Genomic DNA, 57,671 nt, shown 5'->3' with positions numbered 1-57,671 from the left:
TGTGCCGACGCTAAAAAGGAAAAAACAGAATTGAAAAAGGAAGCTTCTTTGTCTAAGTATGAAGAAGAGTCACATTCTTTTGCACAGCCAAATAAAGCCGCAATAAAACATTTAGATTTAGATATAGATGTTGATTTTGAAAAAGAAATCATTAACGGAAATGCCACTTATCAAATAGAAAACAACAACGCTTCAGAAATCATTTTGGATGTTAAGTTTTTGGAAATTGAAAATGTAAAGGCAGATGGGGTTGATACCAAGTTTGTATTAGGAAGTTTTGACGAATACATGGGGCAGCCACTAAAAATTGATATTCAAAACACTACAAAAACAATAACAATTCAATATAAAACTACGAATAAGACTGAAGCATTACAATGGTTAAGCCCACAACAAACTGCCGATAAAACACATCCTTTCTTATTTACACAAGGGCAAGCAATATTAACTAGAACTTGGATTCCTATACAGGATAGTCCGCAGATAAGAATAACGTATAATGCTACAGTAAGTGTTCCATCAGATCTGATGGCAGTGATGAGTGCAGAAAACCCAAAAGAGAAAACAGAAAACGGAGAGTATCGATTTAGAATGAAACAACCTATCTCTCCGTATCTCATTGCACTAGCAGTTGGAGATATTGAGTATAAGGCGATTAGTGAGAGAACAGGAGTCTATGCTGAGAAATCTATGGTAGATGCCGTTCATAATGAGTTTTCGGATATGGAAAAAATGGTTGTTGCGGCCGAAAAATTATACGGAGAATATGCCTGGGAGCAATTTGATGTAATCGTATTACCACCAAGTTTTCCTTTTGGAGGAATGGAAAACCCACGTTTGACTTTTGCTACCCCAACACTAATAGCAGGAGATAAAAGTTTAACATCTGTTATAGCACATGAATTGGCACATTCATGGTCAGGGAATTTGGTTACTAATTCAACCTGGGATGATTTTTGGCTTAATGAAGGGTTTACAGTTTATTTTGAAACCCGTATAATGGAAGAATTGTATGGAGTAGACAGGGCAAATATGTTAGCATTAATTAGTAGACAAAGTTTGGATGATGAAATAGAGGGTTTTAAAGCAACACCAGATGAGACTAAATTAAAACTGAACTTAAAAGGGCGAAATCCTGATGATGGAATGAATAGTATTGCCTATGAGAAAGGATACTTATTTTTAAGAACATTAGAAGAAACAGTAGGGCGTGAAAAATTCGATAAATTCCTTAACAATTACTTTCAAACACATGCTTTCTCTACCATAAGTACAGAGAAATTCCTTGTTTTTTTGAATGAAAATTTATTGAGTAAAGAGAATATTAAATTTAATGCAGATGAGTGGATTTATAAAGCAGGTGTTCCGAATAATGAAGCGGTTGCAAAATCAGACAAATTTGATAAGGTCTTAGAAGCGTTAACACAATTTATCGCAGATAATAAGGTAGATGTAAAAATTACCGAAAATTGGACAACTCAGGAATGGGTATATTTTGTCCGTAATTTTCCAAAAGATATAAATAAAAAACATTTAGCCATGTTTGATAAAGCTTTTGATCTAACGAATGCAACCAACTCTTATATTGCAATGGTTTGGTACGAACAATCCATAAATCATGATTACCATGGTAATCATGTAGATAAAAAAATTGAAGATTTTCTTATTACTGTAGGACGTCGTTGGTATGTTTCTACTATTTTTAAAGCGTATCAACGAAACAATAAAACAAAAGAAGCATTACTTATTTATGAGAAAGCGCGACCAAACTATCATTCTGTCACTGTAAATACTATTGATGATATTTTAGGTGTTAAGTAGTGTTTAGTAATGAACTCGTTTAAGTTTTTTGACCAATTGAAAAAAATTTAAACGAGTTTGTTAGTAAGAAAAACGGGGAAATACGTAAGACAAAAAAATTGTATTTTTACAGCTATAAGTATACCACCAATTGAGCATATTTCAAAAACTCTTTAAGCAAACTTTTATCTATGGGCTGGCAACAGTGCTTCCTCGTATGTTGTCTTTTTTGTTAGTCCCTCTGTATACAGATCTGTTGCCAACAGGAGAATACGGTAAGATTTCTATTATATTTTCGTATTTCGTATTATTCAATGTGATACTGGCTTATGGTATGGAAACCGCTTTTTTTAGATTTTTTAATAAAGAGTCTGATAAAGATGCAGTAGTAAGTACATCTGCAATATCTTTGGTGATCTCATCATTTTGTTTTTTTGTTTTGGCCTTGCTATTTAGAAACCAAATAGCAATACTTACCGATATAAGAGTTGATTACATTACTTTAGTAATTTGGATCCTTTTATTAGACGCTTTAGTAATTATCCCCTTTGCATGGCTAAGAGCAAATGAAAAGCCATTGCGCTATTCATTGATTAAAATTCTAAATGTAATCGTTAACCTGGGGCTGAATGTCTTTCTATTGCTGTACTTAAAGACATTATCAAAAGATTTTTCGATACTAAAGAGTATCACAATAGAGAATTATGAGATCAATTATATCTTCGTTTCTAATTTGATTGCAAGCGGATTAACATTAGTATTATTGATTCCTTTCTATAGTAAGATTAAGTATCGTTTTAACCGAGTGCTTTGGAAAAAAATGATGAACTACGCTTTTCCGATTCTTATAGCGGGAGTTGCATATTCTATTAATGAAACGTTTGATAGAATTTTGTTGGATTACCTGTTGCCAGAAGATGTAGCTGATCATTTGGTAGGCGTATATTCTGCTTGTTATAAACTAGCATTGTTTATGACTTTGTTTGCTACAGCTTTTAGATTAGGAATAGAACCATTTTTCTTTAACTACTCCGAAAATAAGAATGCTCCCGAAACCTATGCTAGAATTACTAAATACTTTGTGGCTTTTGGGGCGGTTATTTTGCTTGGGGTGGTCGTTTTTGTACATTTATTAAAAGGTTTCATCATAAGAGATCAGGCATATTGGGAGGCCGTTAAAATTGTTCCGATAATTTTATTAGCCAATCTCTGCCTTGGGATATATCATAACCTTTCTGTATGGTATAAAATTACCGATAGAACTAAGTTTGGAGCCTATATTTCTGTAATAGGGGCTATAATTACATTAGTATTAAACTTTATTATGATACCAAAATATAGTTACCTTGGATCGGCTATAGCAACACTAGCAGCTTATGGATCTATGATGATGTTATCATGGTATTATGGCAAAAAATATTATCCCATTCCTTATAACCTTAAGAAGATAGGAATGTATCTTTCTATATCCATTACCTTTTCGATTTTATCATTTTATGTTTTTGATAGTAATTATATAATTTCTATCCCATTGTTACTTGGGTTTTTAGTAATTTTGTACGCCTCAGAAAAGAAAGAATTAAAACAAATTTTAAAAAGATAAGTCCGGTTAAAATTTTGACTCTTGCCGCTTATGGCATAGTAGTCTAGCTTTTTTACAGGATAATAGTATGTCAATATGCAGATAAAAATAATTAATCAATCATCTCACGATCTACCTCATTACGAAACTATTGCTTCGGCAGGAATGGATCTAAGAGCACATATAACAGAATCAATAACGCTAAAACCACTAGAGCGTACAATTGTAAAAACCGGATTATTTATAGAGTTACCGGTTGGGTATGAAGCACAAGTGCGTCCACGTAGTGGATTAGCAGCCAAAAAAGGGATTACAGTACTTAATGCACCAGGAACAATAGATGCAGATTACCGGGGAGAGATTGGGGTAATTTTAGTAAATCTGTCGAATGAAGATTTTACTATTCAGAATGGAGAACGAGTGGCCCAAATGGTAATTGCAAAACACGAACGAGCAGAATGGATCGAAGTAACAGAATTATCAGAAACAACTAGAGGAGAAGGAGGATTTGGAAGTACAGGAGTTAAATAGAATAACAATCATCATAAAACCAATTTAAAATCGCATGAAAATTATAGTACCAATGGCAGGAAGAGGATCTAGACTAAGACCTCATACGCTCACAGTTCCTAAACCATTAATTCCGGTTGCCGGAAAACCAATAGTACATCGGTTAGTATCAGATATTGCTAAAGTTTTAGGAGAACCAGTTGAGGAAGTAGCCTTTGTATTGGGTGATCCCGCATTTTTTGGAGATGATGTAGTAGAAAGTTTAACCATTTTAGCAGAAAGCCTAGGAGCAAAAGCATCTATTTATAGACAGGATCAACCCCTGGGAACAGGGCATGCTATTATGTGCGCCAAAGAATCTTTGTCTGGACCCGCAGTAATTGCTTATGCAGATACACTAATTAGAGCAGATTTTAACCTCGATAAAAATGCAGACTCTGTAATTTGGGTAAAGCAAGTAGACCAACCAGAAGCTTATGGCGTCGTAAAACTAAACGATAATAACGAGATTGTAGAATTAGTAGAAAAACCTAAAGAATTTGTGTCCGACCTGGCAGTAATAGGTATATACTATTTTAAAGATGTGGCAGTTCTTAAAAACGAATTGCAGTATGTTCTGGATAATAATATCATTAATGGGGGAGAATACCAGATTAATGATGGAATTAAAAGAATGATGAGTAACGGAAAAGTATTTGTAACCGGAAAGGTAGATGAATGGATGGACTGCGGAAACAAAAATGTTACCGTAGAAACAAATACAAGAATGCTTGGGTTTTTACAGAAAGATGGAGAACATTTGGTTAGTAATGAAGTTACACAAGAAAACTCAACTGTTATAGCCCCATGCTATTTGGGTGAAGGAGTAACATTAAAAAACGCGACTATTGGACCTAATGTTTCTATAGGAAATGGGTGTACAATCGAGAATGCGATAATCAAAAATAGTTTGATTCAGACCAAAACTGTCATAAAAAATGCTAACTTAGACAATGCTATGATTGGAAACAATGCTGTTTATGATGGAAACTTCACTACAGTGAGTATTGGAGACTATTCTGTTTTGGAATAATTTATGATGCAGTATCAGTATTGCAGAACACAGTTTATGATTAACTATTGGAAACATATATGTCTTTTATTTCTATTCTTTTGGAGTGGGAGTACTATGGTTCTATCTCAGGATATAGAGCCTAAACAAGAGATAAATATAGACGATCTAGGAAATGTTTCTGACGAATTTCAAGAGAATTTTTTTGAGGCGCTAAAACAAAAAGCGATTACCAATTACGATAAGGCAATTGAAGCCTTAGAGAAATGTATAAAAATTGACCCTAAACCCGATTTTTTATATTTAGAATTAGGTAAGAATTATTTAGAGCTAAAACGATATCAGGATGCAGAAGATAATTTCGTAAAAGTATTAGATGCTAAGCCCAATAACAGGTTTCTTCTCGAGCTTTTGTTTGAAGTTTATTTTCAACAACGAAAATATCAAGAATCAATAGGAGTAGTAGAAAAGTTAGTTGCATTCAATCCCATGTTCAAGGAACAGTTGGCGAATTTGTATTTTCTAGAAAAACGATATGAAGAAGCATTAATCGCTCTGGATGAATTAGATGATGAATTTGGAGCCGATGATTATCGCAATAGGTTACGAAAAAGGATCTCCTCAAAAATTATTAATCCCAATAGTCAAATTAGTAGACTAGAGCAAAAAATAAAAGAAAAACCTAAGGTAGAGCAGAATTATTTAAACCTGATCTATCTGTATAGTAAGGATAATCAAAAAGAAAAAGCATTTGAAACGGCTAAATTACTATTAAAGAAAAAGCCAAAATCAGAATTCGTACATCTGGCACTGTATAAATTTTATCTTGAAGAAAATAATTTTGAACAAGCTATTAGTTCGATGAAGATTGCTTTAAAAAGTAATAAAATAGATGTCGAATCAAAATATAAAGTGATTAACGATTTTTTACCGTTTCTAGATAAGAATCCTCAATACGAATCTCAATTAACAGATATTGTTTCGTTGCTCTCTAATGGTCAGAATAATGGAAAAGTCTTTACAGAATTAGGCCATTATTACTATAAAAAAGACAAAAAGGAGCAAGCACTCAATTTTTATGAACGAGGAATTAAAAGTAATGCCAATGACTTTGTATTGCTAAAAAGAATATTACTATTACAACTAGATTTAAAGCGATATGAAAAAGTAGAAATAGGAAGCGAATTAGCTTTAGAAATGTATCCTGCACAACCTATTTTCTATTTGGCCAATGGCGTAGCATTAATTCATCTCGAAAAAGCGGCAGAAGCTATCGAGATTCTTACTATAGGTATAGATTACGTAATAGATGACCTAAAGATGGAATCAGACTTTTACCAACAAATAAGTGAGGCATATCGCAACTTGGGAGATACTACAAAAGCTTCAGAATATCAACAAAAAGTAAATCAACTTCAGAAAAAATCATAAGCGGGTAATGAACAGAATATTTTATCTATTGTGCATTGCTATGATGATGCTTAATTCTTGTAAAGGAACCAAAGCGGTAAGTGCGTCGGGAATCAAAAAACTAAATGCAGAAAAAATAATTGCAAATCACTACAATCGATCTTTTAATTTTAAAACACTTAATACTCGTATAAAAGTAAGATACGATGATGGCAAACAATCTTATAGCCCTAATGCTACACTGCGAATAGAAAAAGATAAAACCATTTGGATTAGTGTAAAGATGTTGGGTATTACGTTGGCAAAGGCGCTAATAACACCAGAAAAAGTAAGCTACTACGAGAAAATTAACAACACCTATTTTGAAGGAGATTTTAAATTGCTAAGCGATTGGCTGGGCACAGATCTGGATTATAATAAAGTACAGCAGATGCTTTTAGGACAAGCATTGTTTAACTTAAGAAACGATAAATATAAATCTTCAATAACAGGAAAAGGGTATCAATTACGACCTAAGACAGAATTAGCACTTTTTGAACGTTTGTTTTTAATACATCCCGATACCTTCAAAATGTACTCGCAACGATTAAAACAACCTATCGAAAATAGAGATCTAACGATTAATTATAAAAGCTATCAAAAAATAGGAAATCAGGATTTTCCGAAAGAAATCTATATTGAAGCGTTGCAGGAAAAAGAAAAAACCATGATTGAGATAGATTATAAAACGGTAGATTACAATGCTAAGGTGAGTTTTCCGTTTAAAATACCATCAGGGTATAAGCAAGTCACTATTCAATGAGGTTTTTAAAGATTATATATTTCGTAGGTTTATTATTGGTTTGTAGTCCATCTTTTTCTCAAAGTAGCAAACAACAACAGCTCGAAGAAGAGCGCCAACGACTTAGAGAAGAGATTGAACAAATGAAAGAGCTACGTGCTAATAACAAACGTAAAGAGCGTTCTGTTCTTTATGAAGTAGAAACGATTAACTCACAGATAGGAACACGTAAAAACCTAATAAAAATTACGAATCAACAGGCTAATTTATTGACTCGGGAGATCAATACGAATTTTAAAAAAATAGAGGCGTATCGTAAGGAACTTACAGCACTTAAAAAGGATTATGCTAAGATGATTTCAAAATCTTATAAGAGTAAATCCCATCAAAGTAGAATTATGTTTTTACTTTCTTCTTCAGATTTTTCTCAAGCCTATAAGCGATTACAATATATGAAACAGTATAATGAACATCGCAAAGAACAGGCAGATCGAATAGAAAACAACACAAGAGAACTTCAAACTTTAAATACAGATCTGTCGAGACAAAAAAAAGAAAAGCAAGTACTAATCGAGGAGAATCGCGAAGAACAAAATAAGCTTAAAGCAGAAAAAAAGGAGCAGCAAATTTTGATGACTTCTATTCGCAAAAAACAAGGTACCTACACAAAGCAAATCAAAGAAAAAGAACAACAAGCTAGTGCTATTGATAAAGCGATTGAGAAGTTAATTAGAGAAGCAATTGCTAGAGCTAATAAAAAAGCAGGTAAAAAAGTAACCAAAAAGGGGTCTGCAACCACATTTGCACTTACTGCAGAGGCCAAAATATTAGCTGATAATTTTACATCTAATAAAGGAAAATTACCTTGGCCTGTAGGAACAGGAAGAATAACAAAGAAATTTGGGCGTCAGCCTCATCCTACGCTCCCTAATATACAAATTAATAGTAGTGGGGTAGAAATTGAAACGAGGTCGGGAGAACCTGCGAGAGCCATTTTTGAAGGAGAAGTAATCGCCATACAAAAACTTAAAGGAGCGAGTCGTTTGATACAAATACGACATGGTAATTATATCACTACCTACTATAATATTGAGAATATTAGTGTTAAAGAAGGGCAGAAAGTATCAACAAAACAAGCAATAGGTGAGGTGCGCACTAACCCAACAACTGGTAGAGCGATTATGAAATTCTTAATCTACCAAAATGCAAAACGATTAAACCCTCAAAGTTGGATTTATAAGATGTGATTAAGTAGGTAGAAACTATTTTTATATCTTTATTCCTTGTATTCTTACTTACTAGTAAGTATATTTGAAAACTATGTCTGATAAGAAAATAGAAATAATGGATCTGGCAGAAAAACTAATTAGAACTAAAGGATATAATGCCTTTAGTTATAAGGATATATCTGTGCCATTACAAATAAAGAATGCTGCGGTGCATTATCATTTTCCAAAAAAATCTGATCTGGGAGAAGAAATTATTCTTAGAACAAGAAATGAATTTCAGAAAAAACACATAGAATGGGAACAATGTTTACCAAAAGAAAAGCTAAATAATTTTATTGCTCTTTATGAGAAAAACCAATCTCTTAACTTGGTTTGTTTGGTAGGAGCATTGGGTTCTTCTTATGAATCTTTACCAGAAAATATGCAGAATTCACTAACAAAGATGAGTGAGGAAATTCGTAGCTGGATGCAGATGGTCCTTAAAGAAGGTCTTAAAAACAAAGAATTTAATTTTATGGAGACGGCCGAGGAAAAAACTGATGTTGTTATAGCAGCTTTACTTTCATCGCTGATCCTTGATAAAGTTATCCAGAAAAATATTTTAAAATCTGTTAAGGCTTCAATATTGAAGAGTATATAATTTTTTTTAACCATTTAAACTTACTTATTAGTAAGTATAATTTATGTTAATATGAAAGAAAAAAGAGTTGTAATTACTGGTTTAGGCGCTATAACCCCTCTTGGAAATTCGGTAGAAGAATTTTGGGATAATGCAATTAATGCTAAAAGTGGAGCTGTAAGAATTTCAAAATTCGATCCGTCTTTATTTAAAACTCAGTTTGCTTGTGAGGTGAAAGAATTTGATCCACAAAAATACTTGGAACGAAATGAAATTAGAAAAAGTGACTTATTTACTCAATACGCATTATACGCAGCAACAGAGGCGTTTGAAGATTCAAAAATTGATGTAAACTCAATATCTCCTTTCGATATTGGAGTGATCTGGGGTACTGGACAAGGAGGTATGAATACTTTTGAAAAAGAAGTAAGAGGATATATTGAGAATAGTAATACTCCTCGATTTAATCCATTTTTTGTACCTAAACTCATATCGAATATGGCTTCGGGGATGATTTCTATGAAATTTAAACTAATGGGGATTAATTATACTACAGTTTCTGCTTGCGCTACTTCAAACTCAGCCATAATGGATGCTTATAACTATATAAAATTTGGGAAGGCAAAAGTATTTATAACTGGTGGGTCTGAGGCTCCAATTACAGAGGCTTCGATAGGTGGATTTAATGCAATGAGAGCAATGTCTACCAGAAATGATAACCCAAGCGAGGCTTCAAGGCCTTTTGATAGCGAGAGAGATGGTTTCGTAATGGGAGAAGGAGCAGGAGCACTGGTTATAGAAGATCTTGATCATGCTAAAAAAAGAGGAGCTAAAATTTATGCCGAAATCATAGGTGCTTCGATGACTGCAGATGCATATCACATGACAGCAACACATCCAGAGGGACTTGGAGCGGCAAAAGCTATAGAGCTTGCTTTGCATGAAGCAAAAATTAATCCTGAAGAAGTTGATTATTTAAATACGCATGCTACCTCAACCCCAGTTGGAGATTTAAGTGAAATCAAAGCAATCACAAAAATTTACGGAAATGCACCCGAAAACCTTAAAATTAGTGCGACCAAATCTATGACAGGCCATTTACTTGGTGCCGCTGGTGCAATCGAGAGTATATTATGTGTTAAAGCTATTAATGAGGGGATTGTTCCACCAACCATTAATACGAATACTATTGCTAAGGAAATTCCTGGAAACCTAAATATTATTACAAAAGAAGCTATAACAGGAACTATCAATATTGCTATGAACAACACATTTGGTTTCGGAGGTCATAATGCAATCGCAATATTTAAAAAGATCTGATATTCTTTAACAAGAAATAATCATGAGCAATCTATACAAACAATGCTTTTAACTCTGTAGCATCACTAGGATTCATTTTTCCTGCCAAAACCAAGCTCAATTGCTTACGACGTAAAGCCGCATCATACCGTTGTTTTTCGAGTGCTGTTTCTGGTTTTATTGAAGGGACAGCTACGGGGCTTCCACTTTCGTTTACAGCAACAAAGGTATAGATAGCTTCATTAGCTTTAGTTTTATCTCCACTCTGGCGATCTTCTACCCACACATCTATATACACCTCCATAGACGATCTAAAGGCTCTAGAAACTTTTGCTTCGACAGTTACAACACTACCCAGTGGGATAGCCTTATTAAAAGCAACATGATTTACAGAAGCAGTAACTACAATTCGTCTAGAATGCCTACCTGCTGCAATTCCTGCTGCACGATCCATACGAGCTAAAAGTTCTCCTCCAAATAAGTTATTTAAAGGGTTGGTTTCTCCTGTTAGTACCAAATCGGTTAAAGTAGTAAGAGATTCTGAAGGATGTCTGGATTCCATGCAATTTTAAATTTTTGCAAAGATATGCGGTAATACCATAATGAGAAAATAACAACAGGTATAATTTATGAGTATTTAAACTTCATATTACAGTATTCTGCTGTGGTGACAACAAAGCACTTATAATAAATTAATCGTAGTATGATTTTTAGATTACTTTTTAATCAATAACCAGGCTTTAGAACTCTGTTCTTTTTTAATTCTGGCTAGTGCTTGTACCGCTTCAGAACGGTTTTCATAACTTTCGTATGCTACCTGGTGTAAACCATATCTGTTTACTCCAATAAGATGCGCATTAAACCCTTGCGCTTTAAGTTTTTGTACTTTACTATCTGCATTAGATGCAATTCTAAAAGCACCGGCTACAATATGAAAACTTCCTGATACAGTATTAGATATTTCAGGAGTTGTAGTAGTGTTTTCTTTGCCTTTTATAATATTAAGATTGATAGCAGGGAGTGGGTTAGAAATTTCAAAAGTAGCCTCTTGTATCCTGTTTTCAATTTCCTGATTAGCTTTTTGCCATTCCTTATTATTATAACTTACATTGGTATCACTAACTTGTTTCAAACCAAAAAAACCACCAACCCCCAATAGGATTGCTGCAACAGCTGCATATTGTAAATAAGGGCGTTCACTACGTTTTTCTGGTGTAAACGTAAGCGGAATTACTTTTTCGATAGCTTCTACATCCTCTTTATATACTTCACGCTTGATTTCAATATTCCTTTTAATTAGAGGAGATGCAAACGAATGTAACCCAAAAGCTTCTGTAAGATAGTTTACCTCCTGTAAAGGTTCAAATTGTAAGGTGCTTTCTACCGAAGTATAGAACGAACCAATTTTCTCTAATTCTATACGTTGTCCGTTTGCCATCTTTTCATTAAGAGATAAAACATAACGTTGTATTTTGGCAACAGCATCTGTATATGAGATGTTTTCTGCAGAAGCAATATAATTCGCTAACAAGCCATCATTGTTTTTTAATTGGCTATTAAAAGAAATTAATTTTTGAGGAGGATAAAATGTATTAGTTCCATCTTGTATTGTAGCTGGTTGACGCCTGGTCAAAAATGCACCAAAACCTGGTAGAATTATGCATTCATATCTATATAATAGTTCGCTTATGTAGTTAGCTGTGTTATTCATTACCCCTTCTAAAAATGTGCTTTCTTTGTTAGTGAAAATTAATTATCCCAAAGGTATAAAAAAATGAAGGTCATTTAAACTCTAGCCACTGAATTTATCAACAGTTTCGTTTTTTTTTGTTTCTTGCACTGACTTACAAATTATTACATGAACATCGAAAAACTTCTCGCTTTACTTACCCTTAAAAAAGTAACCAATCTCGGGGATAGTTCTATCAAAAAATTAATACGCGAAGTCGGTGATGCAGAGGGAGTACTTACCGAAAAAACAAACAACCTGCTCAAAATTGATGGAATAGGAAAAATGAAAATCAAAGATTTGCATAATCCAGAATATCGACGAATTGCAGAAAACGAACTACAATTTATACAGGAGAATAATATCAATTGTCTGGTATATGATCAACAAGGTTATCCAGAAAGGCTGAAACATTGTATTGATGGTCCTGTAGTATTATTTAGTTCTGGGAATATTGATCTTGAGCACAAAAAGATTCTGAGTATTGTGGGGACACGACAGGTAACTCGCTATGGAGTACGGTTTTGTGAGGAATTGATAGAAACTCTCGCTCCCGTAAATCCTGTTATCGTGTCGGGTTTTGCTTATGGTGTAGATATCACAGCGCAGCGAGCAGCGGTTAAACATAATCTACAAACTATAGGTTGTTTGGCTCATGGATTAAATCAAATTTATCCTAAAGCGCATAAGAGGTATGTTCCACAGATCGAGGAAAACGGCGGGTTTTTCACAGATTTCTGGAGCACAGATACTTTTGATCGCAAAAATTTTCTGGGTCGTAATCGAATTATAGCAGGACTTAGTGAAGCAACTGTAGTAATCGAGAGTGCCGATAAAGGAGGTTCTTTGGTAACTGCCGATATTGCTAATTCTTATAATCGGGATGTATTTGCAGTTCCTGGTAGAGCACATGATCCTTTAAGCAAAGGATGTAATATGTTGATAAAGACCCAGCGCGCCCATATGCTTACCAGTGCTGCTGATCTAATGTATATGCTTAATTGGAAACTTGATGAGAATGAACAACCTGCTGTACAGAAAAAACTATTTGTAGAGTTAGATGAACAAGAAAAGAAAATCTATAATTTTTTAACCGATAACGGAAAGGAGTTATTAGACGTTATAGCTTTACAATGCCAAATTCCTACATTTAAAACAGCTTCTGTTTTGCTTAATATGGAACTTAAAGGAGTTATAAAACCACTACCAGGAAAATTGTTTGAAGCAGTTTAATCGTTTTCTTAATTAAGAACTCGCTCTTTTTTTGCCTTATATTTGAAAGGAAATAGAGAATTTTTTGATTTCAAAAAACACAAATGAAATTACTATCGATATCCATAGTGATACTATGTTTTTTTGCTCGTTGTACTACTAAAGTAAATAATACCATGACAGATTATCAAAAGGCTAAGAAAATTCGAGAAAAAATCGATAGAGGAGATCTAATAATTGGTTTATTAGATACCAAAGAAGTTGATGTAATGATTGATTTATATACTAAATCAGGAAATTTGGGAAATCCTGAAGGATGGTATGAATTGGGCATGGTTTATTATGTAGGCATTGGTGTTGAGCAAGATGCAGAGAAAGCAGTAACATATTTTCAATTAGCGGCCGAGTCAGGATACGGCATCGATGCATGGATAAAATATGTAAGAATAGCTTATTTTGCTAACCTCATTTCTATACCTGCTAATGATATTATTGGTTTAGTCGAAAAACTAGAAAAAGAGGACTCTAGCGGAGAATTATATTTGCTAAAAGGTTATATGTTATATCAAGGATATGCCTATCAAGAAGATTTGGAAGCTTCTTTATTAGCGCATCAGAAATCAGCCAATAAAGGAAATTCTGATGCTATGTTCGAATTGTGTATTTATTATACCCAGGGGATAGGAACAGAACAAGATCTACAAAAAGCGTTAAGTTGGTGTGTTAAAGCTGCAGAAAACAATAACACCAGAGCAATCTATAATCTGGGAACATACTATGCTACAGGATATGAAACCATACCTAAGGACACCAATATGGCAGTAAAATATTATACCAAAGCTGCTAATCTAGGTCATGGTAAAGCAGCAGGGCAATTGGCTGCAATGTATATTATGGGAGAGGAAGTTGATAAAAATGAAGAAAAAGCCAAGATATTTTATAAATTAGCTTTTGAAAATGATTTTGATGTCGATATTTTCTTTGATAGTTTAGATCTTGAAGAAATTGATATTTGAGAGTTAAAAATAGTAATTATTGACTTTTCTGAAGGAGTTCTGTAATTTCTAACCATTCCTTTTTTTGATGCCATGAAACAAATTCTGATTGTTTGGGTATTTGAAATCTACCTTCCCATTTTCGCCAGATAAGAACTTTTAGGATTTTTTTACAAATTCGTTTAGAACGTTCATTCTCGAACGGAGCAAGATACAATGACGCCTGATAAAGTTGTTCATTACTAAGTTCACCGTAAAATGATATAGCGTTTGCAATATGTGTATTTGCCGAATCAATGTTTTTCTGACCTATAAATTTTTCAAATGTTTCAAAATTTTGTTGCGCTTTTTGATGTGAGGCTGCTAATGCTATCTTAGCTTCTTCTACGCTAGGTTTTTGGTATTTGATCCCATGAAAATAAGCATATACTTCTATTGGCTCAAGAAGCCCTAATGCAACTCTTCTTCTATCTACGTTGGCAGGGTCTTTAATAGGATAAGGAGCACCTTGTGCCATACTTGCTCCATAGATTTGTTTTTGCCAGGTATCTCGAGCTATTCTATCATTAAGTTCTGCATAATGATTGGGATCCATATCTCCTTTCTTCATTGCTTTTTCAATTAGAGATAGACATTTTTGTTTAAAAAAAACATCGGGATAATGTTGTGGTATTGCCCAACTTATTTTTGCTCCATCTTCTCCAACAAGTTTATTGCCGGGCCAACCATGAATATCGATTATACTATCGAGTTTATTTTTGTTTATTTCCCATCGTTCTTCTACGGGTTTAAAGAGTAATAGGTGTTCTTCTGTAGAAGCATTGCTGTCTAAAGCTTTTGTGTTTTCTTCATATTGAGATAATGCAAGTTGATCCTGCGCCCACATTTCTTCTAATTCTTTTAATAGCTCTGGATTTTTAATTGTCCCTATATACGTTCTTCTGTTATTACTTATGGTATGTAATAGCTTATTCCATCTTAAATCGTTTCTTAGATTAGATAAATCGGGATAGGTTGCTGTTAATACAGAATCTCTAAGTCCCGCTTGTATAGCTTTATCTAATGATAAAAACGCTTCGTCATTTTTGTTTTTGGGAGCATAAACAGCTGCTGCCATAAAATAGATCTCCCAATTTTTCTTGGGCATAAGTTCTGCGGCCTCATATAGTTGATTGGCTGCTTCAATGCTTTGATTATCGTTTAAGGTTCTATATGCATTTATTAAACTACTTACCCATTTTGGATTTTGATCGTTGGTAGTGTATTCTTTCTCACTAACTTTTTCGGTTTCTTTTTTAGAAGTAGTACAACCAAAAATTAGGATCAAAAAACATATATATACTGCAGATAGTGAACTATTTTTCATACTATTTATTTAAATGATGATCACAAAGAAAGGTAATGGTCATTTAAAAAAATAGAATAGAATTTGCCTTTTAGATAAGTTTAATGATAAAAAAACTGCTCTTTTACGATTTTTCCGTCACTCACTTCATATACAATGATCTCGTCGATTACTACATTATCATTATTTACCATGATTACATCTGTGATCATTCGTATACTAAAATGGTTTTTACTCACCAATGGATCCGAAACCTCAAAATGATTCCATTTTTTTATATACAAAAGAAAACGCTTTTCTTTTTGAATCATAGCTTCTAAACCTACTACTGATTTTTCCTTAAACTTATTAGGTTCTTGATTGATTGCATCTGTAGCAAATAATTGTTGCTGAGTCTCCAAAAATTTTTTCTCCCGTAGTAATTCTACTAGCTTGTTAGCTATTGTTATAGTCGTCATGTATTGTTTTTATGGTTTTTAAAATAAGAAGGACGCCAGATAAGACTGCCAAAGATGATCTTAAATCGATCACTCCAGGTTCTGCATTGCTTTACATCTCTCCATATATTTTTGTATTCGATAAAATTGATAGTGATAGGATTATTAGAGTTTATATTTTTGGTTAATCCATAGATCACTTTTTCTTCTTCTCTCTGAAAAGTGCCAAATAGTTTATCCCATAGTATTAGTACTCCACCATAATTTTTGTCGAGGTATTTTTGATTAGAACCATGATGTACTCTATGCACAGATGGGGTATTAAATATTTCATCCAGCCAACCCAGTTTGATAATTCTTTCGGTATGTATCCATGTTTGGTATTGTGCAACAAAAATTAGTGAAACTATGGCTTGAAAAGGATTAAAACCCATTAATATCATCGGTATAAGAAAAACCCACTCGATTGCACTTTCTATAATGCTTAATCGCATGGATACAGTTAAGTTATAATCTTCAGAAGAATGATGAACACTATGGTTGGCCCATAAAATACGATGTTCATGTTCTAACCTGTGCATCCAATAATAGGTAAAATCAGCAACCAGAAGGCTTATAACCCAAGTCCAGCCATTCATAGTAATCTCAAATGGCGATAGATGATAAAAGGGTAGGAGACAAATGATCCCGATAGCTCCAAATGCCGTTTTTTCTAATAATTGTCCGAGAAAAAATATAATAATATTGGCTCCAGTATCTTTCCATCTTCGTTCTTTGCTGGTGAAAAAATCTAAGCAAATTTCAAAAAAGATAAGGGCAATATTGATGATAAAGAAATACCCTACATAGTCTAGTATTTCTGAAGTCTGGAAAAGTAAAGTAATTTCTTCTATAGTCATTTTTGCTGTTGGTTTTCTGGTAAGAAGTATAAAAACCAAAGGAACCACAACAGGCTTAATAACCCCCAAATGGAACCTCGACCATGGTAATAATCGATAACATCTGAGAAGGTATAGAAACCAATACACCCTAAAACTCCTAAGTACCAGTATTTTTGAAACGTAAAGTTCTTCATGCTTTTTACTTATAAAACAAAAGTAATAGCAATGCTAAAGAGCTTGTTTGTTAATTTTGGACAATATGTTACTTGATAGGAATATAAATCTCGGTAAGTAATTCGTCTTGGGGAGTATCTGCTTCATCATTAAGAAAAAACTCTAGGGTAGGTTTATCTACTAATTCTAATTGTATGTCTGTCATCCAATGCGAATAAATATAATCATAGGTCACTATAGAGTCTTCATAACTGCCTTTATGAAGAAATTTAGCATATTTTTGAGGCGCTATTGTTTTGGTTCTAAACAATCCTTCTACTTCAAATTTTAATGGAGATTCTATAACAATACCTGCATTATATCTGCAATGTACACTATCGGTAATATCATTATCATCTAATATCTCTGCCATACATATGGTATCACTATCAAATACATTATTTTTTGATGCATACATTATAAGTTGTTTCCAGGTCTCTTTAATACCATCAATATCTTCAAATGTTCCTTGATAGGTAAGGTATAGAAAATCGAAACTGGGTAATTCTTCAATTTCAAAAGTAATAGGGGATTGTTGATTTACTTTTTGTGGTTCTATTGTTTTTTGAAATAATTGCCGTTTAAGCTTCTGAGTTTCTCTAAATTGAGAGGGAGAACAATTAAATTGATTTTTAAATGCTTTACTAAAAGCTGCGATATCACTATACCCAAGAAAAAAAGCGATATCAGAAATAGTGGCGTCAGAATATTTAATGTATTGTGCTGCTTTTTCTAGCTTAATTCTTTTAATGTACTTTCCGATGGTTTCATGATGTAGTGCAAGAAATATTCGATTGATGTTTCGATAGGAGTAATACGAGACCTCTTCTATATCATTGATAGTGATATCTTCTTTAAATTTTTTATCCAAAAAATCTAACAAAGATTTATACCTTTCTAGTTGCGTAGGATTACTCATATACAAACATATATATACTTTAATAAGGTTACCTTGTTATTTTTGGACAATTTCTCACACGAAAATGAAAATATAGACTCCACAGAGATACTGTAACAAGCACAGCACAAGCCTGTGAGATCTAATAAAATCAAATCGTAATCTAATTGTTATTTTGTTGCATGTATTTTTATTTCATCTTTATTAAGAACTCTAGAAAAGACCTGTAGTTCGTCTATTGCCCCTACAAAAGGTAATTCCTGATGCGGTATAGCACCATGAAGTGTCGAACCTATAACAGATGCGTTATTGGCTTGCATAGTACTGGGGCTCCATTTATTCTTATAAGTACCATCCATCTGTACACCATCAACAAATATTTTGATGTTATCTTTAGAAAGTGTATCTCCTTTGGTTCCAGACCATACAGCGACCACACTATGCCAACCATCTGCCTTAACCGTTCCTTCTAATGTAGTAAAAGCATTTCCTTGCGTGTCTGCAAACTTAAACTTATTTGATTTTGTAATCCAAAGGACAAACTTATCATTACACGCCAAAATATGTTGATGTAAATTTAGAGTAGAAACCTTCATCCAGACTGCTACTGTAATGGGGCCATCAAGATCAAAACTTGTATGATCGCGAAGAGCTACTATATCGGCAAGAGTAGAAAATTTACGAGCTTTGCCAGAGAGTCCCAATGTGTCTAGGTTTCTCAAAGTTTTACCATGATTTTCAAAAGGACCAAAATCTTTCAACAATCCATCACTGGTATACGTCTCAAAATCATAAGATGCCACTAGAGCATTGGCAGAGATTCCTTTCGAACCCGTTCGATTCTGGTCCGAAACTCCGGTGTATCGATGCTGCCCCATAGTGATAGAGGGAAACAGTAAAAAACTACCTATAAAAAATAGCAATAATAGACTAACCTTTTTCACGACAATACTTTTTTTAATCATAATTACAGATTTTTGCTGGGTTGTTGTTATGAGATCTGGTATATACTGTATTCGTTTCATCTTTGCTATTTTACAAATGGTCGTCGCTACAAATCATCATTTTTCATTTGATTTATATCAAATTTTTAATATGTTGTTTTCGTATTCTGCTCAATGTTTCGAGTGTAATCCCGATGTAAGAAGCGATATGTGTTAATGAAACTCTTTGGGTAATAGTGGGGTATGCAGATAAAATGTTTTGGTATTTTTGTTCTGCAGATTGAAATTGCATAGCTACAATTCTAGCTTGTAATTTTAGCATGGTTCTGGTAGCGACTCTGTTCGTTAATCGTTCAAAATCATGATACTTATCCGACAATTTCATTATATAATCTCTAGATATGACCAGTAGTGTAGTTTCTTCTAATACTTCGATAAAATGTGGACTTGGTATATTTTGAAAAAAACTATTTATAGCGCAGATAAAATCATTTTCAAATGCAAACCAATCGGTAATATCTTTTCCGTTATTTAAGTAGAAAGCTCTGGAGCATCCTTTAACAATGAAATAAGCCTTATCAGAATATTGCCCTTCTTTAACTAATATTTCTCCTTTTTCTAATACTAATACTTTAGAATATTTAGAGAACTCCAATTTGCATTCATCATTTAAAAAAGCATACTTCTCACAAATTATGTTTATGATTTCTTCCTTGTTCATTAAAAAGGTTTTGTCGCCATTGCTAGTATACGTTTTTTATTCTGTTTTATCAACCCAATTTAGAAAATCCAGGAAAACATCATTCCAATGTTCTTCAAACTTTCCGTTTTCTATTTCTTTTCCAAATCCGTGATCTAAATCGGGATACACTTTAAAAGTAAGGTTGTCTTTTTGCTGCCTTATAAATTCGATTGGTATTAAGTAAGCCGATTCTAAAGCGACAGCTTGGTCTTTTGTCCCGATGGCAGCATATATCGGTTTGTTAATTTGTAATAAATTTTCAACGGGCGGTTCAGAAAAATGACTCCATCGTTTATAACTATTATCATCTCCTTGCCAAAATTTATCGGTTGCATTGGGGTTAGACATGATATTTCTTAAGTCGTTAAATAAGGAATCTATTTTTACTTGAGCTTGCTGCTCTGTCAAATTTCCTTTATCCACATCTTTTCTAATAAAAGTTACAAAATCAATAAATTGTGTATTTCCTCCACCAGACCAATATCCGAAATGCGTTATTTTTTTATTTATGGTTCCGAGTTTTGCGGCAACATCACTCCCTTCAGAATGTCCGAGTACGATTATTTTATCAATTTGTTCGTTGTATTTATCATATAAGTCGTTAATCACTACATCTGCTTGATTTGCTCTATAGGTAAGAGTTTGATTTTCAAAGTATGATTTGGGAACAGGAAAAGGTTTGTCTTTTTCGGTTACAAACGGAAATCCTTTACGCGAGATCACCACAAATAAATAATGATCCGGGATTGTGGCAAAATCAAAGGGCACAGTTGTTCTAATAGACATACTTCCTTCTCTTTTTTGTATTTGATACAAGGACTTTGCCCTTGAGCCCTGAAGATATATAAACAAAGTATTGATAGAATCAATGTTTTGTTTACTGTATGTATGGTAGTTTATAGTATCATTTTCTGTTATTACCGAATGATGCTTGTAGCTGTTTAGTATATTATTTTTTTGTGCAAATACTATCAAATTACTTGTTAATAGTAGTATAGTCAATAATAGGTTCTGTCTCATTCTCTATAGTAATTTCTGTTAAAAATGTATCCCAATGATTACTATAGGTATGGTAGCAAGGCAAAATGTTACTTTGTTTTTAGATTTTTATTGCGTAATTCCGAAGCCCCAGGTAATACTAGTGATTTTCCATTTACCATTAGCCTTATGTAGCGTCATCAATTTATATTCCGGAAGCTTGGTTCGAAATTGGTCTAATCGAAGTCGAGCTAACGCAAGCTTATCATAAATTTCAATACTCAATAATTCCTCTTTATAATTAGGATCTGCGTTATCAGAATCCAATCGAAAAATACTTTCTGAATATTCTCCATCTTTGTTGACATATCTGTAAGCACCCTTTTCGTGCATCGAGAGTTTTTTATGTTTGATACTTCCTGTATGGTCACCGATATAAAAATTCTTAATTGTCTTAATTATAGCTTGACGGTCGGATAAATCTATTTCTAAAGCGGATTCCTTAGAATTTTTCTCTGTTTTTTGTGCAGACAAAGAAGAGGTAAATAGGATAAGAATAAATAAGGGTAAGAATAATTGAAATGATTGTTTCATGACTAAGATTGATTATATGAATTTTTCTAAAGATTTTATTTATTATGGGTTGGTTAAAATGAAGCACAACGCTAAATATATGTGTTGTGGCAGGGCAAAACGTTACCAAGCCATTGACAAATCTGCGTAGATTTTATACCTTTTACATTCTAAAATCTTTACGCCGTACCAAATATACAAGAACCATTAGAGTATCACTTAACAGCAATGATGACACATGTGATGTTAGTTTACATTTTTATTTACAATTTCCAGAATTTTGTCGATCTCTAAATTTTTCCCAGAATTCTTTCTGGTTTTTAAAATTCAGATTTTTATTAATTCGTTCCAAATTCAATTTTACACCAGTTATTAGATTATGCAATTCGGTTTTGTTCTTATCAATAAATTTTATTTCTGCTTTCCAATTGTCCTTCCATTCTCCGAACGATTCGAAGTATAGAGTATTATTTGTGATTTCAATTTTTCTCCACTCAGATAATTTGACCCATTCGTTTTTCGATGCAACTCTCATCGAGTCTTTTTTGAAATAAATCTCTGAGTATTTACCATTATTACACATAGAATAATTTCCATCGAGTTTTTGCTCATTTTGACAACCAAAGAATAATGTAATTATCAAAGTTACATTCCAGAGTTTGAGTTTCATCTAATGTGGGCTAATGGTTAATATATGTGTTGTGGCAGGGCAAAACGTTACTTTGTTTTTCGATTTTTCTGCGTATTGTTGGCTAACTTTTGCCTTTTGCAAGTATTGCGCCTTACCAAAAATAAGAAGATAATCTGTTTAACTATCGAGTAGCTATGAGTTCATGAATGGTGTTGTGTTATATTTTTGTTTTTAACCAATCCAAATTCGTAATTCCCTATTTGGGATTTGTTTTTCGAATAACCTTGTAATTATCAAGTTTGATGGTCTTACTTTTAAACTCTTCTGATTTTTAAATTCGATAATATAATTTCCCCTTTCAGAAATATCTAAAACCATTATTTTTTTGGCTCTTTGACCTGATTCATAAGATTGAAATCTCCAATTTGTTACTTCTGGATTAATGATTTTTCCATTCTCCATATTTTTTAATGTGAATGTAAAATTACCAATCGAGACATCCCAACCACCAATAACTTTTACACTATATATTCCTAATGGTAATTCTATTGCTTTACCCGAATCGTAAATATTAATTGGGAATCGAATTTCTAAATATCTTAGATCGGTTCTTATTATCTCAATATTTTCAGGAACTTCATTTCTTAATATGAATCCAGAAATTTTATTGTCAGGTGTACGTTGGCTATAGCTACTTTTTATGTATGGTCTGGCCCCATCTCCTGGTTGGAATTCCGTTTGTAAGTATTCAATTTCCTCAGTATCCAATTCGCGAACTGTTCCATTATTTTCTACATAAACAAATTCAAATTCTTCTTTTTTAGTCTCCAATAGAATATAGTTTTGATTTAAATATGTGATTTATTCCAATGTTGTAGCTAGTTTTTTGTGATTAATTTTATTAAAGGTACATCGGCAGGCGCCATCTTGAAGTTTATTAGTTCTTCAGGATTAACCCACTTGTATTTATCATGATCAATTAGCGTTAAAGAAGCTTCTTTGAAAACACAATTGAAGGCTAGCAACTTAATTGTTACATTGGGGTACACATGTGTATTATAACCAACAAATTTTTGGACCAATACGATCATTCCTAGTTCTTCTCTAAGTTCACGTGCAAGTGCATCTTCTGGGTCTTCACCTAATTCTATTTTACCTCCAGGAAATTCCCAATACCCTGCAAGAGCTTTGCCTTGCTTTTTTCTAGCAATAAAAACTTTATGATCTTTATGTATAATTCCGCAAACTACCTCAAGCATATTATATCAGTATCTTTCTATGTCTTTTTAGAAAAGGTTTCATTTCCTCATTAACAGTAATTTTTGCACTTGCTTCAATTCCTAATCTAGCAAGATCCTCTAACTCGATTGATTTAGAAATAATCAGGGCTCCGTCATCAGAAAAAGAAATTAAGTGCTTATCAAACAAGGCGTCATAATTTGGACTTAGTAAAATCCCGTTCTCGGGATCTAATCTTTCCTCTTTAGTTGATTCTTTCCAAGAAACTATGTGTGAAGCAATTAAGATTTTTGTGATATTCGAACCTGTTACGGCACATTCATAATTCCATTTTTCTAGCACTTGTTGTCTATAGTATCCCTGTCCAACTCGAGATATAACTAACCCTTTTCTCTCGGTTTTATTTGGCTTCTTAAATTTGGTCTTTAGTTTTTCACTAATTGGTTTTTTATAATTGGTTTTAAATGCACCCCTTCTTCCAACATCTCCTGGTTTCCAGTTGTACAGTTCTTTTAAGCTTTCATTTTGGGTTTCATATTGGAAATCTGTGCTCTGGAAAGTTATGTGCACAGGATAACTAGAGGTTTCATCATGACTGAAGTATTTCAATTCACCGCAATAAATGAAAGGTTGGGTTTTTCCTTTGAGTTTGTCTGAAACTCTTGCCATTAGGTGCACATCTACTTTTTGGTTATATATTGCTTGGATCCTATCGCTTTCAAATGATTGCTTGTTTTGGCTATCCCATTCAAAATAGTCGTCGTCAAAAAAATCGTTGTAATGAAGTTGTTTTTCCTTTTTCTTCTTATCCAAAGTAACAAAAAGAATTGTCGTATTTCGATTATCGCAGTAAAGTAACCCAACCTGTAATGCCGCAGCCTTAGGTTCGTTTATAAGATCTGATAGTTCTACTTTATTATAACCATGACCAATTTGTAGTTTATCAATTATTGCCATAATGGTTTTTAAATTTCATTTTTCACGTATTAAAATACTGGGTATTCAATTAACTACAACAATATAATAAAGAATGCGGTTATGTTTACTTGATAAATGTAATTACTATTATTGAGTATAAAAAACCCGCTCGATTTTGATGTTAGAATTGGGGACAATAACATAAAATCATTAGTATGAGTTTATTAAAATACTACCATATTGTGTTTTTAATCTAAGATCTGGGAAATGGTTATACATAGGACACGTTATTACCTGTAGTTGTTTTTCTATTCTTATTCTTTTTTCTGATCATCATTAGGGATAAAAAAATGATAACTACGTATCCAACTATCAACAAAGTTAATATGTATGATGTATTACGCTGCATTACAACGTAGTCAGCAATTCCGGTTTTCCAAAAAATCCATTCATCTGCGATTGAGGATGCTATATTCCAGTTTCCGGTTTCTAAAATGATTATTCCAGATTTAGATTTTAGGTCAATTCGCGCAGCAGTATTGATCGCATTATTTCCGCTTCCATCGTGACCTATAATAGTTGATTTTGTGTCGTTTTGGCTGTATAAATGAGGACCTAATCCATAGACTCCAATGGTATTAATAAATGTTTCGGCTGTATTCATGGTTAGCATGGTCTCTTTAGAAAGAACATTATTCTCTGCTACATTAGCTTTTAGAAATTTTGATATATCTGCCGTAGTGGTATACAATCCTGCTGCCGCAAGGGCAGTGAACTTATTCATTTTCCTGGTTGTACCATCGACTTTATAAACTTTTGCCAATTGCAGATTAGATGTATCTTGATATTCAAAAGTAGAATGCTTCATATTTAAAGGTTCAAAAACCTCTTTTTTCATATAGTCTTTAAAAGATTGACCGCTAATTTCTTCAATCAGTAATTGCAGTATGGTATAGCCAGCCCCCGAGTACATATACTTGCTCCCAGGTTCGTAACCAACTATCGCTATACCTTCTGAGTATTCGGTATCTGCGGCTTTGGTCAAGGATTCTTCGATGGTTTGTACAGTCTCATTTTCTGCAAAACCTGCATAACCAAGGTCGTCGATTAAGCCAGACGAATGTGATAATAACCTTCTAGTAGTTACTTTTTTATTGTCAAATTCACTTTGGGGTAGATGCCATCTTGTAAGGTAATCATCAACAGGTTTGTCTAAATCCAGTTTTCCTTGCTCTACTAATTTTAAAACCCCAAAAGATGTAACCCATTTGCTAATCGAAGCGACTGGGAAAACCGTGTTTTCATCTACAGGTTGATCAATAGCGTAAAAGAAATTTTTTGAAACGTTTCCATTCTCTATCAATGTCATTGCATAATTACCAACGAACTCATTTTCTATTTTTTCTTTGGTTGCCTCGATAAATGCCTCAGAAGTATGTTTAGAAGTAATGGGTCGTAATAAAAAACCATCTATAAATCCATAACCGATAAAGGCTGTCCAAATTAGAATTGCAAGAATTACAAGTGCTATCTGCTTAAATTTTCTCATTGTTTTTTTAGGTTAAATACATCTATTTGTAGATACCTAAAAATACTCCCATTTAACTTTTGCTAAATAATAAAACGACCGATAACAAGATTTTTAACCGATTCTACCAGATTAGATCATTGGTTAGTATATTAATTATTTGGTAAAGTGAGATACTATTTTAAAAGCGTTCTGTTTTTTTCAATTATGGCAACGATAAATATAGCATACCTTGTAATCCCTAAGAGTAACTATGAGAGGAAGCGTTGATTTTTTATACACGATATTGGCAGTATACTCTTGTTTAATTATGCTTAGGTTCTGGTAATTCTAAGTATTTGCTTACAGTTTTATCTAGCATTTTTGATACTTCATTTTGGTTTTCTTTTGTTGGTTTCAGGTTAACAAATTTTCCAATTATATTTCGATGTCTGTAAATGATTATTGTGTTCTTTGCTTTAGGGTTTATCTTATTTAAATGGACTTCTGATTGCATATCGGTAAATGATGGAACAAAAGTCAATGCAATATTTTCTAAGTTCAATTCTTTTCCAAGTTGCTCTAATTCTATTTGTCGATTCGATTTGCTGTAGCCTTTCTTATTACCATAAACAAAGTAGACTTTTAAATATTTTTCTCGGTTAACACTTTCTCGCTCCAAAAATGTTAGCCATTCTTTTATTTCGGACCAGTTTGGTTGGCTACCCACAAAGTAAACAATTCCGTGAAATCGTCCATATTTACATACTGGGCAAGTTCTTGTGCCTTTGTCTGGTCCCCAGGCATGAAATGGTGTAAAAGAAGGATTGTCTTCTCCAATTTCTAGACCAGATTTAATTGTATGATCTATTGTTATAGGATAATTAGGGATATTAAGTCCTAAAACAATATTATGCTCAGCAATTTGTATTTCTTTATCAATCAGTACCCTTAAGATACCGCTACCACCACGATTTTTAAGCGCTTTTCTTTTTTTACTTGTCAATAATATATCATCAGCAAATTCTAAATTATGGATATAATACTCATCATCAATTTCAGGTTCTTTAATAGATAAATGAATGTGTGCAGGTATATCACGATTTGGATAAGGTGTTGGTCTAATTGTATACATCGAGTAATTCCCTTGCTCATCAGATTTTACCCAGCCACGAATACGACCGTGTTTTTGAGATTTGCCTTCTCCGTTAGCATAATATCCATTGTGGTCTGTTTGCCAATAATAAACGATTACGTTGGGCGCAGGCGTAACTCCGTCTAATTTCAGTATTTTTCCTGTAACCAATAGTTTTTGCCCTTTCCCGTTCCAGGCAGAACTTGTGTCAATAGGCTGAATGTTTTTTGGCATTCCGATATACATTAATTCACAACCATCGCAGCCACCACCAACAATTTTGTTTTTGTTATTTCTTTTAGGTATTTGTTCATTTTTTGTCTGACCATTACAACTTGCCAATGATATCAGGAATAGAAATAAGAGTCCGAAGTTCAGTATTTTTTTCATTAGTATAAAATTTAAAGGAAGTCTCAAAAGTCCAATAAATCTTAAGTGTTGAAAAGGAAACGATACAAGAATTAGCTTACCGGAGTGGTTTTAGAACTTAGTGGTTTAATAGGGTACTCCAATTTTGACGATAATGTCTGCTGAACCTTATGGATTGACCATTGGATAAGATGCCATCATAATCGCCATTCTTTCTTGATTTTAATTCTGCTACGTAGTCTTTATTAACAATTACCGAACGATGAACCCTTAAAAAGGTTTGAGGGTCTAATAAGTCACCAAGTTTTTTTAAACTCTCATCATGCAAAATTTTCTGACTGGTTGTATGTACCATTGTATAGGGTCTGTCGGTCTCGATAAATAGGATTGTAAGCGTATCAATCTTTATCCTACGAATACCATTTTTAACCGTAATGGTCTTATTGGTCTTTTGATTTTGGAAGTGTTTATTTAACTGCTTTTTTCTTTTAAGATAGTCAAAAACAAAAGGACTAAATAAATAGACCATAATTGTTATATGTAATTGATTTGAGACTGCATTTTTAAGCATTGTTAAAAAACGATGAGGTATAGAATAGATAAGATTACTACCTAAGATAAAAATTGAAGTAAAAATAAATATATGCAGTACACTAAATATAAACCCTGTACTTAAAGCATAAAGTACTTTGCCCGTTAGTGATTTGAATTGAACTTTATTGTAAAAGGAATTTGCAATTTTTATAAATGGAATAAATAAAAGCCAATATATATTATAAAGCATAGTATCTGCCCAATAAAAACCCGTAGGTTTAATTTTGGAGAAAACGTAATCTTGAAAAATTGCCAACCCATAAAGTACAACACAAAACACAACCAATGTTCCAAAATTTGGATGTAGGAGTTTGTTTATTGTTTTATTAAGTTTTTGTTTTCTCACCTTTTTTTTGAGAGTTACTGCCAACGTGTTCGTGTAAAATGCGTTTTAACCCATTTTTACATGGTGTTGTAGAGTGTTTTTACTCTTCATTCCATTGTTCTAAATCCTCAACTGGACGAGGAAGTCTTCCTTCAACCATTGATTTCCAAGGTCTCTTAGTCGCTTTATTGCACCTATTTTCTATATTTTTTAATTCCTCCTCTGTAATTTTTCTTGAAAGTATTTAAAAGCATAGCTTTCTATATTGCCGCTTAACTGATTTCCGTTTTCATCTTTCAGATCATACATTTCTTGAATTCCACCAATTGATGCACTACCATCTAATCCTAAAAGAATACTGTAAAAAATATCCTTGAATGACGAATCCAATACTTTTTTCATTATTCCATTTTGTTCATCAGTCAGCTTAAGTGATTTAATTAACTGTCCAACTTCTGTTTCAGAATTCTCAGAAAGATACTCTTTTAGAAAATCTTGTTTCTCGTCATGAAAGGCTTTTACAAATTCTTCTGTCGTCATTTTTTCAATATTTGTGCTAACCATATACATCCTTTATTTTTTATATATGGTTATTTTTAATATGCTGTTGTATAATCATACTATTCTAAAAATAATATAGTAATGGACCTCTATTTGGGTTATCTAAAACATATTGTTAGTTGTTTTTTTATTCGAAAGCCTCTTTTACTTGATTTTCTAAATCATTCACTCCTTGGAATTTTTGAAAATCTAAATCTTTTCCAATGAATTTTAATTCAGTAGATAAGTCTAATACTAATTCATAAGGGTCTGCTTCAAAACCAAACAGATTCTGGTCAAATTCCGTTCCGACGAGAAGTCCGTCATTTCCCATTCCAATGCACCAATTTTCCATAAAGTCTGATAACGAGATTAGTGTAACCTTATATTTTGTCCATCTATCTTTGATACAAGATTTTGCTAAAGCCTTTTCGGCCCAAAAACAAATAATTCCGATAGGTTCTCCATCATCGTCTTCATAATGAACAGATCTGGAGCTTGCAAATCCTTCATGATTTTTAAGTCCCCAGACAATTTCGGAGTTACAAACTGTTTTTATAAATCTTTTATGTCTGTTTTTTATTAAAATCGAATCTTGGATCATTTTTATTTTTTGAATTGCAATTAATGCTAAATATATGTCTCGTAGAGGGCAAAATGTTACCTTGCTTTTTGATTTTTATGCACATTGGTTACTAACTTTTACTTTTTGAAAGCATTTCGCTTCACCAAAAATACAATAACCATTGGGGTATCACTTAACAGCTATGATCACATATATGATGTTATCACTTTTTTATTTTTCAATTATTACACCTTCTAATTTGGAGTTTAAAAAAGATTTTAATTTTTCAATAGTATTAGAATTTAAGTCCAAATGATTAATTGAGTATTTTTTCTCGTCTAAGTCCTTAACAATTATTGATTCGTCTATTATTTTAATAGAGTTTAGTTTATTTAAAGCTATGTATTGGTATTTATCATTATTCCCAAAACTTAATTCTTCACTATCTACTTTGATGTTTCCGCTTGGGCTATTTTGAATTCCTCTTATGATCAATAATATCCCAATTATTAATAAAGAAAGTAATGTTAATATGGTCCACTCAAAATAGAAATACCAAATAACAATACTTATAAGAATTCCAAAACCCAAAAAATAATTTAAAAACTTATAGTAATGGTCATTTTTTGTTTTAAACGTTATTGAGTTAGAGGAACCTCTTTTTTTGCTATTAAACTTTTTAAGATTTGAATAAACAGATGCTAATGCAATTAAAGGAAGAAAGTGCTCAAAATTAATTTTTAATCCTTCCCAAATTTGGGATACTACTATATATGTCATTACAATTATTGCTATAAGCGATGAACTAAAAGAATAACGTTTTTTCATTTTTTCAATATTTGTACTAACGTCTCTTGTATAATGCGTTTGCTTCCTGAAAGGAGCATATGTATTATACGAATTGTTACGCCTCGTTTTTTTTCAGTTCAATTATTCCGATTATTCTAGTTAATTTATCCAATCCAGTTTTTGAAATGATTCTAAAACCAAATTCAATAAAAATAAATCTTAAACTTATAATTGCTATTACCGATTGGAATAAAGTATCAAGTCTATTTTGAATAGTGGAGATAACTAATACGCTTATGGCAAATAAAACAATAATCAAAAATAATATTTTAAACGTTTTACCAACTCGAATTTCCAAAGTTCCACATCGCTTTTCTAATTTCCCATTTAGAACACAGAAAGCTCCATAAAGATTTTTCGATAATTTTATTTCAAATTCGTTATCATAAATTTTCCCAATAAAAACTTGATTATTCCAATCAGCAACAAATTGTTCATCAGATAAAGTATGATTTTTTAGTTCAGTCAATGCGATTGAACTATCATTTAATAATTCTATTGAATAGTATTTTGTCGGAAATAATTTCATTCAGTTCGCAAGGTTATTTCTAATGAGTTACAGGGTATGTATATGAAGTGTAGCAACAAAATGGGAGCTATGATTTGATATATATTGTTATGTGTATTTATCCATTTAAAAGCTTGATAACTCTACTTCTAAATATATTATCTTCTTCGAGTATTGAAATACTACCAGGATTAAGTCTGTAATTGATATAGCCCATCGATGAGATATCAATTTTTTGAAAAGCTGCGATAAAAAAAGTCGCTGCAAATCCATGTGTTACAACTATTGTATCTTTTTCCAATTCTATTATCTCATCAACAAATTGGCATATTCGTTCTGCTACATTTCTTCTGGTTTCTGCTCCTTTACATATTCGATGATCTAATCTGTTTCCATTGGGACTTATAGGTATCATGATTTTATTATGTTCACTTTGTATCATTCCTCCATGTGTTCCAAAAGACATTTCTCTGAGTCTTTGATCGAGAATTAGTGGTGTATTTGTACCGTTTGTCAAAATCTGAGCTGTTTGGGCAGCTCTTTTTAGGTCAGAACTGTAAACAGTTAAATTTTGAATATCAAAACCCAATTCTCTAATCTTACTTGATAATTGAGATGCTTGCTGTTTTCCTTTTACTGTTAAATCTGAGTCGAACCATCCGCCAACTCTTCCGTTTACAGAATGTGTGGCTTCACAGTGAGTAATCAGACAAATTCGCTTCATTTTTGATTTATTTACAATTACACATAACGTCTCATGTATGTTGCGTTTGCCTGCCGAAGGCGGCATATGCAATATACAAATTGTTGTAAAACGTTTTTAGTCAATTCCTAAATCATTTGTGAATGAATGATGTAACTCAATTTCGCTTATTGGGAGACCAATTCTATCTTCTGTAATTCCACAAATAATTCGCTCAACTTCATATTTGCTCGATATTTTTTCAATGTCGATTAGTTTATCTCGGTTTAGAGATATTGTCCAATCCACTAATTGTCTAATTGTCCCTTTTGAAACAGGTGTTGTCCGTTTAATGGTTTTTATTCCGAAAATTTTGACGTGAGAACCTAATTCCGGATTGAAATCTAATGCAACTAAATCCGGTAATTCAAGTCCAAGTTCTGTTTTTAATTGACTCCACTTTTCTTTCAGCTCCGTTTGAGTGAATAATTCCGATATTTTCATATCAGGTCTTATTTCCTTTTCGGTTGAAGTCAAAATTCTTAGCGCTTTTCTGATTCGATAAAATACTATTTGAGTCAGACACTTATCTGTCGGATTTGCAATAATTCTGCTAAAAACAATATCCGCGAAATCCTGAACCGTATAAATTTTTTCCGCTTCAGAATCCTCAATTCGTATTCCAAATTTGTCCTCAATTGACATCACTAATTCGACTGAATCTAATCCCATTATCGGTTTTTAAATGTTTTACAACAACAAAATAAAGAATATATATCCTTTATTTTCTATATATAGTTATTTTTTAATACGCTGCTGTATAATCATACCATTCTAAAAATAATATAATGGGTATCTATTTGGATTATCTAAACAGTAATACCACTAGTGAGAGCGGGGAAATTATAACTAATGGTTTAAAAATTAACCATTTCAATAACTTTTGATTCATTATCAGAAAGAATAACATGTTGCATTATTCCTCCTCCGGTTTTTTCCCACAACATAAAAGCTATAATGTAATAATCACCAGATGGAAGATTATTAAATTCAAATTCTCCATCTTTATTGCACATAGTTTTTATTGTATCGTGATATCCTTCTGGGTCAGGAATAAATTTAGGAATTCCATCTTCAATATGAACATAACCTGAATTTTTATTATTATATATTTTATTTAATCTTTCCTCGGTATAGCGACAATTAGGCATTAATTCTATTCTAAATTCTTCACCAAAGCGTATATCTCCATTTTTTGATTTAAATTTAGCAACTCCTTTTATCTTACTATTTCCTTTGGTCTTAAACCAACTTACCTCTTTATAATCAAATTCATTTACTATTGTTATTGGAGTATCATTTTTAATCTTTTGCTTGTCATTGTCAGAACAATTGAAGAAGAAAAGTCCAATTGTAATTAGCAATAATTTGTATTTCATAATATTTGGGTTAATTTATCTCAACATGTTGATACATGGTTAGTTGCGTTGGTTATAACTAAGTTAGCAAAAGAAAACAAACCAGAAGAAAATCCGTAGGATTTTCAGAGTACGCACTGACCAAGCAATTAGCTATACACGTTGTTGGAGCATGTATTTTATTTTTTTCGATATGCAATCATTTCCATTGGTCCAGTCGGAATTGCATAAAGTTTTAAAAATTCAGTAGTAACCTCTTTAATTGGTATTGAACCATTTCTTTTTCCGTCATAGTACATTGAAACAAAAAAGGTCGAATCAATTTGTTCAATTATTTTCTTTTCGCCCGCTTTTCTCTTAAGCAGTTCTAAAGTTTCTTTATCCCAAAGTTCTTTGTTAAATTCAAATTCCGACTCTCTTCCGTTTTCAGTCAGCACGAAAGTCATTTTTTCAATATCTTCTTTTTTGAGTGTTGTAATTGTCGGTTCGAGTCGATAGAAGTCACATTCAAAAACAGCGTCTTTGCCATTTGACTTTCCGTTGATAAACCATTTTATATGATTCTCATTAACGATTTTGTATTTAGAGGTTTTCTCGTTATTAAAGTTCATTAAACCTCCATTGTTCATTTTCAATGTTGATGCTTTTTCTTTGAGTGAAAAATCAGTATAAATGTCAACATTGTCATTGTTAATTTCAAGAAGTTGAAATCCAGGATAACCCTTTTTTTCATTTCCAGAATCAATGTCTTTTAGTATCCATTTTCCATTCAAATCTTGCCCATCTACTGAATTAAAAATCATTGTTAATAATATAAATAATGATGCTGTTCTCATATGTTCCACAACGTTTAATATATGTGTCGTAGCAGGGCAAAATGTTACCTAGCTTTTTCCAAACATTGCGCTTTACCAAAAATACAACAACCATTTGATTCATCACTTAACTGTTATGATCACATATATAGTGTTGTAGCCAGTTTATTTTTCATCAGATAACTCATCAAAAAACTTAATGGGGTTTGTCAAAAACCTGTGTGTATTTGACTTCTTCGTTAAATTTAATAATTCTTCAATGCTTGGATTACATAAGTTTCCTTGGACATCCATTAATATCCAATCGTTTTTTCGACATAAATTTAGCATTCCGTTTAAAAAAGTTAGAGTTTTGTCCGTCAGATCTGTTCTGAATTGAAACTCATCTATGAAATCACCTTTTTCGTTGATATCGATATAAGCATCATGATCAAATTCCGATTTTTCACTTTTCCAATTCAAGCCGTCAGTCCAACTTGCGCGAGTTATGATTTTGTCTATTTCCTTTTCTAAATTTAAAATGTCAACTTTTATTTCTTTCCACCATTTTGTGGTTCTAGCGTCTTCAAATTTAGGGTCATCTTCTCCGTTATAATTTTCCCAGAATTTTTTCCATTCAGAATGCTTTATCTCTAACTGTGCAGGTAACCGATCAAACTTTTGTTCAATCGTTTTTTTCGGAAGTATAAATATTGGAAACTGATTAATTGCCATTAAATTATTTTGAATTGGCTACAACAACAAAATAAAGAATATATATCCTTTATTTTCTATATATGGTTATTTTTTAATATGCTGCTGTATAACCATGCTATTCTAAAAATAATATAGTAATGGGTATCTATTTGGATTATCTAAACAGTAATGCGACCAGCGAGACATAAGCAGGAGTGAGGAAGCAGAGGTTTCTCATTTTCTTAATACATAATGATAATAAACTATCTTACCATTACTCAATTCCTTATGGATGTTCGAACCCTTAACTCCTGCAAAATCATTCAGTGGCTTTTTTAACCAGCCCTTTACCATCTTTTGAAAGAATGCTAACTTGAATTCGTGAAATGCATCCATTGCATTGACCACTTCCTTCGAAATCAATTCCTTTTTGAGGACTTCAAATCCTGCATCATTGAAAATCGTATCAAGCTCTTCGATCTTTTCTGAGGGACGTAGGTCGGCAAACAAAAAATACCCGCCAGGACGAAGCACTCTGTTGACTTGCTTTACAAACTTTTTCATAGACCCGTAGCAATGTGATGATTCTACATTCACAATTGCATCTGCACTTTCATTCCCCAATGGTAGGTTTTCTGCATCACCATGAATAAAGGTTAATCCTTCTACCGAATGATGTTTATTACTAAATTTGATTGCGTTTTTAGAGTAATCAATTCCAATCATCGTCTTTGGTTTAAGATATCGTTTAATGTACGACGAACCTCCTCCGCGTCCACTACCAACTTCTACTACGTCTTTACCCACAAGGTCTACAGCTGTTGCCACATAGTGGTATAGCTGAATCATATACCGGTCGTTCTCTTCCTCCTCATTCAGTGGGATTGCAATAGGTTCATTGCAAGATTCATATCCGTAGTTCATATAAGTCCACTCTGCTGTTGGATACTTCTTTGACAAATACTCATATAGCTTTTTCCAGACCGCTCGCTTTAGTCGTGGAGAAATTTTAAGAAAGAAAGCAAAAATATTGGTAAGCATAGGTTAGCAATAAGTGTTAACAATCATTAATCGAAGTTATTTAGCCAATGGATTATAGCCTTTGTTGGCAAACGTTTTATTAATGATAGATTATATTTAATTTTCTTTTGCTGTATGGGTAAATGCTTCAATACCTCCTACAATTGGTAAGGTGATAGTTGTTGCACTTAAATCAATAGTTAATTCGGTTCCGGGTTCTGGGTGTAATGTGAACTCTTTGTCGCTTGAAAAAATCATTAGTCCTATTTGTTGACCTTTTTTAATAATTTGATCATCTGGCATTAAATCAAAAGACACCTTATAGAAATTACCTTTTTTTAAGGGTTCGCTTTTTCGTATCGAGTTGTGATTTTGTGGATCAGCCCAGCCACGAGTTATTATGTTATCTGTTATCTTAGTTCGACTTCCTTTATTCCAAGGCAGAGAAACCAACCAAACCGATAGATTTGCAGCGGCTTTGCTGCTTGATAGAGTAACAGTCACTTTTGCTGTACCAGATAAGTGAATATCTTTTGATAATGTTGGTGTTACATATATCAATCTGTGATTACTAATTTCAGACTGTGCCAGTGCTCTACCAGAAAAGGAATAATTATCAACAATTTTTTCCATTCCTTGATTCTTGGTTTTTTTGTGACTTAAGGTTCCTTTAGCTGGAGCCCCAGGAGTTAGATAAAGAGTTACATCTGATGCTTCAGGGTTGGGATACTCTTTATATGGAGTAGGGTTTTCTCTTGTGTCATTTTCACGCACAATCCAAGCTCGAGCATCATTTTCTACACCGTTTTCTACACCGTGTAGATAACGAGTAAACCATCTGTTCATCATTTTCATTGGAGGAGGACCACCATGTCCATCTTGATGATAATATATTTGAGAAGGTAATCCTTTAGCTTTTGCAGCTTTATAAATTCTATAGCTATGTTCTGGCATTACATTCCAATCATTAAACCCATGCGACATCAGTAAAGCTGCTTTCATGGGTTTCATATCATTTAAATAATCTCGTCCAGCCCAGAAGTCATTATAATCACCTGTAATTCTATCCATACCATTCTTTAGTTCTGTGTCTCTTACTGTTGTATTATTATAAGCTCGTTTTGATTCATCGCCACTATGAATAAAATCATAAAGTACATCGATATCTTCACCCAAATATCCTCCTGGAGATCTCACTAATCCATTTGATCGATAATAATGATAATACGATGTATTAGGAGCAATTGGGATAATTGCTTCAAGCCCATCTACACCAGTTGTTGCTGCGGCCAAAGGAATGGTTCCATTATAAGATGTCCCGGTCATTCCTATTTTACCGGTTGACCAAAATGCTTGCACTTCTTTTTTACCATCGAGAGAAGTGTAACCTGGTATACGGCCACATAGCCAATCAATTACAGCCTTAGGAGCCAATGATTCATTGTCACCTCCAACCGTTGGCGATCCTTGAGAAAGTCCTGTTCCTGGAGATGAGGAGTGCACTACTATGTATCCTCTTGGTACCCAGGTTTTAATATGAGAATTTGAAATAATTGGTCTCTCTCCTGTTCGAACAACCTCTGGATGTATACGTTCTTTTGCAGCTGTTCCGAGTTCATGCTTGACATCCCAAAATAATCCTGTAACATTTGGTGCAACGCCAGCAAAATAAGGACTGGATACATATATAACAGGCAATTTAAGCCCGTCTGTATCGGTTTGTTGAGGTCTGGTAACTGCCACGTGCATTCTATCTAATTTTCCATCACCATCAGTATCAAATTCTGTTTCAACCCATAGATCATGTCTAATCCATTTTTCTGGATCTTCAAATGCAGCGACAATTTGGGCCTCTCCGTTTTCAAAAACAGGAACAGATTTTTTTGCTTCTTGGGGGCTTGCTGAAATTAAAGGAGTAATTAGTATTGATAAAAATAAGGTTAATTTAATCAGCTTTTTCATGATGTGTTTTGTCATTATTATGTTTAATGTTTGCCAATGTTTAGTGTATGAATTGTTATGGCGTTCAGCCATTATGATTTATACACCTTGTTACCAGCTTTTTTTATTCTTTGAATTCAAGTATATCTTGTTTCATTTCTTTATTCCAAAAATCCACTTTGTCTTTATAGATTCTTGTTATCGGGTAACCATTAGTTTCCTTTTTCGATTTCCATGTTAGATGAACAACAGCAATTCTTTCATCTTCTAGTTCTAATACAATATCATCATTATTTGTCTTTCTAGCAATTAGTTCAGCGTTCTCATTACGTAACAGATGGTCATCAGATAATTCAAGTTTGAGTTCGTTCATCAACTCTTGAATATTTTTCTCTTCCATTTCAACTACATCCCAATAAGGTTCTAAAAACTTCAATTCAAAAGTTGTGTTATTTAGTGTATCTTCTAAATTTCCATTTTTCAATAAGTTAGCGATTGTTTTTTCGATACAATTTCTGGATAATTCTTTTACAAATAAGTCTGGTGGTACTAGATAGAGTCCATTTAGGTTTTCACCATTTTCTTTATTTTCATTAATAGCAGTGTCAAGGAATTTATACGTCCAAACATTTATTCCATAACTTCTACCATCTAAAGTATCAACTATTATATTTGCAAAATCATTTTCAAGATCATCCCAAGGAGTTGATATCTCAAATTCAAGCCATAATTTGAAAGGTTTATTTCCATTTTCAATAACTTTTTCACTTAAAGAGTATGGATTTATGCCTAGATTTTTAATATTCATTTTTTTCTAATTGCTGGTAACAATAAAATAAAGAATATACGTCCTTTATATTCTATGTATAGTTATGTTTACGTGATAAATGTAATTATTAGGATTGAGTATAAAAAACTCCTTAAGACGTTTTAATTTTTTACAATTTCTCACATACAAATATAAAAATATAGACCTCACAGGTTTTTAAAACCTGTGAGGTCTCATCAAATTAATCATTACTATTTTTTTCGAGTTCCGAAAAATGAAACTGGCGTGCTGTATCATTGTATATCAAGTATTTATTAACTACGATCTATTGCAATTTTTAAAACAAGCAATAGATTTTTAAAACATGTTATACGATGTCTAAAGAAAATTATGACACCAAGTTGGTGGTGCTAGAAGCATTACCACAAGAAGCGGTAAAATCACCAACAATTCCTGTTGATGTATTTATGCAAGAAGCCGAAAACTTATTTGTATGGGCAGAAGAGGACAAAGAAACCTTAGTTGCCAAAGGATTAGATTGGCAGATGTATGCCGAAGATTTACCAACCCGAACCGGGGCGTGTAGATATGCCCAGGCCGTTTGGATGAAAGAGCGGTATAGCCAGGAAGAAGCAGCCAAGGCCTGGAGAGAAGAGTCTCCCAAAGCCTACGAATTTAGAAACGACCTGTTGGCCGATTTGCGGTTTGCGTTTCGCAAACGAATGGATTTGCTAGCCCGTGTACGTGCTATTGCCGATGGAGAAGGCGATGCCGATATGATCCAGGATTTGATGGATATTAGTGTATTGGGTAAAGCCAATATAGCAGAGCTAGAAAAAGCAAAGTATGATCTTAGCAACTTTGATATTGCAGCACAACAATCGGATGCCCTGGCAGAATTACTGGCCAAAGCCAATGGGGCGACCTTAGATAACTCTAAAGCCAAAGAAATACGGGATCGTGCCTATACCCATCTTAAGGAAGCTATAGATGAGCTTCGCGCAACGGGTAAATATGCATTTAGAAAAGATCCCGAGCGTTATAAGGGATATGTTAGTCGATATAAACGTCGATAATCGGTTGCTATTACTGGCCCCCGCATAGAGTAGAGGTCTCCGCGCAACGAGGGAGACTCACCTTATTGCGGGGGTTAGTTTTACCCTTGCGGGGGAAGCAACCGGTATGCCGATGGTCGATATCAATAGTGCGAGGAAGAGGCATCTATATGCGCTGAAAGCTATACCTATACCGATGGTCGATAAAAATAGTGCGCGGGAGCGTTGATTTGTTATTTTGGTGAAGAATGGATACATTAATTAGAAATACTATACTAAAATGGATCTTAGTCTATAGGTAATCCTGAGTTGAGGTTACAATTGTTGAGTTAAACACTAAAACCCGTATTAATTATAGCTATTGCTACCAATAGTACTTTTATTCTGAGATATATTTTTCAAATTCCGCTTTTTTGATATTTAGAATTTGAGTTGGCTTTTCAAATTTTAAATTCCCATTTTTAGTTACAGAAATTGTCTGGTCATTAGGTTTCTCTAAAAAATATTCGAACGTATTATTTCCGAAATCGTATTTAGACCAAGCAAATGTTCCTTTTTGCTTTTCGTTGTGATAATAATCAGTTTCTGTTTTCAGACCCAGAAATCCATATTCTAATATTTTCTTAAAATGCCCATTTTTTGGTTCAGGTTTCCACCAATAGGTTACGAATTGTTCCGATTCCCAATCACTAATTGTCCAATTTTTTTCGAGTTTTGGAAGCCCAAGTTTTTCTCGTTCTGAATTAAATTCAATTCCGTGGTTCTTATTAATAGGCACTACAGATTTATAAATTGCATTAGCGCCTGCTAAAAGAACAAGATATAAAAGTCCTTTTGATATTCCTTTTCCTATAGTTTTTATTGAAAAATCAAACTCTTTAGGGTCACTTTTATAATCGTAATAATACGCAATTGCAATCGGTACGATTATTATTCCGTATATCATTTGGTTTTCAAATTATTGGTAACAATAGAGTAAAGAATATATATCCTTTATATTCCTTTTTAATCTTATATCTAACAAAACCTGAATGAGATATAGCCATCCTAAGTTTGTATTTTATATAAACAGTCTATAGTCATATGTTCTGCCTTCAAATCTCGAAAGTAATTTTCCAATTCTCGCTATTTTGTTTGATGAATCGATAGTTGAAGGGAGCTTTGAATATAAATCTAATGAGTTCCAATTCATTTTTGTTAAACTTAAAATTTCTGTTGAAATTAGATCAATATTAGATTCTCCGTAATGCTTGGTTATTTTTACTGGTGCAGGAATGCTTCTACCACCTAAGTAAAATTTATAATTAGGTTGTCGAACAGAAGGTACAATTCCGTGAGTCCATAATAGGGCTGTATGTTTATTCGTAACAATACAGGTTCCTCTTGAAATAGGAAACTTATCTACTTGTAATTCTTTGTTATAAACGCTCATTGCTACAAAACGTGCATCAGGTTCAAAACTGATTTCAATAAGGTCTATTTTTTTGATTCCAGCTTTGTGTAAACTAGCTTTAATTCCGTCTATTTCATCTTGTGTAAACTTTGTTCTTTTGTGTATAACTACTCTTTCAGGGAGTTTGTCTAGTGATTCATAAAAGAGTTCTCTAATTGAAACCCCAAATTGAAAAGCATCTTTAAATGATAAAAAAGGATTGTTTTGTTTATCAAGGAAATAGTTGTCTATTTTAGATAATTTATATTTTAAACCCTGTCCGTTTGAATCATAAATGTGACTACAACCAATAACAATTTCTGATTTCTCTTTTATTTTAGAAATACTATACCCAATTCCAGCATATGCTGTGTTTTTTTCTTGATTATTTAGAATCCAAGGTGTTCTTAAAGATTTTACATAAAACGATAATGATAACCACCAATTAATTTGACAAGTTAAACTATCTTCTAGTGTTTTTTCTCTAATTAATTGTGTTGCAATTCCTTTTGAAGCAGCAAATGCTTTTACATAATCGTGTAAGTCAAAACTTTCCTCTTCATTTACAAAGTTTTCAAAATTTTGCCATTCGTTTGGAATAAAAATTACGATTGTACTTTGACTTTGGGTATTTGCTATTTGTTCAATTTTAGAAGTTATAAGTCTAGCAAGTTTAATTGCATTTTCGTGTGCTTCAAGTTCATTTTCGCCTCTAAAATCAATATCCAACCAACTTCCATCATTCTCAAAGTATGGAATGTTTAACGGAATATTATAAATTGATGAAAATCCTGGGTAATCTATTAAGTAATCAGGGTTTATATTGTCAGTTGAGTGTTTTGTTTGCAGTTTGGAAAGAAAATCATAAAATCTATTTGAGTATTTCCCTCCACAAATAACAGATAAGTTTATTTCATTAGATAATATTACTCCATTTAGATTAACATCATAAGGACGGTTGTTTACTAAACCTCTCATTGGATGATAATCTTTGAATTCGATATCTGATGAAATGTTACGAAAAACAAGTTGTGGTTCTAAAAATTGAACACCTTTAAATTGAGTTTGTCTATTATCGTATTCTTTTGGTGCGTAACCTCTAAATTTAGGGTCTAGAACATTTATTTCTCCAAACGCTGTACTTGAAGATATTTGAAATTCAAGAGCACTACCAGATTGAAGAGGATATTCAAATTTTATTCTAGGTTTATTAAATAAAAGCTTATTCCAGTTTTCTAATATTTCGTCATACTTATTGTTATATAATTTCTCTAAGTTGTATTTACTAATAGTTAGTTTTTCTGTTTTTGAAATTTCTTGGTCAGAGGTTAAATTGATTGTTGGTGTAAAAGTTAAGTAACCAAAGCTTTTGTTTTTATCAAAGTAAAATGAAAGAAATAGGGCTTTATGAATTTTGATGCTTTTATATTCACTTTCATTGGAAGTCAACCATATTTTATTTTTATTATTGGTGGAAATTCTTTTGTCATTGGCAAAATGTTTCAAAATTGCTTGCAGCATTAAAGATTTGAAAGCTGATACATTTTCGACATCAAACTTACTTATAGATTCTCTTTTAATATCACTTTTTAAAAGACCATAAAATGCCTTTGAAATATCGGTTAGTGTTCCTATGGCAAATACTTTTCTTTTAAAGGGGACTGCACAAATATTATTTGTTTGGCAAATGGTTTTTAAAAAACTCCAAGGTTTTTCATCCTTATAGTCAATTTCAAATTGAAATACCTCTTTTGGGAAAACAACAGGGTGTAAATTACTTTTAATATATTTTCCTGTATTTGAAAAATTTAAATGAAACTCTGTTTTTAAATACTCTTCATTTTCTGAGCTTTCAAGTGCATTTTGAATTTCTTGTGAAAGAGAATCATTATCCTCAAATGCTGATTTAGCTAAATGAATTATAGTCTTATCAAATCCGTCTGTTGTTACGTAATGGGCTTCTCTTCCAGAATCTCGAACAGTCCTAAGCAACTTAGCTACTTCGTCCGATATTTTACTTCCATAACCACACCAATACAATCTTCCAGCCCCTTTTCGAGTGAAAGCTTTTGTTAATGCGTCCATTAAAGATTTATCTCTTCCACTATAACCAGTAATTATCAAGTTTTTATCTAGATGATAATTAGAAAGATTTTCAATAAACACTTCATTTTGAGAATCTAACTCTTCTACTGTGTTTTTTAATGAACTGAATTTATAATCACCGTGAAGAGCGATTGCAAGAAGTTCTTTGTTGCTTTGATTCCGATAGATTCTGTCTACATTATCTAGATTTATTTCTATTGGTGTCAGTTTGTTCTGATGAGCTGAACGAACAATAAGTCCGTCAAAATTAGTAGTCCAAACAGATTTGATGATATTATGCTCTGCAAGTAAGCATAATAGTTTATATCCAATATATGGCTCTTTATTTTCTATTAGACTTAAAAAGTATTTTCTTCTATCATCACTAATTGGATATGCCTTTTCTGCAAAAAAGGAATATTCTTCATTAGAGTCTAATTCAGGATATTCTCCTTGACTATCCAGCCATTTTTGTATGCTTTTTCTAACAGAATCCTCTTTATAATTTTTATAATAATCAGATGCGTTTATATTCTTAGAGAGATAAATGTCTTTTTTCCATTCCCAAATACAGTCATATGCAGATTGAATTCCTGAACTTATTGAAGCACCAGCTCCTAACAAGATTGAATGAGGAACATCAGTATTTCTTTTAAAAGACCTTAAAAAAGCATCATAATCTAGTCTTAATTCTTCTGTCATTCAGTTTGTTTTTTTCAGCTTGCAGGTAACACTAAGTGTATGTTCTTTATATCTCATGTATGGTTATTTTTAAATTTAATCCCATATCAAACCCTTATTATGTGATACAATATCAGCGATTCATTGATAAGATAATTGTGGAAAACCACAATCACTATTTGTTTTTAACAAACAATCCCATACTTCAACTCATTAGAGTTGAAGTATGGGATTGTGTTTACTTGCTAAATGTACCTATTATTATTGAGGGTAAAAAACCTCTGTAAGGTGTTCCTTATTTTTTAACATACTGTGGTGTAATCGTACTATTTTAAAATAGTTAATGATAGTTTTAGCTATTTGGATTATCTATACAGTAATGCTACTTGCGAGACGCTAGCGGGAGCGAGGCTACTGCAAAAGGAAATGACTTTTCGATTTAGCACTAAACTTTGCTCTGATTTCATATATGATGTTACCTGCTGGCTTTTTTCATGATTTTCCATAAAGCTAATATAAAAACAACAACAGAAGAAAACCAAGCAGTATTATAAACACCATAGTAAAAATCCTCAATCGGAATAAACCCAGAAAGCTGCGTTGCCAAAACAATACACACTAAAAATATTCGAATTATTGTTTTAAACCAACCTGGTTTAGTCAGCATTTCATAAAATCCAATAATCAAGACAAATAGGAAAAGAGTATCATAAGTAATACGATAATTTATTAATTCGAAAAGTTCAGGATTTGCGTTTTTCGTCTCTAGAAACTGATAATGATCTTTTAGAGATAATATCAATTGAACAATTATTACAATTATTGAAAAAAGCGGGTTATATAGTTTCACGAGTTGTATATGATATTACCAAGTTAGCTTTTATTCGTTCGTTGTACTTTTTTCTTTAAACAATAAGAAAGTAAGGACTGTAAAAACACTAGTTCCAATTAGCAGCAACCCATACTTGAATAACCCTGTTGTGATGAAGACAAAGAAACCAGTGTCAGTCCGAAAATTATCCGCTTTTTGATTAAATTCCGTTATTGAATCAGAGCTCTCCAGTAATAAATAGCTTATAATACAGAACATGCTAATTAGATAAAGCCCAATGATTTTTAAATTCCGTTTATTCCTCATTTATTTTTAATGTGCTACAACGTTTCTTGTATGTTGTGTTTGCTTGCCGAAGGCGGCATATGTAATATACAAATTGTTAGGCACTGGTTTTTTTATATTGCGTCATATTTATTTCCAACAAACTTTAATTTCTTAATACAACCATTCAAGCAGTCAGCAAATCGTGTCCTCCAAATTATTAATTCGGTGAAAGAACCATTCCGTTGAACAATTCTATAATTTCCTATTCGAAAATTCATTTTAAATCGAAGTAACATTATTTTAATTTTAGATCCTCCTTCAATGATTTTTTCTCCATTAATAAACTCCATATAATCAAATCTATCAATGTCTTGTGCTAAAATTTTAGTGGTTAAGTTTTTGTCAATAGAGTAGATATGTTTTGTTGTCACAATAATTTTTCTTGACCTTTTAAGTTTGATTAAAAGAACTTCTAATTCGTTATTATCTAAAACTATATTTTCTTTAAATTGATTATTTGGATTGTCAAAAAATATTATTCCTCTACTATTTCGATAGTACTTTACCTTTTTTAGAATTTGATTCCTTATGTCTTCTTTTTTCTTTTTCAATGACTAGTTTTCTAAAAATCGTCCAACTTCCTATTTTAAAAATTTACTGATAAAAGATTCTTTTTTTATTAAGTTTTTTCTTTTAGGATTTAATATCTCTTTCGAATCAGCTTCTATTATTTTGTCTAATAAGGCATTGTAGCCATTATTAATTTTATACTCAACTTCATTTTTATAAAGAGGAAAAAAACTGTAAATATTTATAATCCTTCCGTCCTTTTTAATTTTTGTGAAATTTTCGTCAAAAGTTACTGAAGGTAAAATTACTCCACCTACAAATTCCGTATCATTTCCATAGGGTTCAAAGTCGGCGTCGGAAACTATGGAATGTCCAATTCCTATCCAGCTGCCTTCCTGATGAGGGAATTTAGCAGTTCGCTTTAACATTGAAATTATGTAATCATTTTTTTTGTCACCGGTATAAACATTTTTAAATTCCATTCCTTTTGGAATTAACATCATCATTTCAGCAAATCTTAGATCTTTGGGGTTTTCGGCTTCTTGAGGAATTTTCATTTCTAAAGAACTCATTCCTGATGTAATCAAAATATCGAACTTAGAAGACTTTGCTTTTATTAAATGTACGTGCACTTTAAAGTCAAAAGTCATTATCTCGTGAAAGACTTTTACTTCGGCATCAGGGAAGTGTTTTTCAATATGCTCATTCACCCATTCATAATGTTCGTCAAAATAATCTCTATTTTGGAAATGATCAATTATGCTTTTTATTCCTTCCATTTTATTTTCGGCTTGTTGCTAATGTTTAATTATGTGTCGTAGCAGAGCAAAATGTTACCCTGCTTTTCAATTTTTTTTATACATCGGTTACTCTAACTTTTGTTTCCTACTAACATTGCACCACATCAAAATAAACTAACCAATCGATTGATCACTTAGCTGCTATGATCACATATATGGTGTTGTGATATCGTTTTAAATTTTGTTCAAAATACGTTGTAAAAAATTCAGCTTTCTTTCTGGAAATATTTTTTCATCTCGTTCGATATACTCATATACCTTGTCTGTTATTTTTATTTTCAATTCCAGAATTTCCTTTTTCATTTCTTCCTCAAGTTTACTACTATAAAAACCTGACTTAATCATATAAAGATTATTGGATATAGTTGCGATTGTCTCAAAATCCTTTCCAATATTTTCAGGAACATCTTTGGGCTTTCCTGTTCGATCTTCTTCCCATTGAGCTATACCATATTTACAGTATAATTTATAAGTATCAAGTCCTATTTTGCTCATTTATTTAGCTTTTTGGAATGTATCACATATATGGTGTTACCCAATGTTTTCTTTATTTAGTGTTCCATAAAAAGATTTTGGTTGCGCCCAGCTATATAACCTCCTTATTGTCAGTTTCCAGTTATTTTTAAATAAGTCTGTCCAATATTTTTCTTTCGGATAAATTATTTTATCAAATTTCCCATAGTGATCGTCATATTCAAATTTTTGCCATTCATCAGAGATAGAATTTAGTCCAAAATATTCTTCAAAATCCAATAAACCTGGAGTTCTCATCACGTGATCTGGTATCGGATAAATTCTATTACTTTTATCTATTATCAGAATAAAAATTGATTGGTCATCCAAAGCCAATCTTGGACTAATTGCAATAGATTTAATTTCGTCCAGTTGGATTTTAAAAGATTTGCAAAATTTGGCAAGTCCAATTTCCTTTGCAGGGAATTCGTGAAATTCCAATTCAGATTCAGTTATTTGAATTCCGGATGTCATTTATTAATATTGGGGAACAATGTAATAAAATATATATATTATTCCACCTATGTTTATTTTTTAACATACTATTTTAGAAATAGATAGCGATGAGTATCTATTTGAGTTACCTGGGTAGTAATGCTACTAGTGAGATACTAGCGGGAGCCCTTAATGCTTTTCTATTGGTTCAATCAATTCATACTTTTTCATTAGAAATATTCCATACAATAAGCAAGGCAAAGCAAGTAATGTAATAATAACAGCATTTTCGATTGATGTTGGGTCGCTTATTTTTTCTTTAATTGGAAATCCTGCTGAGTCTAAGTCACCAACAAAATCAATTATTGCATGCACCATTATTAATGGATAAATTCTTTTTGTAATCACCAATAAAACACCAAACATTACCCCAATAAAAGTAGCATAGCAAACTTGGGATAATTCTCCATAAATTCCTTTGTCAAAATTCAATATATGGATAAGCCCAAAAAATAAAGCAGACACAAAAACAGATAAAATAAAATTCTTTTTTGTATTTCCTAAGTAGTTTATCAAGTGTGATTGCAAAAAACCTCTAACACTCAATTCTTCAGCAAATCCAATTGATATCGAATAGATTAAAAATAAAGCGATATTGGGAAATAGAATGTTGGTATCAATATCGTCCATTATCATTGCGTTAAGCAATACTAAATAAATAAGCGGAAATAATAATAAGTGCCATTTTTCTAGATTTGTCCCTTTAATTCCAGCAACTTTAAAGAGTCCATTGTTTTTAATGAAGAAAAACGAAACTACGATCAAAATCAAGTTTGCACCAATTTTTAGGAAAGTATGAGTTTGATATGACTCAATTCCGTTTTCTATTAGTTGTTGTGAAAAATATTCTCTTGTTAATAAAATCAGTAAAAGTACAATTACAAATATTGTAAGTTGATTCCAGAATTGTTTTTTGTTCATTATTGATTGATTTTAAAGTTCTTCAATTAATAGACGTAAATTCTGATAAAATGGTTGCCTGATTTTTTTCTCGTATTAAGCATAACAACGAAATAAATGATAGGTATCCTTTATTCTATCTATGTTTATGTTTAGCAATATTAAAAAGGGGGTTAACAATTTTGTTGAACGCCTTTTTTATTTCCCCTAATTCATTTCATTTTTTCCTCAATTCATTGTACAGCTATTTCAAAAATTGCACTCTCAAGATACTTTTGAGGTGTCATTAATCTTGAAATATTATACACTATGAAAATCATAACTACATTTTTAATCGCTTTTATTTGTTCAATTAGTTTTGGACAGACTTTTACAGGAAAAATAATCGATAAACAAAACCAACCTATTCTATTTGCCAATGTGGTTGCAAAAAGCGCAACTGATAATGCACTAATTAATGGGGTGATTTCTGATGAAAACGGAGCGTTTTCTATCGAGCCAAAGAAAGAAAATATATATATAGAAATTAGTTTTGTTGGATTTACTACCCAAAAAATAAACCCTACTCAATCTAATATCGGAACAATCGTTTTAGAAGAAGAAGGACAACAACTACAAGAAGTCGTAATTACAGCACGTAAAAAACTCATTCAACAAAAAGTAGATAGATTAGTTTTTAACGTAGAAAATACCGTTGCTGGCACTGGTGGAACCGCACTTGATGCACTAAAAGCTACACCAAGTGTAAATGTAGATACTGATAAATTAGCCATTGTAGGGAAAGGAAATGTACGAGTAATGGTTAATGATAGAATTGTACAATTATCAGGTAATGAATTAACGGCTTATTTAAACAGCATTGCATCCGATGATATTAAAGATATTGAAGTTATTACCACACCACCATCGAAATATGATGCTGAAGGTAATAGTGGACTTATTAATATTGTTCTAAAAAAATCAAAAGAAAATAGCTGGAATAATCAAATAAGAACTTCTTACACCCAAGCAACATATCCATTATTTAATTTTGGAAACACATTTAACTATAATAAAAACAAAGTAAGTTTAATTGCTTCGTTAAATGGAACTAAAGGATATACAGCACAATTTAATCAATTTGATATTATTTATCCATCGGCTTCAACCGTATCAAATCTTGATATGAAAAATAAAGAAAGTATGATTTCTGGCAGGCTGGGTTTAGATTACAATGTAACAAATAACGCTACTGTCGGGGTTTTATACTCAGGTTCGTTTGACGATAAAGGTATAACCGATGGTGGAAGAACACTTACAAATGACGGTAATGGAACGTACACTATTAATGAAGGTAACGCCGAGACAACAAACAAAAACCACTCAATAAATGCTCATTACATTCAAAAATTAGATACGCTTGGTAGAAAATTATCTATTGATGTTGATTACTTTAATTTTAATAATTCTTCTAATAGAGGTTTTAGCAGCGAACAATTTGTTACAAACCAAAGCTATTTTGAGGCGAAAAATAGCACCAATCAAAACATTAAAAATTATAGCGGAAGAATAGATATGGAACACCCAGGCAAATGGGCTAATTTTTCTTACGGAGTTAAAACCACAATTACAAAAACAGATAGTGATGTAGCATTTTACAATACCACTACAGGTACACCAATTTTTGACCCAACACAAAGTAATGAGTTTATGTATTCTGAAAATATTAATGCAATATATGCAGATATGTCTAAACCATTAGGTGAAAAATGGCAAGCAAAAATCGGACTTCGTTTTGAAAACACTCGAACAAAAGGAGTTTCAGAAACAAACAATCAAACCGATATCAATTCGTATAACAAACTATTTCCATCTGTATTTTTAGGGTATACTCCTAGTAGAAAAAATATGTTTAATTTAAGTTATAGCAGAAGAATTCAACGTCCTAGTTTTGAGCGTTTAAATCCGTTTCGATTTTATATTAATCCTATTTCGTATCAAGAAGGAAACCCGTTTTTAAAACCACAAATTTCTGAGAATTTAGAATTAAAGCACATTTACAAAGGAAAACTGATAAGTAAAGCATTTGTAAGTTATGTAGATAATGGATATTTCAACATTATTAAAGCAGAAGATGGAGCACAACAACGAATAGTAGTAACATTTGACAATTTTTATACAGCTTATAATTATGGGTTAACTGAAACTTTTATATACAACCCAACAAAATGGTGGAATACGACAACCCAAGCAACGGTATCAAAAATGGACACACAATACAAAGACGGATTTAATTTAGACGCTGAATTAGTAAGCAGATGGAATTTTCAATTGTATAACCGAAATACATTCCATTTAAACGAAGCAAAAACAATACAAGCAGAAACCACGCTTATTTATGCCTCGCCACAAAAATTGATGTATTTTTCAATATCTGAAATGGTGAGTCTAGACCTGGGATTAAAATTTTCGTTACTAGACAAAAAACTAAATTGTACAGTAGCCGTAAACGATATTTTAAAGCGTAAGGCAACGAGTGTAAACACCAAAACTAACGGAATAGACCAAACATACTATAATTATTTCGATACCCGAGGTGTGAAGATTGGTCTAAACTATAGCTTTGGTAACAAAAAGATAAAAGTTAAGCAACGTAATTCTGGAAACGAAGAAGAGCAAAACAGAGCAAAAACTAATTAATCGAAAATAAAGCTGTTTAAACCTGAGTTCGACCTAAGCTAAAATGTTATAAAAAGCGTCAATTCGAGTGGTTTTTCAGAATGACCTCTCGATTACGCTCGAGGTGACGTGGAGAAAAACTGTACTTCGGCAAGCTCAGTAGGACTATCGAGAATAGCTTTTTTTAAATAGAAAATCACTATTCTCGATACAATCTTCTAGCCTGTACTAAGCTATGTCGAAGTATCAGATCACTCGAATTGACGTGATTTTCTTAGATCGAACTCAGGTTTTAAAGAATTAGATACTTTAAACGGCTTTGTTTTAAATTAAAAATATATTTTGTACATCTAAAATTACAAAGCAGTGAAGGTTTTCAATCAAAAAATAAATCTAAAACAAGTTTTAATAGTCATTGCACTATTAATACTAGGTAATGCTGGTAAAATTTATCTTTTACATAACGTACGAACTAAAAGTGATATTGATTTTTATAGTTATTTCGACCACGTTTCTGTTTTTCTATTCTCTGCAGTTTCGGTAATATCAGTACTAGTTTCTTGGAAAGTCATTAATAGAATAGACATGACAAATACAATTCTAAAATTTGTAAAGGTTTATATTTTGTCTTTTTTATTATTTGTTATCGCAGGTGTTATTATTGATTATGTTCTTTTGGGTATTATAATGAACAATAATGAATATGATTTTATGATTAGATTTATAAACACGATGTCTGTTGCTTTTATACTTGTTGATATTTTTGCGCTTACTTCTGCATTTTTATATTTCAGACAATCTCAAAAAACCACATTAGAATTGGAGCAAACCGAAAAAGAAAAAGCAACATTACAATCGCAAATGCTGCAAAAGAATTTAGAACCTCATTTTTTATTCAATAATTTGAGTGTTTTATCAGGATTAGCAAGAAAGCAACCGGAGCAAATGGAAGGTTTTATCGATGATTTTTCTGATGTATATCGTTACTATTTAAAACACGGAAAAAAGCAATTGGTCGAGTTGAAAGATGAACTATCATTCTTAATAAGTTATATGAATTTAATGGAAAAACGCTTTGGAAATACGTATCAAATTGAAAATAGTATCGAAAATGCAGATGGTTTTATCATTCCGTGTTCGTTGCAACTATGCGTAGAAAATGCAATAAAACACAATAAAGGAAGTGAAGAAAACCCGCTGTTGATTTCGCTTTCATTGAAAGAGGATACTATTGTGATAAAAAACAAACTAAATAAAGTAGATTTTACACTCGGAACAGGAACAGGAAATGATTACCTCAAACGTCAATATCAAATCAATTTTAACAAAGACGTTATTTTTACAGAAACTGATACTGAATTTATTGCCAAAATCCCGCTAATTTCTGAAATATGAAAGTACTAATCATAGAAGACGAAGCCATAAATATTGAAATCATTTCGGACCATATTCTTCGATACAATGGCAACATCGAAATTGTAGCTTCGTTACAAAGCAAAGAAGAAGTTGAAAAATGGTATCAAGCCAATGAACAAGTAGATCTAGTGTTTTCTGATATTGAATTGTTAGACGGAAATGTATTTTCTCTATTGAAAACCAATATTATAAAATCCCCAATTATTTTTACAACCGCCTACAACACTTTTTACCAAGATGCTTTTGATGTAAACGGAATAGCTTATTTACTAAAACCTATTAGCTATAACAAGTTTAGTAAAGCAATGGAAAAGTTTGAAAGCCTACAAAACAAAGAGGTTGATTGGAAGAAAATATCAGAAACCATTCACAGATTAAACAACAATTACAAAGAACGCATCATCATAAAAACCAAAACAGAAATAAAAATTTTAAGTACCAAAAATACTGGAGCAATTTTATCTAATTCGGGAAAATGCATCGGGATTGATGAAAACGGAAAAGAAAATGAATTTCGCTACAAGTTATCTGATTTAATAAAGGAGTTAAACCCAAAAGAGTTTTTTCAAATTAATCGTGGTGAAATTGTAAATATCAATTTCATCGAAAAAATTGAGCCTTACTTTGGAGACAGATTGGCAATTTCAATCAAAAACTACAAACAACATTTAATTACAAGCGCATCTGCAACAAGCGAATTTAGAAAATGGATTGAGTAAGCTAGCAACTCCAGAGCTTAAATTACACATGCTGTTGTGAACCGTAGGGACACATTTGGGTAAGCACACTTGAATACTTCTTTTTCCCATCAGAATAAAGACCATCTACATAACAGTTTTGATAAACATTATAGACAATTGACTTTTAGTCCAAAATGTCCTTTTTTTCAATAGTATACATTTTTAATAGATCAACAAATCCGTTTTTTATTTTATTCACTTCAGACTGCGGTGTATCTTTTTCCAGAAAAATTGTTATACTAGATGCGGTTTCCCCATCGAAATGTTCTTCAGTTTTTATGTTAATCTTTTTAGTCTCTATAGAATTATTGGGGAAAAATATTTGAATGTATTTACTATCTGCTTTTTGCTTAACTGTTATTTCTAAATACTCTTTTGCGGTTAAGTAATATGCTGTTGAACAAAGTTTAAAAGCTGTACAGAATTGTATAAATTTAATCGTTTTGTTATGATTAAAGTCAACCTCCTCTAGCAGATAGTTATAATTTTTTTCGCTATCATAAAGTTTATGCATATCTATTTTTTCACCCAAAGATAGAAGCGCTTCTGCTTTAGTTTGACTTGAACATTTTGTGTAGATAGATAATAAAAATAATGCAACAAATAAATTTTTCATAATTAGATAATGTTTTTTTGAGTTATGGTTTACAACCTCCAACTAAATGAGTATGTTTCTGCAGTTACTAGAAGTAATCATGTTCGTGATTTACAATGCCCTTCTAAACGACTCAATTCGCATATTCATTTTAGTGTTTTGTTAGCTACTTTTTTAGTTTATTCATTAGATTCTCTCCTTGTTCTTGTAGCATCAAAAACACAAATCCCTCTTCACAAACCGTTTTTGGGCCAGTGCTTAGCGCTGGCAGAATATGATAGTATTAAAAAAGTAAGAATGAGGATTGTTTTTAATTTCTTTATGTTTAATATTTTATACAGCAAAATTACCTCTTATATGTAATTGATAAAATAGGTAATCGTACTGATTTTATATCCGTAGGATTACAGAAGAGCAAAGGAGAAGAAGGTTGAATGCTACTAGAAATCTGAGGTAAACCCGTTTCTTATACCATATTTAATAAGACCTACAATGGTTTTTACTTTTGTTTTTCGAAGAATATTTTGACGGTGTGTATCAACTGTTCGCCTTCCTATAAAAAGTTTGTCTGCAATTTCTTGACTACTATATTCTTGGCAAATTAATTCGAGAACTTTTACTTCCCTATCTGTTAGTTCATTTGTTTCGGCTTCAATTTTCCGTTCTTTTTTAACCTTGTTCACCATAACAGACAAGACTTCTTTGCTGTAATAAGTACCATTGTCTGTAATTCTGGTTAGTGCTTCAATGAGCTCTTGTTTTCCTGTATTTTTGAGGATATAGCCATCGGCTTCACTCATCATTATTTCGCTAACAACTTCTTTGTCGTTATGCATCGATAGCACAAGTACTTTTAAGTTAGAGTAAGTAGATTTTATTGTTTTAATAAGTTCTATACCACTCATTCCTGGCATACTAATATCTGTAATAACAATATCAACGGTATCTTTTTCGAGCTGCTCTAATGCATCTTCGGCACAAAGGTATTCTGATACAATTTGTAAGTATTCCTCTTTTCGAAGTAATGATTTAATTCCATCAATAAACATTTGATGGTCGTCTATAATCATTATTTTCACAGGTGTTTCCATATTTAAAGAATTACGTCAATTCGGATATCTGTTCCTTTTCCCTCGGTAGAAATAACATCAACTTCACCATTTATCATGGATATTCTAGAAAAAACATTTTGCCAGCCAATACCTTTACTTTGGTGAATGGTACTTATATCAAATCCTTTTCCATTATCCGAAATTAAAAGGTGTGCCTTATTGTTTATTCGATTCAATGTTACAGTAATTTTATCTGCTTTGGCATATTTAATCATGTTGTTTAGAACTTCTTGAACAACTCTGTATAATGCAATTTCTTTACTTTCCTCTAATCGGTTATCCATTCCTTTGTGGCTAAAATTAACATGAAGTGCTTTAGACTCATTTATTGTATTGGCAAATGATTCAATGGCAGAAACCAATCCGTATTCCATAAGTGCGGCTGGCATCATATTGTGTGAAATAGTGCGTACTTCATTTACAGCCTCATCTATCAAGTTCATTGAATTTTGAACTAATATCTTATCCTCTTCATTTACTTCGTCTTCTAGCCCTGCAATATTTAATTTTGCTGTAGAAAGCAACTGGCCTAAGCCATCGTGAAGATCTTTTGCAATACGAGAACGCTCTTTCTCCTCTGCCTCAAACACAGCTCTATAGTGTACAGTTTCTTCGTCACGTTTTGATTTGGCCTCTTTTACTCGAGTATTAAGATAATAAATCAACCCTAGTAATATCACTAGTCCTAAACTTAATCCACCCCAAAGCACTAAGTTTTTGTTAGCAGCTCTTTCTTCTAACAGTTTTAAGTCTTTAATCACATTTTCTTTTTGCAATTCTGCATTTTTACGTTCTTCACTTAGTTTTTCATTCAAGATTCGTTGTGTTTCATATGTAGTATGTTTTTCTGCAATTGCCATTTTCATATCATTTTTGAAGATGGTGTCTTTTAGATTAGTTTGGATTTTATAATATGAAGCCGCCTTTTTGAAATTCTTTACTCTTTCGTTGTTAGTGGCTAATTTTCCTGCCAATTCCATCTGGTGATAGAGAGAACCAATTTCTGTTGCAATTTCATAGGCGCCTTTAAACAATTCGTTAGCCTTTTGATGCTGCTCTAACCGGGTATAAGCTATTCCTTGGTTGGTCATTATTATCATTAGCTGTTGCTTGTTATTAGTAGAAGAGGCTAGTGTGTAAGCAGAATCGAGCATCACCAAAACTTTATGGTATTTTTCCTGGGACTCATGTTGTAAACCTATTTCGTTAAGAGTATTTGTATTAATAGTGTTGTAGGGCGTTTCCTTAACTACTTTTAAGCTGTCAATTATACTTTTGTTTTGTCCAAATGCAGAATTGAACAGTAGTAAAAGTGAAAGGAAGAATAACCAATTTTTCATATAAAGTGTTATACTCAGAGCATTGTAGCTAACGGACTTGTGTATGGAACGTAGCATATAAAAAGACACTAACTTTTCGGATTAACACAAAGCCGAATTTTTATATTTTGTTTTTAATTTTTATATTCTAAAAGCCATACTTCGACAAGCTCAGCACAGGCTTTAAAATTTGGTGGTCTTTGCAAATAAACGAAACCTTTCGATTTGGCACTTATTAGCTATGTTTTATACATCGTGTTGTGTACAGTAATTTTTTAACAACAATCCCAATAAAAATAAGCTTTAGAAAAGTCTTCTTTAATTAGATTCTCTTTATTTATAAAAATGTGCCCAATTCCGCTATCTCCAAACATTATGTGATCATCAATATCAATTTGTAAAACTTGAATATCATTTCTTTGTTCCACATTATAATCTCTTGGATCTGATTGAGTAAATTCGGCATATCCACCAATTTTATGTCCCGTAGAGTCAAAGTATTCTCCGAATTGTTTTTCTTGTTCTTCATTCAAGCTTTCTGTGAACTCCCAATAATCGGTTTCATCAAAGAGATAGTCAAACTGAGAGTCCTCAGAACCTCCTTTATCAATCCCTTTTTCAAAAGAAAGTTGATGAAGTTTATATATTGGCATTTCTTCGTAATCGTTAATTGATAGAAATGAAAAGTCAGCTAATGCTTGTTTACTTAATTCTTCTTTTGAGTGATAAATGATTTTTGAATCTTCATCATACCAGTCCGTTGGTGAAAGAAAGAGTTGTAGAATTCCATTCTCAGGAAAATGTTCAAGTTTAGGGATTTGTTCAAAATTCAGTTGAGCAATCATTATCATTGACTTTCCGTTTTTATCTTTCGGATATTCTTTCTCTTTTGGGAAAAAAGGAAATCCTAAGAATTTACTATCAGTTAATTCTAAATTATCTTCAAGAAGTTTTTCTTTTCTAGGTTTCGCCTTTATTCGAATAAACTCTCGTTCATATTTTTTTAAATCTGATTCAAATTTCTTTAAAAAGTCTGGAATCATTAATGTTTGTTTTTATTGTATACAACAACGGAATAAAAGATATATATCCTTTATTCCATCTATATTTATTTTTTAACATACTGTCTATAATCATACTACAGTACGATTATTTACTTTCTTTTTTTAATTGTAAATCCCCACAAACATGTTCTAGCAATTCGCAGGCATCTACTTCTATGGCTAAAGCAATGAGATACAATTCGTCTGCTTTAATTTTTGTAGAAAAATTGTTAGAAAGCTCACTTAATCGATTTTTGTTAATACCAGTTTTCCTAGAGACACTAGCCTTGTTTATCGATCTGTTATCTAGATATTTTCCAAGTTTTGTCATGTTCAATTGTCATTATTTTCAGTATATAAATATAAAAAAAGAGTACATAAATAATAATTTTAAGTATAATATTTTGATATAATACTGATTTTAGGTAATATTGTGTATATAATCTACATAAATATATGCAAGCAATGATAGATAACAACCAAAAAAAGTGCCAGACCTATATTAAGATCCCACTTACAGAAGAAAAAGACCTAGAAGTATATAAAGATGGGATTCTGGGGATATTAAGTAAAGTAGAAATACATAGTGCAGACCAAAGAACGATAGGGCATCTTAAAACCGTATACAAATTGTTAGATTGTATACAGCTACAGCATATACGATCGGTTTCTTAACACCAGTGTCCCAAAAAATAAATTCTATTGTTATGATGGGATTAAAAAAAATAGTAAATTTGTCAAAGAATGACAAAATGAATGAAAGAAACGTTTGGAGAATATATCAAAATGCTTAGAACAACAAATGGGTATACGCTAACCCAACTGGCAGGTCTGCTAGATATAGATTTTGCAAATCTAAGTAGAATAGAGAATGGGATACGCGATTTTGATAAAAAGAAACTTTCTAGATTAGCAGAGGTTTTTAACCTAAGTATAGAAGCATTACAAGACGAATATGCAAGTGATCAACTGGCAAAGCATATGTATGAGATAGGTTGTTCTAAAGAACTGCTTAAAGTTGCAGAAGAAAAAGCAGAATATCGCAGAGCATTAAAAAAATAAAAAATAATACCCATTGTGCTTTTGGGAAAAATATGGTAAAAAAAAGCGTCAATTCGAGTGTTTTGTCGTAACGATCTCTCGACTACGCTCGAGATGACATGAAGACAAAATGTATCGAGAATAGCTTTTTTAAACCAATAATCCTTGTCATCCTGAGTGTATCGAAGCACTCGAATTGACGCTTTTTTGATTCAAAAATCTTAAATGCACAACAAATTAAATACAATACCTTTTTTACAGATTTAAGGTATTCCTTTTTTCGGGACTACATTGCACATCCTACCTGGCAATCCTGTAAATCTGTTAATTATAAAGAGAAAGTAATGTATGGTAGATCATACGTTTTTACCAGGATTGTGATTAGAGCT

59 protein-coding genes (1 of these 59 running past the window's edge) are annotated in these 57,671 nt (G+C 32.3%); 17 read left to right on the top strand and 42 right to left on the bottom strand.

Annotated features, from left to right (window positions below; all coding sequences use genetic code 11):
* The 9 genes from Z053_RS0112735 to fabF all read left to right on the top strand — a co-directional run.
* A protein-coding gene (locus Z053_RS0112735) for a hydrolase/aminopeptidase (RefSeq protein WP_025665398.1) crosses the window boundary here: on the top strand, positions 1 to 1,821 show its 3' portion. Its footprint begins 51 nt before the window's first position; 1,821 of the gene's 1,872 nt are visible here — the last part of the coding sequence; its start codon lies off the left edge, out of view; it ends in the stop codon at positions 1,819 to 1,821.
* A 130-nt stretch (positions 1,822 to 1,951) separates the two neighbouring features.
* On the top strand, positions 1,952 to 3,403 hold the full coding sequence (locus tag Z053_RS0112730) for an oligosaccharide flippase family protein (RefSeq protein WP_025665397.1): 1,452 nt from the start codon (positions 1,952 to 1,954) through the stop codon (positions 3,401 to 3,403).
* A 75-nt stretch (positions 3,404 to 3,478) separates the two neighbouring features.
* Complete coding sequence (gene dut / locus Z053_RS0112725) at positions 3,479 to 3,913, top strand: dUTP diphosphatase (protein WP_025665396.1); 435 nt, start codon at positions 3,479 to 3,481, stop codon at positions 3,911 to 3,913.
* Positions 3,914 to 3,947: 34 nt separating this feature from the next.
* Complete coding sequence (locus Z053_RS0112720; protein ID WP_025665395.1) at positions 3,948 to 4,964, top strand: sugar phosphate nucleotidyltransferase; 1,017 nt, start codon at positions 3,948 to 3,950, stop codon at positions 4,962 to 4,964.
* Between the two features lie 36 nt (positions 4,965 to 5,000).
* A complete protein-coding gene (locus Z053_RS0112715) occupies positions 5,001 to 6,374 on the top strand; it encodes a tetratricopeptide repeat protein (RefSeq protein WP_035096062.1) in 1,374 nt (457 codons plus the stop codon).
* Positions 6,375 to 6,381: 7 nt separating this feature from the next.
* Positions 6,382 to 7,155 (top strand): DUF4292 domain-containing protein, encoded by a 774-nt coding sequence (locus tag Z053_RS0112710; protein ID WP_035096061.1) that lies wholly within the window; start codon positions 6,382 to 6,384, stop codon positions 7,153 to 7,155.
* The gene (locus Z053_RS0112705) at positions 7,152 to 8,381 is read left to right on the top strand and encodes a murein hydrolase activator EnvC family protein (protein WP_025665392.1); all 1,230 of its coding nucleotides are present in this window, start codon (positions 7,152 to 7,154) and stop codon (positions 8,379 to 8,381) included. Before Z053_RS0112710 ends, Z053_RS0112705 begins: the two co-directional genes overlap by 4 nt.
* Positions 8,382 to 8,454: 73 nt before the next feature.
* A complete protein-coding gene (locus tag Z053_RS0112700) occupies positions 8,455 to 9,003 on the top strand; it encodes a TetR/AcrR family transcriptional regulator (protein WP_025665391.1) in 549 nt (182 codons plus the stop codon).
* 51 nt (positions 9,004 to 9,054) lie between these two features.
* Positions 9,055 to 10,302 carry a beta-ketoacyl-ACP synthase II gene (fabF, locus tag Z053_RS0112695; RefSeq protein ID WP_025665390.1) on the top strand — a complete coding sequence of 416 codons (1,248 nt, stop codon included), beginning with the start codon at positions 9,055 to 9,057 and terminating at the stop codon, positions 10,300 to 10,302.
* 31 nt (positions 10,303 to 10,333) lie between these two features.
* On the opposite strand, the gene Z053_RS0112690 is transcribed toward fabF, so the two are convergent.
* Together Z053_RS0112690 and Z053_RS0112685 are read right to left on the bottom strand one after the other, a co-directional pair.
* Positions 10,334 to 10,843, bottom strand: coding sequence for an acyl-CoA thioesterase (locus tag Z053_RS0112690; RefSeq protein ID WP_025665389.1), 510 nt, complete (start codon positions 10,841 to 10,843; stop codon positions 10,334 to 10,336).
* Positions 10,844 to 10,996: 153 nt separating this feature from the next.
* Complete coding sequence (locus Z053_RS0112685) at positions 10,997 to 11,992, bottom strand: HU domain-containing protein (RefSeq protein WP_025665388.1); 996 nt, start codon at positions 11,990 to 11,992, stop codon at positions 10,997 to 10,999.
* A gap of 147 nt (positions 11,993 to 12,139) precedes the next feature.
* Here Z053_RS0112685 and dprA point away from each other — a divergent pair, with 147 nt between their 5' ends.
* Together dprA and Z053_RS0112675 are read left to right on the top strand one after the other, a co-directional pair.
* Positions 12,140 to 13,243, top strand: coding sequence for a DNA-processing protein DprA (gene dprA / locus Z053_RS0112680; RefSeq protein ID WP_025665387.1), 1,104 nt, complete (start codon positions 12,140 to 12,142; stop codon positions 13,241 to 13,243).
* 83 nt (positions 13,244 to 13,326) lie between these two features.
* Positions 13,327 to 14,238 (top strand): tetratricopeptide repeat protein, encoded by a 912-nt coding sequence (locus Z053_RS0112675; RefSeq protein WP_035096060.1) that lies wholly within the window; start codon positions 13,327 to 13,329, stop codon positions 14,236 to 14,238.
* Positions 14,239 to 14,254: 16 nt separating this feature from the next.
* Here the strand turns inward: Z053_RS0112675 and Z053_RS30115 are convergent, their stop codons facing one another.
* The 27 genes from Z053_RS30115 to Z053_RS31810 form a co-directional block, all read right to left on the bottom strand.
* Entirely contained in the window at positions 14,255 to 15,583 is a 1,329-nt protein-coding gene (locus Z053_RS30115) for a DUF6624 domain-containing protein (protein WP_025665385.1), read from the bottom strand.
* 80 nt (positions 15,584 to 15,663) lie between these two features.
* Entirely contained in the window at positions 15,664 to 16,020 is a 357-nt protein-coding gene (locus Z053_RS0112665) for a nuclear transport factor 2 family protein (RefSeq protein ID WP_025665384.1), read from the bottom strand.
* A complete protein-coding gene (locus Z053_RS0112660) occupies positions 16,017 to 16,967 on the bottom strand; it encodes a sterol desaturase family protein (protein WP_206539213.1) in 951 nt (316 codons plus the stop codon). The genes Z053_RS0112665 and Z053_RS0112660 overlap by 4 nt, the downstream gene beginning before the upstream one ends.
* A gap of 175 nt (positions 16,968 to 17,142) precedes the next feature.
* Complete coding sequence (locus Z053_RS0112655) at positions 17,143 to 18,012, bottom strand: AraC family transcriptional regulator (protein WP_025665382.1); 870 nt, start codon at positions 18,010 to 18,012, stop codon at positions 17,143 to 17,145.
* 149 nt (positions 18,013 to 18,161) lie between these two features.
* Positions 18,162 to 19,016, bottom strand: a complete 855-nt coding sequence (locus Z053_RS0112650) for a LamG domain-containing protein (protein ID WP_025665381.1) — start codon at positions 19,014 to 19,016, stop codon at positions 18,162 to 18,164.
* Between the two features lie 52 nt (positions 19,017 to 19,068).
* Positions 19,069 to 19,656 carry a Crp/Fnr family transcriptional regulator gene (locus Z053_RS0112645; protein WP_025665380.1) on the bottom strand — a complete coding sequence of 196 codons (588 nt, stop codon included), beginning with the start codon at positions 19,654 to 19,656 and terminating at the stop codon, positions 19,069 to 19,071.
* Positions 19,657 to 19,692: 36 nt separating this feature from the next.
* Positions 19,693 to 20,697, bottom strand: a complete 1,005-nt coding sequence (locus Z053_RS0112640) for a dienelactone hydrolase family protein (RefSeq protein WP_025665379.1) — start codon at positions 20,695 to 20,697, stop codon at positions 19,693 to 19,695.
* Positions 20,698 to 20,784: 87 nt separating this feature from the next.
* A complete protein-coding gene (locus Z053_RS0112635; protein ID WP_025665378.1) occupies positions 20,785 to 21,249 on the bottom strand; it encodes a nuclear transport factor 2 family protein in 465 nt (154 codons plus the stop codon).
* A 238-nt stretch (positions 21,250 to 21,487) separates the two neighbouring features.
* Positions 21,488 to 21,898 (bottom strand): hypothetical protein, encoded by a 411-nt coding sequence (locus Z053_RS0112630; RefSeq protein ID WP_025665377.1) that lies wholly within the window; start codon positions 21,896 to 21,898, stop codon positions 21,488 to 21,490.
* 192 nt (positions 21,899 to 22,090) lie between these two features.
* Positions 22,091 to 22,690, bottom strand: a complete 600-nt coding sequence (locus Z053_RS0112625) for a hypothetical protein (protein ID WP_025665376.1) — start codon at positions 22,688 to 22,690, stop codon at positions 22,091 to 22,093.
* Positions 22,691 to 22,737: 47 nt separating this feature from the next.
* Complete coding sequence (locus Z053_RS0112620; RefSeq protein WP_025665375.1) at positions 22,738 to 23,118, bottom strand: (deoxy)nucleoside triphosphate pyrophosphohydrolase; 381 nt, start codon at positions 23,116 to 23,118, stop codon at positions 22,738 to 22,740.
* 1 nt (position 23,119) lies between these two features.
* Positions 23,120 to 24,055, bottom strand: coding sequence for an HNH endonuclease (locus Z053_RS30110; protein WP_025665374.1), 936 nt, complete (start codon positions 24,053 to 24,055; stop codon positions 23,120 to 23,122).
* A 232-nt stretch (positions 24,056 to 24,287) separates the two neighbouring features.
* Positions 24,288 to 25,565: a serine hydrolase domain-containing protein gene (locus Z053_RS0112610; protein ID WP_025665373.1), complete on the bottom strand. Its 1,278-nt coding sequence runs from the start codon at positions 25,563 to 25,565 to the stop codon at positions 24,288 to 24,290.
* A gap of 283 nt (positions 25,566 to 25,848) precedes the next feature.
* A complete protein-coding gene (locus tag Z053_RS0112605; protein ID WP_025665372.1) occupies positions 25,849 to 27,048 on the bottom strand; it encodes a dioxygenase family protein in 1,200 nt (399 codons plus the stop codon).
* Between the two features lie 97 nt (positions 27,049 to 27,145).
* Positions 27,146 to 27,967: a LytR/AlgR family response regulator transcription factor gene (locus Z053_RS30105; protein WP_152538299.1), complete on the bottom strand. Its 822-nt coding sequence runs from the start codon at positions 27,965 to 27,967 to the stop codon at positions 27,146 to 27,148.
* 189 nt (positions 27,968 to 28,156) lie between these two features.
* On the bottom strand, positions 28,157 to 28,486 hold the full coding sequence (locus Z053_RS0112595) for a hypothetical protein (protein ID WP_025665370.1): 330 nt from the start codon (positions 28,484 to 28,486) through the stop codon (positions 28,157 to 28,159).
* Positions 28,487 to 28,634: 148 nt separating this feature from the next.
* A complete protein-coding gene (locus Z053_RS0112590) occupies positions 28,635 to 29,090 on the bottom strand; it encodes a DUF2750 domain-containing protein (protein WP_025665369.1) in 456 nt (151 codons plus the stop codon).
* 192 nt (positions 29,091 to 29,282) lie between these two features.
* Positions 29,283 to 29,879 (bottom strand): hypothetical protein, encoded by a 597-nt coding sequence (locus Z053_RS0112585; protein ID WP_025665368.1) that lies wholly within the window; start codon positions 29,877 to 29,879, stop codon positions 29,283 to 29,285.
* A 76-nt stretch (positions 29,880 to 29,955) separates the two neighbouring features.
* Entirely contained in the window at positions 29,956 to 30,429 is a 474-nt protein-coding gene (locus tag Z053_RS0112580) for a hypothetical protein (protein WP_025665367.1), read from the bottom strand.
* Positions 30,430 to 30,526: 97 nt separating this feature from the next.
* The gene (locus Z053_RS0112575; RefSeq protein WP_025665366.1) at positions 30,527 to 31,132 is read right to left on the bottom strand and encodes a histidine phosphatase family protein; all 606 of its coding nucleotides are present in this window, start codon (positions 31,130 to 31,132) and stop codon (positions 30,527 to 30,529) included.
* Positions 31,133 to 31,228: 96 nt separating this feature from the next.
* Positions 31,229 to 31,822, bottom strand: coding sequence for an acyl carrier protein (locus Z053_RS32135; RefSeq protein ID WP_025665365.1), 594 nt, complete (start codon positions 31,820 to 31,822; stop codon positions 31,229 to 31,231).
* Between the two features lie 185 nt (positions 31,823 to 32,007).
* Positions 32,008 to 32,529 (bottom strand): hypothetical protein, encoded by a 522-nt coding sequence (locus Z053_RS0112565; protein ID WP_025665364.1) that lies wholly within the window; start codon positions 32,527 to 32,529, stop codon positions 32,008 to 32,010.
* Positions 32,530 to 32,687: 158 nt separating this feature from the next.
* Positions 32,688 to 33,344: a hypothetical protein gene (locus Z053_RS0112560; protein ID WP_025665363.1), complete on the bottom strand. Its 657-nt coding sequence runs from the start codon at positions 33,342 to 33,344 to the stop codon at positions 32,688 to 32,690.
* Positions 33,345 to 33,488: 144 nt separating this feature from the next.
* Positions 33,489 to 34,037 carry a hypothetical protein gene (locus tag Z053_RS0112555; RefSeq protein WP_025665362.1) on the bottom strand — a complete coding sequence of 183 codons (549 nt, stop codon included), beginning with the start codon at positions 34,035 to 34,037 and terminating at the stop codon, positions 33,489 to 33,491.
* 195 nt (positions 34,038 to 34,232) lie between these two features.
* A complete protein-coding gene (locus tag Z053_RS0112550; protein ID WP_323754334.1) occupies positions 34,233 to 34,922 on the bottom strand; it encodes a class I SAM-dependent methyltransferase in 690 nt (229 codons plus the stop codon).
* Between the two features lie 213 nt (positions 34,923 to 35,135).
* The gene (locus tag Z053_RS0112545; protein WP_025665360.1) at positions 35,136 to 36,980 is read right to left on the bottom strand and encodes a Xaa-Pro dipeptidyl-peptidase; all 1,845 of its coding nucleotides are present in this window, start codon (positions 36,978 to 36,980) and stop codon (positions 35,136 to 35,138) included.
* A 103-nt stretch (positions 36,981 to 37,083) separates the two neighbouring features.
* On the bottom strand, positions 37,084 to 37,767 hold the full coding sequence (locus tag Z053_RS31810) for a hypothetical protein (RefSeq protein WP_025665359.1): 684 nt from the start codon (positions 37,765 to 37,767) through the stop codon (positions 37,084 to 37,086).
* 335 nt (positions 37,768 to 38,102) lie between these two features.
* Between Z053_RS31810 and Z053_RS0112535 the strand changes: the two genes are divergently transcribed.
* Positions 38,103 to 38,804 (top strand): hypothetical protein, encoded by a 702-nt coding sequence (locus tag Z053_RS0112535; protein ID WP_025665358.1) that lies wholly within the window; start codon positions 38,103 to 38,105, stop codon positions 38,802 to 38,804.
* A gap of 358 nt (positions 38,805 to 39,162) precedes the next feature.
* On the opposite strand, the gene Z053_RS0112530 is transcribed toward Z053_RS0112535, so the two are convergent.
* The 8 genes from Z053_RS0112530 to Z053_RS0112495 form a co-directional block, all read right to left on the bottom strand.
* Positions 39,163 to 39,729: a hypothetical protein gene (locus Z053_RS0112530; RefSeq protein WP_025665357.1), complete on the bottom strand. Its 567-nt coding sequence runs from the start codon at positions 39,727 to 39,729 to the stop codon at positions 39,163 to 39,165.
* Between the two features lie 114 nt (positions 39,730 to 39,843).
* A complete protein-coding gene (locus tag Z053_RS0112525) occupies positions 39,844 to 43,002 on the bottom strand; it encodes an SIR2 family protein (RefSeq protein WP_025665356.1) in 3,159 nt (1,052 codons plus the stop codon).
* Between the two features lie 454 nt (positions 43,003 to 43,456).
* Complete coding sequence (locus Z053_RS0112520) at positions 43,457 to 43,783, bottom strand: hypothetical protein (RefSeq protein ID WP_025665355.1); 327 nt, start codon at positions 43,781 to 43,783, stop codon at positions 43,457 to 43,459.
* Positions 43,784 to 44,211: 428 nt separating this feature from the next.
* Positions 44,212 to 44,691, bottom strand: a complete 480-nt coding sequence (locus Z053_RS0112515; protein ID WP_025665354.1) for a hypothetical protein — start codon at positions 44,689 to 44,691, stop codon at positions 44,212 to 44,214.
* 30 nt (positions 44,692 to 44,721) lie between these two features.
* Positions 44,722 to 45,429: a suppressor of fused domain protein gene (locus Z053_RS0112510; RefSeq protein ID WP_025665353.1), complete on the bottom strand. Its 708-nt coding sequence runs from the start codon at positions 45,427 to 45,429 to the stop codon at positions 44,722 to 44,724.
* A gap of 195 nt (positions 45,430 to 45,624) precedes the next feature.
* Entirely contained in the window at positions 45,625 to 45,945 is a 321-nt protein-coding gene (locus tag Z053_RS0112505) for a hypothetical protein (RefSeq protein WP_025665352.1), read from the bottom strand.
* Between the two features lie 36 nt (positions 45,946 to 45,981).
* Positions 45,982 to 46,404: a hypothetical protein gene (locus Z053_RS0112500; protein ID WP_152538298.1), complete on the bottom strand. Its 423-nt coding sequence runs from the start codon at positions 46,402 to 46,404 to the stop codon at positions 45,982 to 45,984.
* Between the two features lie 183 nt (positions 46,405 to 46,587).
* Entirely contained in the window at positions 46,588 to 47,379 is a 792-nt protein-coding gene (locus tag Z053_RS0112495; RefSeq protein ID WP_025665350.1) for a CPBP family intramembrane glutamic endopeptidase, read from the bottom strand.
* Between the two features lie 288 nt (positions 47,380 to 47,667).
* Between Z053_RS0112495 and Z053_RS0112490 the strand changes: the two genes are divergently transcribed.
* The 3 genes from Z053_RS0112490 to Z053_RS0112480 all read left to right on the top strand — a co-directional run bounded on the left by Z053_RS0112490 (position 47,668) and on the right by Z053_RS0112480 (position 52,151).
* Positions 47,668 to 50,037 carry an outer membrane beta-barrel family protein gene (locus tag Z053_RS0112490; RefSeq protein ID WP_025665349.1) on the top strand — a complete coding sequence of 790 codons (2,370 nt, stop codon included), beginning with the start codon at positions 47,668 to 47,670 and terminating at the stop codon, positions 50,035 to 50,037.
* 345 nt (positions 50,038 to 50,382) lie between these two features.
* The gene (locus Z053_RS0112485) at positions 50,383 to 51,411 is read left to right on the top strand and encodes a sensor histidine kinase (RefSeq protein ID WP_025665348.1); all 1,029 of its coding nucleotides are present in this window, start codon (positions 50,383 to 50,385) and stop codon (positions 51,409 to 51,411) included.
* On the top strand, positions 51,408 to 52,151 hold the full coding sequence (locus Z053_RS0112480) for a LytR/AlgR family response regulator transcription factor (RefSeq protein ID WP_025665347.1): 744 nt from the start codon (positions 51,408 to 51,410) through the stop codon (positions 52,149 to 52,151). Before Z053_RS0112485 ends, Z053_RS0112480 begins: the two co-directional genes overlap by 4 nt.
* A 145-nt stretch (positions 52,152 to 52,296) precedes the next feature.
* Here Z053_RS0112480 and Z053_RS0112475 read toward each other — a convergent pair whose 3' ends face one another.
* From Z053_RS0112475 to Z053_RS0112450, 5 genes are all read right to left on the bottom strand, one after another.
* Positions 52,297 to 52,788: a hypothetical protein gene (locus tag Z053_RS0112475; RefSeq protein ID WP_025665346.1), complete on the bottom strand. Its 492-nt coding sequence runs from the start codon at positions 52,786 to 52,788 to the stop codon at positions 52,297 to 52,299.
* A gap of 419 nt (positions 52,789 to 53,207) precedes the next feature.
* The gene (locus Z053_RS0112465; protein ID WP_025665344.1) at positions 53,208 to 53,858 is read right to left on the bottom strand and encodes a response regulator transcription factor; all 651 of its coding nucleotides are present in this window, start codon (positions 53,856 to 53,858) and stop codon (positions 53,208 to 53,210) included.
* 2 nt (positions 53,859 to 53,860) lie between these two features.
* Complete coding sequence (locus Z053_RS0112460; RefSeq protein WP_025665343.1) at positions 53,861 to 55,219, bottom strand: ATP-binding protein; 1,359 nt, start codon at positions 55,217 to 55,219, stop codon at positions 53,861 to 53,863.
* Between the two features lie 254 nt (positions 55,220 to 55,473).
* Positions 55,474 to 56,241, bottom strand: coding sequence for a YwqG family protein (locus Z053_RS0112455; RefSeq protein WP_025665342.1), 768 nt, complete (start codon positions 56,239 to 56,241; stop codon positions 55,474 to 55,476).
* A gap of 106 nt (positions 56,242 to 56,347) precedes the next feature.
* Positions 56,348 to 56,572: a helix-turn-helix domain-containing protein gene (locus Z053_RS0112450; RefSeq protein WP_025665341.1), complete on the bottom strand. Its 225-nt coding sequence runs from the start codon at positions 56,570 to 56,572 to the stop codon at positions 56,348 to 56,350.
* Between the two features lie 125 nt (positions 56,573 to 56,697).
* On the opposite strand from Z053_RS0112450, the gene Z053_RS0112445 reads away from it, so the two are divergent.
* Entirely contained in the window at positions 56,698 to 56,916 is a 219-nt protein-coding gene (locus tag Z053_RS0112445) for a hypothetical protein (protein ID WP_025665340.1), read from the top strand.
* Positions 56,917 to 56,997: 81 nt separating this feature from the next.
* A complete protein-coding gene (locus Z053_RS0112440; protein ID WP_025665339.1) occupies positions 56,998 to 57,303 on the top strand; it encodes a helix-turn-helix domain-containing protein in 306 nt (101 codons plus the stop codon).
* Positions 57,304 to 57,671: the final 368 nt, after the last annotated feature.

Origin of the sequence: Aquimarina megaterium XH134 (genome assembly GCF_000520975.1) — a bacterium.
GTDB classification, from domain to species: domain Bacteria; phylum Bacteroidota; class Bacteroidia; order Flavobacteriales; family Flavobacteriaceae; genus Aquimarina; species Aquimarina megaterium.
The sequence above is the reverse complement of the archived record's forward strand: the minus strand, read 5'-3'. Positions and strand labels throughout refer to the sequence as shown.

Coding starts and splice junctions, on each gene's coding strand:
- Z053_RS0112635 (WP_025665378.1), bottom strand. CDS start 21,249: ATGAAACAATCATTTCAATTATTCTTACCCTTATTTATTCTTATCCTA.
- fabF (WP_025665390.1), top strand. CDS start 9,055: ATGAAAGAAAAAAGAGTTGTAATTACTGGTTTAGGCGCTATAACCCCT.
- Z053_RS0112720 (WP_025665395.1), top strand. CDS start 3,948: ATGAAAATTATAGTACCAATGGCAGGAAGAGGATCTAGACTAAGACCT.
- Z053_RS0112465 (WP_025665344.1), bottom strand. CDS start 53,858: ATGGAAACACCTGTGAAAATAATGATTATAGACGACCATCAAATGTTT.
- Z053_RS0112455 (WP_025665342.1), bottom strand. CDS start 56,241: ATGATTCCAGACTTTTTAAAGAAATTTGAATCAGATTTAAAAAAATAT.
- Z053_RS0112510 (WP_025665353.1), bottom strand. CDS start 45,429: ATGGAAGGAATAAAAAGCATAATTGATCATTTCCAAAATAGAGATTAT.
- Z053_RS0112475 (WP_025665346.1), bottom strand. CDS start 52,788: ATGAAAAATTTATTTGTTGCATTATTTTTATTATCTATCTACACAAAA.
- Z053_RS0112495 (WP_025665350.1), bottom strand. CDS start 47,379: ATGAACAAAAAACAATTCTGGAATCAACTTACAATATTTGTAATTGTA.
- Z053_RS0112590 (WP_025665369.1), bottom strand. CDS start 29,090: ATGATCCAAGATTCGATTTTAATAAAAAACAGACATAAAAGATTTATA.
- Z053_RS0112650 (WP_025665381.1), bottom strand. CDS start 19,016: ATGAAACGAATACAGTATATACCAGATCTCATAACAACAACCCAGCAA.
- Z053_RS0112550 (WP_323754334.1), bottom strand. CDS start 34,922: ATGAACTACGGATATGAATCTTGCAATGAACCTATTGCAATCCCACTG.
- Z053_RS0112665 (WP_025665384.1), bottom strand. CDS start 16,020: ATGACGACTATAACAATAGCTAACAAGCTAGTAGAATTACTACGGGAG.
- Z053_RS0112630 (WP_025665377.1), bottom strand. CDS start 21,898: ATGAAACTCAAACTCTGGAATGTAACTTTGATAATTACATTATTCTTT.
- Z053_RS0112490 (WP_025665349.1), top strand. CDS start 47,668: ATGAAAATCATAACTACATTTTTAATCGCTTTTATTTGTTCAATTAGT.
- Z053_RS0112560 (WP_025665363.1), bottom strand. CDS start 33,344: ATGAGAACAGCATCATTATTTATATTATTAACAATGATTTTTAATTCA.
- Z053_RS0112525 (WP_025665356.1), bottom strand. CDS start 43,002: ATGACAGAAGAATTAAGACTAGATTATGATGCTTTTTTAAGGTCTTTT.
- Z053_RS0112595 (WP_025665370.1), bottom strand. CDS start 28,486: ATGACGACAGAAGAATTTGTAAAAGCCTTTCATGACGAGAAACAAGAT.
- Z053_RS0112480 (WP_025665347.1), top strand. CDS start 51,408: ATGAAAGTACTAATCATAGAAGACGAAGCCATAAATATTGAAATCATT.
- Z053_RS0112610 (WP_025665373.1), bottom strand. CDS start 25,565: ATGAGAAAATTTAAGCAGATAGCACTTGTAATTCTTGCAATTCTAATT.
- Z053_RS0112545 (WP_025665360.1), bottom strand. CDS start 36,980: ATGAAAAAGCTGATTAAATTAACCTTATTTTTATCAATACTAATTACT.
- Z053_RS0112535 (WP_025665358.1), top strand. CDS start 38,103: ATGTCTAAAGAAAATTATGACACCAAGTTGGTGGTGCTAGAAGCATTA.
- dprA (WP_025665387.1), top strand. CDS start 12,140: ATGAACATCGAAAAACTTCTCGCTTTACTTACCCTTAAAAAAGTAACC.
- Z053_RS0112645 (WP_025665380.1), bottom strand. CDS start 19,656: ATGAACAAGGAAGAAATCATAAACATAATTTGTGAGAAGTATGCTTTT.
- Z053_RS0112605 (WP_025665372.1), bottom strand. CDS start 27,048: ATGAAAAAAATACTGAACTTCGGACTCTTATTTCTATTCCTGATATCA.
- Z053_RS32135 (WP_025665365.1), bottom strand. CDS start 31,822: ATGGGATTAGATTCAGTCGAATTAGTGATGTCAATTGAGGACAAATTT.
- Z053_RS0112640 (WP_025665379.1), bottom strand. CDS start 20,697: ATGAGACAGAACCTATTATTGACTATACTACTATTAACAAGTAATTTG.
- Z053_RS0112440 (WP_025665339.1), top strand. CDS start 56,998: ATGAAAGAAACGTTTGGAGAATATATCAAAATGCTTAGAACAACAAAT.
- Z053_RS0112620 (WP_025665375.1), bottom strand. CDS start 23,118: ATGCTTGAGGTAGTTTGCGGAATTATACATAAAGATCATAAAGTTTTT.
- Z053_RS0112450 (WP_025665341.1), bottom strand. CDS start 56,572: ATGACAAAACTTGGAAAATATCTAGATAACAGATCGATAAACAAGGCT.
- Z053_RS30115 (WP_025665385.1), bottom strand. CDS start 15,583: ATGAAAAATAGTTCACTATCTGCAGTATATATATGTTTTTTGATCCTA.
- Z053_RS0112685 (WP_025665388.1), bottom strand. CDS start 11,992: ATGAATAACACAGCTAACTACATAAGCGAACTATTATATAGATATGAA.
- Z053_RS0112690 (WP_025665389.1), bottom strand. CDS start 10,843: ATGGAATCCAGACATCCTTCAGAATCTCTTACTACTTTAACCGATTTG.
- Z053_RS0112700 (WP_025665391.1), top strand. CDS start 8,455: ATGTCTGATAAGAAAATAGAAATAATGGATCTGGCAGAAAAACTAATT.
- Z053_RS0112710 (WP_035096061.1), top strand. CDS start 6,382: ATGAACAGAATATTTTATCTATTGTGCATTGCTATGATGATGCTTAAT.
- Z053_RS0112555 (WP_025665362.1), bottom strand. CDS start 34,037: ATGGCAATTAATCAGTTTCCAATATTTATACTTCCGAAAAAAACGATT.
- Z053_RS31810 (WP_025665359.1), bottom strand. CDS start 37,767: ATGAATATTAAAAATCTAGGCATAAATCCATACTCTTTAAGTGAAAAA.
- dut (WP_025665396.1), top strand. CDS start 3,479: ATGCAGATAAAAATAATTAATCAATCATCTCACGATCTACCTCATTAC.
- Z053_RS0112575 (WP_025665366.1), bottom strand. CDS start 31,132: ATGAAGCGAATTTGTCTGATTACTCACTGTGAAGCCACACATTCTGTA.
- Z053_RS0112675 (WP_035096060.1), top strand. CDS start 13,327: ATGAAATTACTATCGATATCCATAGTGATACTATGTTTTTTTGCTCGT.
- Z053_RS0112460 (WP_025665343.1), bottom strand. CDS start 55,219: ATGAAAAATTGGTTATTCTTCCTTTCACTTTTACTACTGTTCAATTCT.
- Z053_RS0112715 (WP_035096062.1), top strand. CDS start 5,001: ATGATTAACTATTGGAAACATATATGTCTTTTATTTCTATTCTTTTGG.
- Z053_RS0112530 (WP_025665357.1), bottom strand. CDS start 39,729: ATGATATACGGAATAATAATCGTACCGATTGCAATTGCGTATTATTAC.
- Z053_RS30110 (WP_025665374.1), bottom strand. CDS start 24,055: ATGGCAATAATTGATAAACTACAAATTGGTCATGGTTATAATAAAGTA.
- Z053_RS0112445 (WP_025665340.1), top strand. CDS start 56,698: ATGCAAGCAATGATAGATAACAACCAAAAAAAGTGCCAGACCTATATT.
- Z053_RS0112505 (WP_025665352.1), bottom strand. CDS start 45,945: ATGAGCAAAATAGGACTTGATACTTATAAATTATACTGTAAATATGGT.
- Z053_RS0112580 (WP_025665367.1), bottom strand. CDS start 30,429: ATGAAATTATTTCCGACAAAATACTATTCAATAGAATTATTAAATGAT.
- Z053_RS0112655 (WP_025665382.1), bottom strand. CDS start 18,012: ATGAGTAATCCTACGCAACTAGAAAGGTATAAATCTTTGTTAGATTTT.
- Z053_RS0112565 (WP_025665364.1), bottom strand. CDS start 32,529: ATGAAATACAAATTATTGCTAATTACAATTGGACTTTTCTTCTTCAAT.
- Z053_RS0112585 (WP_025665368.1), bottom strand. CDS start 29,879: ATGAAAAAACGTTATTCTTTTAGTTCATCGCTTATAGCAATAATTGTA.
- Z053_RS0112705 (WP_025665392.1), top strand. CDS start 7,152: ATGAGGTTTTTAAAGATTATATATTTCGTAGGTTTATTATTGGTTTGT.